This window comes from Zhongshania sp., assembly GCF_029212375.1.
Lineage (GTDB): Bacteria > Pseudomonadota > Gammaproteobacteria > Pseudomonadales > Spongiibacteraceae > Spongiibacter.
The window spans coordinates 57,672-115,342 of the sequence record NZ_JARGNU010000011.1; the positions used below are offsets into that span (position 1 = coordinate 57,672).

The following is a 57,671-nucleotide window of genomic DNA, read 5'->3' on the forward strand; positions in this document are numbered from 1 at the left end:
GGCTAAAGCACCGCAGCCAAGGGAACAATTATCGTGTAAAAATGTTACATCCTAATGACGTTAATATGACAATTTCAGAAAAACGTAGAAATAAGTAAAGTAATGCCCGCCCACCAAGGCTGGCGCATTACTTAATTGCACACCCTAAAGCGCTTATACTTAAAGCCTTTATTAAACCCCGCCCTAGCAAATATCCCGTCTTAGACAGGAAACAACACGCACACTATATTCAAACATGTAAGGTCGAACACGATTAATCTGGCAATGCCGGAGGGTAAGAACATGGCCATGTCACCCAGAATTGCAGCCCACCTATGTAAAATAGGCGTTCATTTTGACTTAGTCAGCCACGCCCATAGTCGCAGCAGCAAACAATCCGCTGCGGCAGCTCAGCTGCCCCTAGAAAAAATCGCCAAAGCTATAATTATATGCGATGGTGATCGCTATAGAATGTGCGTAATACCTGCCCATCATCGCCTTATGCTAGACCGTATTAATTCTCATATGCATAGCCATTACCGGCTGGCTACCGAGGAGGAATTAGCTGCGCTCTTTGATGACTGCGAAGTCGGTGCCGTGCCCGCCCTTGGCCAAGTTTACGGTATGCCGGTTAGCTGGGACGAAGAACTCAATGACACCCAAGACATCTATCTTGAAAGCGGTGACCACGAGCACTTAATCCACCTCAACCACGGCGCCTTTTTAGAGCTAATGGGTGGCCAAGATCATTTTCAAATGAGTTGTCCCGAGGATAAGCACCGCAACATGATAATTCACTAAGATTAAAACTTAATCGCGTTATGGCGCCTTTGTAAACACTTTAAGCTATGTTGCTCGCAGGCCCTAAGCCCGCTGCCAAGAACTCAACTAGCAACTTAATCTTGGGCGACAAGTTACGGCTATGGGGAAATAGTGCCCAAATACCCTCTTCGGGCTCACGAAAATGGTCTAGTAAACTGATCAAACTGCCTTCATCAAGGTGGGCCTGCACATAATAATCGGGCAACTGAATTAGCCCTACCCCTTTTAACGCGGCATCAACCAGTGCGTGACCGCTATTGCAGTGGATATTGCCCGACACGCGGATATTCCGCGACTTGCCCGCCTCCTGAAATCGCCAGATGTCCGAGCCGCCAACCAAGCAATTGTGCTGTTCTAATTCGGCCAATGAGTGAGCAATGCCATAGCGGTTCAAATAACTCGGCGCAGCACAAACATAGGGGGTTCGCGATGCCAGTTTTTTTGCCATCATCGCCGAATCGCTCAACGTGCCGATTCGAATCGCCAAGTCGTAGCCTTGGGTCACCAAATCGTCGAGCTGGTTGCTAAGCTGGCAATGCAACTCCAGTTGCGGATACTGCAACACAAAATCATTTACAAGCGGCATTACGCTCTCTTCGCCGTAGGTAATCGGCGCGGTCATTTTAATTTTACCGCGCGGTGTAGCCTGTAAATCTAAAATAGCCCGTTCAGCCTCTGCCAAGCCATCCATCAAGCTCCGGCAGTGTTGGTAGTAAACACCGCCATTCTCCGTCATAACCACTTTGCGGGTGGTGCGGTAAAACAACTTGGCGCCTAGGCGGTCTTCCAAGCCGCTGACTTGCCGGCTGACCTGCGCCACTGATACCGCCAAACGCCCAGCCGCCACAGTAAAACTGCCGGTTTCGGCTACGGCAACAAATTCAGCAAGGCCCTGCCACTGGTTCATTATTACATTCTCGTAAAAGTGTTTTGTATTTAAGGCCATTATCATCAATCGAGAAACAATTACAATGTAGGCCTTAAAATCACACCAGCTATACCGCAGCCACCACAGAGAGATCGCCATGTCTGAGCAATTTATTAAATCCAAAGCCGCTGTTGCTTGGGGTCCCGGTCAGCCACTTAAAATCGAAGAAGTCGATGTAATGCTCCCCAAGGCGGGCGAGGTATTGATTAAAATCGTCGCCACTGGTGTTTGCCACACTGACGCCTTCACCCTCTCTGGCGACGACCCCGAGGGCATATTCCCCGCCATTCTCGGCCACGAAGGCGGTGGTATTGTTGAACAAGTCGGTGAAGGCGTCACCAGCGTAAAAGTCGGCGACCACGTAATTCCTCTGTACACCCCCGAATGCCGCGAGTGCAAATTTTGTAAATCGGGCAAGACCAATCTTTGCCAGAAAATTCGTGAAACCCAAGGTAAAGGCCTGATGCCCGACGGCACCACTCGGTTCTACAAAGACGGCCAACCGATTTTCCACTACATGGGGTGCTCAACCTTCTCTGAGTACACCGTGCTGCCCGAAATCTCCCTCGCCAAAGTGAATCCTGCCGCGCCTCTAGAAGAAGTTTGTTTGCTTGGCTGCGGCGTCACCACCGGCATGGGCGCAGTGATGAATACCGCCAAGGTAAAAGAGGGCGACACCGTTGCTATTTTTGGTTTGGGCGGCATTGGCCTGTCGGCCGTGATCGGCGCGGTGATGGCCAAAGCCAGCCGCATCATTGCCATCGACGTTAACGAGAGTAAATTTGAACTGGCCCGCAAGCTCGGCGCCACCGATTGCATCAACCCGAAGAACTTCGACAAGCCGATTCAAGAGGTGATAGTTGAACTGACCGACGGCGGCGTTGATTTTTCTTTTGAGTGCATTGGCAACGTTAACACCATGCGCTCGGCTTTAGAGTGCTGCCACAAGGGCTGGGGCGAGTCGATTATTATTGGCGTAGCCGGCGCTGGCCAGGAAATTTCAACCCGCCCCTTCCAACTAGTAACGGGACGAGTCTGGCGCGGCACCGCCTTTGGTGGCGTACGCGGCCGCACCGAACTACCAGACTACGTAGAACGCTATTTAGCTGGCGAATTTAAGCTCAGCGATTTCATTACCCACACCATGCCACTCGAAGACATTAACGAAGCCTTTGAGTTAATGCATGAGGGCAAGAGTATTCGCTCAGTTATTCACTACTAGTCCTCCAGCCCCCACAAGGACGCGCCGCTGAAAAGCGGCGCGAATCGCAAATGAGCATAGAAAACATTAGCAACAACAAATGCTTTGGCGGCTGGCATAAGCAGTATCGCCACCGCTCTAGCACCCTCAACTGCGAGATGCGTTTTGCCGTTTTTTTGCCCCCCCAAATCAATACCGGCGTAAAAGTACCGGCACTGTACTGGCTATCGGGACTAACCTGCACCGACGAAAACGTGATGCAGAAAAGCGGTATACAGCGTGTTGCCGCTGAACTTGGCATCGCCATTATCGCCCCCGACACCAGCCCTCGCGGCGGCGACGTCGCTAACGACGACAGCTACGACCTAGGCCAAGGCGCAGGCTTTTATGTTAACGCCAGCCAAGCGCCGTGGAATCGCCATTTCCATATGTACGACTATATCGTTAAAGAGCTGCCGGAAATTATCGAGCAACACTTCCCTATATCTGAGCAGCGTGCCATTTCCGGCCATTCCATGGGCGGCCACGGCGCACTGACTATCGCCTTAAAAAATCCCGAGCGCTACAGCTCGGTATCGGCCTTCAGTCCAATTAGCTCACCGGTAAACTGCCCTTGGGGACAAAAAGCGTTTACGGCGTATTTGGGCGCTGAACAAGCAGATTGGAAGGCCTACGACAGCTGCGAACTCATTAACAACGCAACTCGGTTTGTACCCGCACTTGTCGATCAAGGCAACGATGATCAATTTCTAATTGAGCAGCTCAAGCCGCAACTATTAGACGCCGCAGCCAAGGCTAAAAACTACCCACTGCAACTCAATTACCACGACGGCTATGACCACAGTTATTATTTTATCGCCAGTTTTATAGAGTCACACCTGCGTTTCCACGCCGAGCATTTAAGCCCCAGTGTAAACTGATGCTTGGTGTATAAAATCACCTTAATCGATAATTATCCCAACACACCCGCCGCGTGCGACGAATATACTCATACGTCGAGCCCGGCCAGTTATTGGTGATTTTATCGCCATCTTTATACCAACTTGCGTTAATCGTATTCCATGCCATATTGGCTAAACGCTGCTGAAGCTCGGCATTGTATTGTTGCTCTGCCTCAGCTTTCACTTCAATCGAACGACGCCCATCCCTATCTAAAACCTGAATACAGTCTGTGATATAGCGCGCCTGAGCCTCCGACATAATCACAATCGAGTTGTGGCCTAAATTGGTATTGGGGCCATACATCATAAAAAAATTTGGGAAACCAGCAGTCATCATCCCCAAATATGCCTGAGCACCGCTACCCCATGCCTCGCGCAGACTCAGGCCATCCTTACCCACGATCGTCATTGGCGCCAAAAACGGATTGGTTTTAAATCCTGTGCCATAAATAATGACGTCGGCGAGAATTTCTCGGCCACCTGCAGTTACCACACCGCATTCAGATAAGCGCGCAATACCGTCTACATCCAGCTCAACATTTGCTCTCGCCATCGCCGCATAATAGTCATCAGACACGAGTATACGCTTGGCGCCCATGGGGTAGTCGGGGGTTAACTTGGCCCGTAATACGGGATCACTAATATATTTTTTTATATAGCGACGGTGCATCCACAGAGCAATGCGCCGATGCAAGCTACGCCCCTGCATTATTGGATAAATCAGCAGCTCATTGCGCAACCAAATACTAAACCGATAGTAGCGAGCCACGAGAGGGATACGCGCCGACAGCCACTGCTCCCACGCCTTATAAGGCCTGTCGAGTTTGGGAATAACCCAGTTCGCACTGCGCTGAAAAACCGTGAGCTTCGCCACTTGCGGCGCAATTTGCGGAATAAACTGCAGCGCGCTGGCGGCATTGCCAATCACCACCACACGCTTGCCTGCCAGCTCAACACGGTGATCCCACGCCGCCGAATGAAACTGCGGCCCCACAAAGCTAACTTGCCCCGGCAGCCGCGGCGTAAACGGATGATGTAACTGCCCTACCGCAGTAACTAAAAACTGGCACTGCCACTCATCACCGTTAGCGCTGCGCAAATGCCAGCACTGCGCCGCCTCATCATATTGCGCGCTGCCAAGCTCCACGCCAAAATGAATATGCGCATACAAGCCGTATTTTTTGGCGGTGCCCTTTAAATAATCAAATATCTGCGGCTGTTCAGCCCATTTATATTGCCAGTCAGCATTGTGTTCAAAGGAATAGCTATACAGCGCCGAGGCAATATCGCACTCCGCGCCCGGATAGTGATTCTCTCGCCAAGTACCGCCGACCTCATCGGCCTTTTCCAAAATAACGAAATCGCTAATACCCGCTTTTTGAAGTTGAATGGCCACACCCAAACCTGAAAATCCAGCACCAACTATAATGATTTTACGGGTATTAAGCTTTGTCACTGGCACTCTCCACGTGTGTGTTTACTTACTTTCCGCTACGCCGAGCAGTATCCATTCAGAATCTGTGCTAATAATTAGCATTTGACGACATATATCCGCTAAACAGGACATCCACCATGCGCCCCCTTATTCGCTCGTCTTCACTTAGCGGCTATCAAGAGTTGGTTCGTGAATTGGGTGCCGACCCTACGCCTTTTATTAGCCAATTGAATTTAGACCCAAAACGGCTCGGGGATTTTGACTACTTAATTTTTTACCACCACCTTATGCAAATATTAGAAAACTCTGCCGTCGAACTAAACTGCCCCGACTTTGGCTTGCAGCTGTCTAAAAAGCAAAACCTAGAAACCTTGGGCCCAATCGCCATTATGGCTCGCGCCTCCAACACCGTGCGCGATGCCATGCTCTGCGTCGCTCGGTATATCTCGTATCACAGCCCCGCATTGAAACTTTCTCTCGATGATAAAACGGCGCCCAACTTCCCGCGCCTAATAGTAGAAATAGATGTGCCAGACCTTCCCTATCGACGCCAAACTATTGAGCTTGCCATGGGCTTAACCGCCAATGTGCACGGCCTTCTCACTGAATATCGCTACAAGCCAGACGCTATCTTGTTTCGACATACTCGTGAGCTCGACATTAATCGCTACCGACGCCACTTTGGCTGCCCCGTTTTATTCGGCCAAGAAACAAACGCCCTAGTGTTAACCCCAGAACAATTCAATTTACCTATTCGCACGGCCAATACCTTTCAGCGCGAAATGATGACCAACTATGTCGCCAAGAAAAGCCGCACCAATCCCGTCACGTTATTCGAGCAAACACGGTTTATTGTTAGCCGATTACTCCCCACCCAGCACTGCAACATTAAAAGCGTTGCCGAAGAGTTATTCATGCACCCTCGCACTCTGCAACGTCGGCTTAAAAGCGAGGGGCATATCTTTGAGCAAGTTCTCGACGATATCCGTCGCACCGAAGCACAGAGTTTTTTGGCCGAACAACGTATGCCCATGGCCCAAATTGCTGGCTTACTAGGCTACCAAGAGCAGAGTTCGTTTAATCGAGCAGTAAAGCGCTGGTTTGGCGTTACCCCAAATAGCTACAGAAAATCCTTTCAAAACAGGCAAATCCCACCGCAGTAAACTAGACTCCAGGCCACTTATTCTGCCGTGGAGGCTAAATTAAATGTCATTATTGCCAGCTCAAAATGTCATCAAATGCTAATATTATGTCGCCAAATACTAATATATTCACTGTAAACTTCGGCATTGTTCGACCTTAAACTCCACCGACAAAAACAACAATATATTTGTATTAATCTGGAAGGATTTTAGCCATGCCAAACCGCTCTCTATTGCCATTATTCAAAGGGAAAAAACTGCTACGCAGCAGTCTCTACATAGCCATTGCCGCCAGCGCCAACGTCGCAAGCGCAGGGCCCATGCTAGAGGAAGTCCTCGTTACCGCGCAAAAGCGCAGCCAGAGCACCCAAGACATCCCTGTAGCCGTCACCGGCATGACCGACACCCAACTAGATAAATACGGCTTTGAAAACGCCAGCGACATTGCGGCACAAGTACCCAATATGCAGGTCAGCGGCCCCTACGGCGACATTCAACCAATATTTTCAATTCGCGGCGTGAGCATGTCTGACTACAGTTCCAACCAAGCCAGCCCGATTGGCGTCTACGTTGACGAAACTTATCTGGCCCCTGTTTACAGCCATGGCGCTAACTTTTTTGATATAGAGCGCCTAGAAGTACTGCGCGGCCCCCAAGGCACGCTCTACGGTAAAAATACAACTGGCGGCGCCATAAATATCATTACCCGCACCCCCCAATTTAGTGACGAACCAAGCAATTACATCAAGCTCGGCGCTGGCAGCTACAATGCAACCAGTGCCGAAGCTGGCGCAGAAACCCAGCTCATCGACGGAGTTTTAGCCGCGCGCGGCGCCTTAAGTTTTAAACGCGACGACGGTTACGCAGATATTGTTGGCCGCAGTGAAAATGGCGCCCAAACCGACTTTCAAGGCGGCCGACTTGCCCTACATTTCGCGCCCAACGACACCTGGGACACCGTATTCAAATACACCGTCTCCGGCAACGACGCCCTTAGCACGCCCGCCCGAAACGAAGGTCGCACCGACCTACTCGGCGCCCCAAACTCAGATTACAACGGATACTCGCGGCAAAGTCGTAACTTAGATTTTCACGAAACCGAAGCCAATGAGGTCGGCGCCCTTATAACCAACACCAATATTGCGGGCTTAACCGTTACCTTTGCTGGCGATGGTTACTCGATAACCTCAGTAACGTCTTACTACGACGCTGATTATTACCAGAAAGCCGATACTGATGGCTCGCCCAACGATTTGCTCACCATCACATGGTCTTCGGACACCATTGGCTACAGCCAGGATCTGCGCTTCGCGTCTGAGTACGAGGGCATGTTCAATATCATCGCCGGTGTCTACTATGGCTACGAAGATCAGTACATGCACAATATCTACGATATTTTCGACACCCCACCGGATGTGCGCGTAGGTGTTGCAAAGCCCGATACGGCCCAGCAATACCCCTTCTTGCTAGATTACGGCATGCTAGATCAACGCATGGAAACCAAAAAAACCAGTCTCGCCGCCTATTCACAAATGCGCTTTGATTTTAGCGACACCTTCGGCATGGACTTAGGTTTGCGCTATACCAAAGACGGCAATAAACAAAGCTACTTCAATATTTCCCGCATTGGTTACGACGGCAGCCCGCGCGGCACCTATGTACCCGGCAACACTAGCGGCGTAGACGACGCGTACATTTCACTACCCTTATCCCAATCGCAACTAGTGGATATTCTCGGCGACCCAACACTATTACTAAACCTGCTAAGCCTTGGCTACACACACGGCGCGTATACCCTTGATTCTGGCCCCAAGTTAGAGGCCAACGAAGCAGAGTGGACCGGTAAACTGGGATTTGACTATCGTGTTAATGAAGACGTAATGGTCTATGTTAGTGCAAGCCACGGTTACCGCAGCGGCAGTTTCAACGGCGGCGCTTACTACCTTGCTCGGCCCATCGAAACCGCGTACGCATCGCCAGAATATATAGATGCCTTTGAACTTGGTTTTAAAGCCGATTTACTAGACAACAGCATGCGCCTAAATGCCGCACTGTTTTCCTATGACTACACCGACCAGCAATTTATAAACGTCGTTGGTTTCTCTAACTTCCTTGAAAATGCCGGTAGCTCAAAAATTGCCGGTGCAGAAGCGGAACTATGGGCACGCATAACAGAAAAACTCACTTTGCAAATTGGCTTTGGTTATTTGCATACCGAATTTTCTGAGCTCACTTTAGCAAACACCGAAACCATTGCTGACGCTGACGACCGCGTTGACCTAAGCGGCAACGAACTCATCTCTGCTCCCGAATTTAACTACAGCATCTCGCTGGACTACGACATTTGGGAAAATGAGCAGGGCTACCTAACCACCAACATCAACGCCAACTTCCAAGATGACCAATGGTATAGCGCCTACAATGATCAATACGGCTACGACGCTATTCGCCAAGACGCGTATTGGTTGTTTAATGCACGAACCAGTTGGCACGCTAGCGACGACAGCTATTCAGTGTCGTTGTGGGTAAAAAACCTTATGGATGAAGAATACGACAGCTACGCAATTAATCTGCAAGCGGGCTTTGGCCACGACAACTACCTTGCGGGCCCACCACGCAGCTACGGCGCCGAAGTTACCTACCGCTTTTAAGCTGTAGCAAACTAACGCTAAACCCCGCCGTAAAGTGCTGCGCAAGAACGCGCAGCACTTTACGCCCAGCCCCAATATTTACCATTCTAGCCAAACCCGCCAGCCAGAAATTCAACGCCACCAACAATCAAACACATCAATTATGCTGCGCAATCTACGTATTGAAAACCAGCCACCGAACTGTGCATTATAGAACGCTGAACTCATCCATTCCGTGACCCCACCGGAATAGGAGCCATAGCCATGCACCCCACAAAACTTGCTAACGCCAAGCCCAACCCGACCGCTCTAGGCCAATTATTAGTATCTGGCGGCTTTATTACTGCCAGCACCTTGCAACAGGCTTTAAGTACGCAGCGCTGGAGCCAGCGCCGCCTAGGCGACGTGCTAGTTCAACGCCATGAACTCAGCAACATTGAAAAGCAAGCCGTACTCAAACTACAGAAAACCCTCAAAGAACACACTCACGCGATTAAAGAAAACGGTGAAATGCCGCAATCGCTACAGCTCAGCTTAGGCCAACTGCTTGTCGAAAATGGCGAAATTACTCACCAGCAACTCAACGCCGCATTAGCCGAGCACAGTCTGCAACACCGCCGTCTTGGCGAGATATTAATTGACCAACAACTAATCAGTCCAAGCCGCCTCGCCTGCTGGTTACAATTACAGAAAAAACTATTTAGCGCCGCTGCGGTAGCGGCATGGATAATGACAAGCAGCGGCAATGTGGCCGCTGGCGAAAACCAGCAAAATCTCTGGCAAAAATTTATTAGTGGCAACTTAATCCCGACCAGCACCACCGACACCAAACACGCATGGGGCCAGCAGAGTACGGACAACCTGCCAAGATTAAGTATTAAGCACCGCGACCTCAGCGAATTGAGCCGCAGCCGCGACGGCACACTCTCGCTCAGATTTGGCCAAAAAGGCCTGAATATTGTTAAGCGGTTTTAGTTTCCGCAGCCGCATTACGTAATTTTAGCTACCCGCACACCCAAATCACATACTGGCGCTACATGCGCACGAGAGATTACCACGCACAGTAATCGGTTAATCACCTATATTACCAAGAAGTCACTTTCGAAAATTTTCTGATGTAATAGAACCAGAACATCAACCCTGGCATAAGAAAAAGCTCAATTAACAAGGCAATAATGATAAATCCGGAGCCTACCGACGATGCCGGAAAACCGACCATGAATATTGATAATACCCGAGCGATGCCTCCCAAAAAAACCACAAATAATGCGCCGTTCAGAATTGTGGCGTACTTTTTTACATCTTTGAGACAAACTAATAGCAACACCCCATAAGCAAACCAGATAGTACCGACAAACCTAATTTGGCTGTCTAGAACAGAGTCCGCTAATGCTAAGTCGTTGATCCCGAGTCCTATCCCTCGCCAAGCAGATGGACCTACAAGTATATCCATCAAACCAGTAAGTAAGGGAAGCAAGGCCCAAATGGCTACAACAAACTTAAAAAATTTCATTCTATTCCCTGCGCATATTCAGCAAAATTGCCCAGGCCACCCTCTCGGCGCTGCCTAGGCATTCTCCAAAAGGCTCATTAGCCCCGACCAAGCATTGATCTGGCAATAACTTCTTTCATGATTTCAGAGGTGCCGCCGTAAATCGTTTGGACTCGTGCATCAACGAAGAATCGAGAAATCGGATATTCCTTTGTGTATCCATAACCGCCAAATAACCGTAGGCATTCATTAACCGTCTTCCACTGCATTTCCGTAGCCGACAATTTAACTATCGCCGCTTGCTCTACGGTCATTTCGCCGCGTTTATAGGCCGCCGTGCATTTTTCAACATAGGCGGTGTTTATCTCCAGCTCAGCTTTTACTTCTGCCAACTTAAAGCGAGAATTTTGAAAGGCGCCGACTTTTTGACCAAAGGCACTACGCTGCTGAACATAATCCAGCGTAATCGCAAGGGCGCCTCGTGCCGCACCAATAGCGCAGGCGGCAATACCCAGTCGCTCTCGCGGTAGCTCTTCCATGAGATAAGTAAAGCCTTTCCCCTCCTCGCCCAGCAGGGCATTCATGGGGACTCGTAAATCGTTAAAAAATAATTCGGCGGTATCGCTATCGTGCTGACCAAGTTTCTCGATTTGCTTACCGCGAGAAAATCCTGGTAACGAGGTATCTACCAAGAATAAAGAAACCCCTTTAGCGCCAGCCTTAGGATCAGTTTTTGCTGCAACAATAACCAGATCTGCATGAATACCATTGGTAATAAAGACTTTTGAACCATTAAGTATATAGTCATCGCCATCGCGGATAGCAGATGTAGCAAGCGCGGCAAGATCACTGCCGGCGCCAGGCTCAGTCATTGCAATAGCACCAACAACATCGCCGGAAACCATCGCCGGCAACCACCGATCACACTGCTGCTTTGACCCTATACTCTGAATATAAGGCGCAACAATATTGGCGTGAATGTTATAGCCAGAAGACAAGCCAGAGTAACCCTTGCATGCAAGCTCCTCAATGATCATCAGAGCGACATCAAAACTCGTATCGGCGGCGCCATATTCTTCCGAAAAATCAACACAAAGCATGCCGGCATCGCCAAGCTTCTTCCACAGGGCTTTGGGAACTAAGCCTGAACGCTCCCACGCTTCAAATTCCGAATCTACCTCTTGCTCTAGAAAGCGCAGCACCATGTCCCTAAATACAAGTAAGTCATCATTTGTCGCCGTCATATTCCCCCCGATCTTAATAAGATAAACCTCAAAAACTGTAACTCGCTTCGATTGCAGTACCCTCACGTCGGTGCTGACAGGCTCTTAGCCATCAATTCCTTTAGCATCATAATGCCTTGTAAAGGTCGAACCATAACTTTAAATTCTGTAATCTTCCCTAAATCATTAAAATGTATTATATCGACGCCATTTATAAATACCCCGTCCATTTCCAGTTCGAATTCGAGAACCGCAACGCCATTTTGAATGGTTTCATGGGTGTATACAAAAGTACCGTTGTTAAGTAAAGCCATCGCTGTTGAAAGATATTTTTTAACGATCTTTTCGCCACGCTGAGCAGAATGAACTACGGGCGAAAAGAACACCGCATCTTTATCAATAATTTCATCCAATAATGTAGCGTCGAGAAACTCTACATACTTGTGCCATTTATCAACTACATTCATTGAGCTTTCCCTTACATTAAATTATTAATTACGCTTCTTGCACGCCAAGCAAATGAAAATACAACATTGCTGACAAGGAGCACATCAAGCTTATTGCACCTAATAGGGCAGGTAAGAATGCGACCACACCCGCCCAATTAGACGCCCCCAATACGTTTTCACCCAGTGTTAGCCCGCGATTATGAGAAAACATACTAAATAGATAAAACATCGCATTCCCCCACACCGCAACCGCAATCCCAAGAGAAATCAAATTTTCTGCTTTTGGTCCCACCTGCAGCGCAGTAAGCGAAAACCCCAGCACTATCGCCATTAATCCATTCATCAACATACCGAGATGGAATGTTCGCCAGCCGGTAGATGAACCAATAACGTCTAACGTAAAAATGCAGGTAAGGGATCTAATGAGATACCACCGATTAAGGAAAACACCAACATAAACCCGCCGAGCAAAGCAAGCAACAAGGACGCAAGACCATGACTTAATAAACGAGAATTTATGCTTTTTGTCATTATTATATTCCTCTAATCAAAGGTATATCACCGCTAATGTAAATAGCAGAATTTTTCTACTTCGATTAAAAAAGCCCGGCGAACCAGGCAAAAATGGCGAATCTTCACTTTTTATAAAAATCCACCAATGGGGTTAACATTGGCAAACAGTCGCTATTTAGTATCAAAAACTGACCTTGCAATAATCTCTTTCATAATCTCTGCACTGCCCGCTAAAATTCTACTTACCCGAGCATTCGCGTATAGCTCGCAAATTTCATACTCCATCATATAGCCAGCACCACCATGAAGCTGAACACCCTCATCGCAAGCTCGCCCTTGCAGTTCGGAGCTTATTAACTTTGCTTGGGCTGCCATTTCAGATGTCAACTTGCCAGCATTGTGTTCTGCCACGCAGTGGTCAACAAAGCACTGGGCGATATTGATTTCACTAAAAAGCTGAGCCATTTTAAATCGGGTATTCTGTAGTTGCGCCAACGATTGCCCAAAGACCTTTCTCTCTATAACGAATAGTTTGGTCACATCAAATGCACGCCTTGCCGCAGCCAAACTGTCGCAGGCCGCAATTAATCGTTCTTCGGCTAAGCTGTGCATCAAATAATGCATGCCCTTATCTGGATCACCCAATGCAGCGCTCTTTGGCAGTTTAATATCGGTAAAAAATAATTCACCGGTATCTTGGGCCTTCAGGCCAAGCTTTTTTAGGTTGCGGCCACGAGCGAAACCGGCTTGTGCGGCGTCTACCAGAAACAGACCAATCTGCCGCGGCTTATCTGGATTGGTTTTAGCCGCAACAATAACAAGGTCGGCGTTAATACCGTTGGAAATATAGGTTTTTGCGCCGTTCAAAAGCCAGTGGTCACCGCAATCAACCGCGCGTGTTTTCATACCCGCCAAATCACTTCCCGCATCGGGCTCTGTCATAGCAATCGCCAATACAGTTTCGCCGGAAATGCAGCTGGGTAGGTAACGTTGCTTTTGTTCATCAGAACCAAATTTTTCGATATATGGCCCCACCAAACGGCTGTGTAAGGTGTGAAAAAATCCCACTTCGCCCCGCACAGCGTCCTCCTCCATCATGATTTGCTGATAGCGGAAATCCTTTAATCCCAAGCCGCCATACTCCTCCGGCGCCCAGCACAGCAAGTAGCCTTGATCGCCCATTTTTTTGAACATGTCTTTGGGCACAATGTTGTTTTCGCGCCAGCTTTCCCGATGCGGCAACACTTCTTGCTCAAGAAAGCGTCGATACGCCTCCCGAAATAGCTGATGATCTTCCTCAAAGCAATATCGATTCATGGTTTTCCTAAATTATCTCTTATTAATGTGATTACAACTCGGTGCCGAGCCAACTAGGCTCCGACATATCGATGACGTGCCCATGTATACGCGGCAATATTCTGTCGATATAAAATTTTGCTACATCAACACGCCGACCAAGCTCTCTACGCCGCGAACAGGTATTCAACATGCGCAGAGACGCCCAAGCACCGCAGAGATAGCCCAGGCTCATCATGAGATCAAAGCTATTCGCTAGCGCGATATTTTCATTATCTGTTTTAGCTAAGAGACACCGAACACGTAACTGCAAAGTAGAAATAGCTGCTGCAACGCGCTCTGCATGGCAATTATTGTCGCTGCGAGCGTCGGCAACGGTGTCGCGTATTTCCGCAAACAAGGCATCAATTGCCTCGCCCCTATCGCGCACTATTTTACGCATTACTAAATCTTCTGACTGAATACCATTGGTGCCTTCGTAGATTGTCGACACTCGAATATCGCGTAAATACTGCGCAACACCGGTTTCTTCAACATAACCTAGACCACCGTGAATCTGTACTGCCATACCGCAAATTTCTTGGGCAACTTCGGTAAACCACGCCTTAACGATAGGAATCATTAAGTTAACTCGCGCCTGCTCGAGCGCTGAGTTTTTAATCTCGGCGCAGTCGATGCGAACCGCCTCGGTGTAAGCAATTGTTCGCATCGCATCAATAAGCGATTTTTGAATAAGTAACATTCGCTTAACATCGGGATGCACTACAAGAAATTTGCCCTGCTTACGCGAATTTGCATAAGCAAGGCTGGCTTGATACGCCACCTCACTAGCACCCAAGGCCTGAACACCCACTTTTAATCGCGCTTCATTCATCATCGTGAACATGCAGTTCAAACCACGATTTTCTTCGCCGATTAAATAGCCGACAGCACCCTCATTGTCGCCATAACTCATCACACAAGTGGGGCTGCAATGCAGGCCTAATTTTTTCTCTACGGCAATACACTTAATGTCATTGCGTATAGTGTATTTGCCTTCTTCATCGGCAAGAAACTTGGGAACAATAAATAATGAAATGCCTTTAGTGCCTAGAGGTGCATTAGGTAATCTTGCCAATACGAGGTGGATAATATTATTGCTGACCTGGTGCTCACCCCATGAGATAAAGGATTTCTGGCCTTTTATTCTGTAATAGTCTGATTCTGGTTTAGCGGCAGTCGCTACTCCCGCCAAATCGGACCCCGCCTGGGGCTCTGTTAACGCCATTACCCCCGACCACTCGCCATTTGCCAGTTTTGGCAAATAGCAATGCTTTTGCTGCTCTGTGCCGTGGGACTGAATAGCCATAGCTGAGCCGATGGAGAGAATCACGTGCATCGTGACCGACAAATTGGCGGCTGCCCAATTTTCCATTGCCAGTGTATTTACCAGCTCTGGCAGTCCTTGTCCGCCATAGTTGACTGCGGTTCTTAAACCAAGCCAGCCCCCTGCACCCAGTGCACGAATAGCATCAACAATACTACGGGGAACCAACACCTCGCCATCCACAAAACGAGTGCCCTGCGCATCGGCATCGCGATTGCAATTAGCTAAATCGGCACTTGCCAATTTACCCGCTTCACTATTAATGGCGAGCAGCGAATCAAGATCAAAGCCCGCCGACGCGAATGCAGGCGAGCGCTCCAGATCAGCAATTGAGATAAGGTTTTTAAGAACAAAGCTGCTGTCATCACTATTGTGTTGGTACATCAACAATTCACCTTAAACTAAGGATTCAAAATGCGCTTGAATCACTTTGCGCTTCATTTTCAGTGTTGGGGTCAGTAATCCATTTTGAATAGTCCACTCTTCCGGTGTAACAATGATCCGTGGAACACGTTCATGAGACGGCAGCGTGGAATTCATGGTAGCTAAAAATTCGGCGATGACGATGTTTAAATCTGCGAGCGACATCAATCGCGCTTTGTCATTCAGATACACAAACGCCAAGGGCTGATCCTTGCCGTGTCCAAAAACGCAAATTTGTTGAAACAGGCCCGACTCCATCAACCGGCCTTCCAAAGCAACCGGCTGAATAAATTTGCCTTTACTCGTTTTAAACGTTTCACCAATTCGACCAGTGACCCAGAGCCGACCATGTTCATCTATGCGGCCTGCATCTCCCGTGTGATACCAGCCATCCACAAGTACCGATGCGGTTTTCTCTGGTTCTTTGTAGTATCCCGTCATAAGGGCATCGCTGCGAAAGCAAATTTCGTTATCGCTAGTGATTTTCAGATCCACACCTATTGCAGGCCTGCCGACACAGCCTGGTATCGGATTCTCTTCGTCACTCCAAAAGCAACCATCGCAAAAGTTTTCAGTCATTGAATAACCTTCACGCAATGCCAAGCCAATATCTGCAAACCATGTATGAATATCGGGCGAGCAAGGTGCAGAGCCAGTTAAAACTCGCACCGCTTCATTAAGGCCCAGCAAACGACGCGCTTCAGCGGCGGCTTCTGGCTGTTTGACTTGTTCTGGAGTGCAAGCCAAATTTGCTTCTACATATTCTTTAAATTTAACCCACAGCCGTGGCACCGACGCAAAGACCGTAGGCTGAATATCACGCAGTTCTTGAAAGAATGAAGCCATGCCAGCAGAGAAGGCAATGACGCCATTACAATACAGCGCATTCATTTCCACCATCGCGCGCTCCATGGCGTGGGATAGCGGTAAGTAGGAAAACAGTCGATGTCGGCCGTTAATCGCTGGCATTAGACTTTGTTGCATTCGAGGAGTAGAGCTAGCCGCCGTGCCGTGGCGAAGCATTACGCCCTTGGGATTGCCCGTTGTGCCAGAGGTGTACAGCATAGTAAATATGCTTTGTGGATCAGGAATCGGGCATCCCTGATATGGCTCAAAGCCCTGCACAATTTTTTCTAGGCTAGTATCGGTACTTACCGTGCAACCATGAATTGCAACAGTGTGGACGCTATTATCAAGAATCTCGGCGATATGCTCATTCACATCAAAGTCGCCTAATACTGCAGCCAAACACCCACTATGCTCAAGAATGTATTTTGAAGAGTCTTTATCTTGCCCTGGATAAAGTGGCACACTGATATGACCCGCCAACATAATCGCAAAGTCAGTGACCACCCAATCTGCACAATTTCGAGCAAATACGGCAATACGGCTCTCGGCAGGCAAGTTCAATGATTTAAAATAGGCGGCGAAGCAGCGGACACGATTAGACACTTCTGCCCATCGATAATCTTGCCAAGAGCCGACGAGTGACTGACGGAGAAAAACCTCACCAGCATTTTCTTGCTCTCGCTGATAGAACATTTCAAGAGGCGTTTTCATATTATTTTTCCAAATTTAGAGCGAGCGATCACCGTAGCAAGCAGCAGCCCGCCCACTCAGACCTATTAAAGTATTTTCGTCTTCACATGTCGCAGTGAGCATTTCGCGTGACGAAACCCTTACACCGCGACAATAGGCACTACACCACCAAGGCAATAATCTGACTGATTCTGTCCTGAGGAATGGGGAAAAATACGGCAAAAGGATCCGTCGCAATCGCGAAAGCAATTTTCTCGTAATCTTCTGCCGGAATATTATATTTTTTGAAATCCACCGGCACGCCGGTCGCTTCCTGTAACGCTGACATTTTCTCCATTACCGCATCCATCACCACTTCGTTGTTATCGCTGGTAATAGCAACATTCAGCGCTTGTGCTAGACGCTTAGCGTTGGGTAAATAGAAGTCCCTCAACACCTGCAAACACACCGGCAACAGAACCGAGTTCGCATCACCGTGGGGAATATGGTAAATCGCACCAAAAGCATGGGCACAGTTATGTACCGGCACCGCATTTAAAGCTCCCACAAAAGCGTCTATCGCCATTGAGCTCGCCTGCAACATCGCCGTGCGCGCAGCAACGTCTTTACCGTTGTTGGTCACAATAGGCAGATTATGCTCGATCATCTGCGCGGCCATAAAACCATGCGCGTCGGTGAAGGGATTAGCGCAAGGTGATGCCACGGCTTCCAACGCGTGGGTCAAGGCGTCCATACCCGTTGATGCAGTAAGATGCTTAGGCAGGCCCAAGGTAAGATTTGCGTCTAAGACCGCCATATCTGGGTCGAGGAATGGCGCCGCTAAATTACTCTTAATACCCAACTCTTCATTAAAAAACACCGCGCCAGCACTTACTTCTGCCCCAGTTCCCGCCGTTGTCGCTACGCCAATATGGGGTATACCCATATGTTTGGCAGCAGGCCAAGACTCTAATTTAATTCCTGATTGCGTCGCATCGCGAATATCGGTCATACCGTGAGCCAAGCCGTACTTCACGCCTTTAGAGGCGTCCTGCACACTGCCACCACCTACCGCGAGTATGGCGTCTGCCGCAACTTCGCGTGCATACGCCAGTGCCTGATTGACATTGCTACACGCTGCATCTGGTGCAATATCGGTGTATACACCCACTAACTCGGGGCCTGCGCCGTATTGCCCATTTTCAAATACCGACACAATCTGATCGACAACACCTATCTGCTTAAGACCCTGATCCGAAAACAGCACCACCCGTTTAGCACCCATGCCCTGAAACAAAGCTGGTAAGCGAATAATACTGCCCGGCCCAGAGTGAACAACGGTGCGCATGTTGTACTGCAAATATCCTGTTCTAGACATAGTAATAGCCTCTTATTCTGTTCTTGAAATTCGGTTTAATTTCTAGCAATTACAAAGAATGTACAATTTTGTACAAAGCCTTATTGGCAACATTGGTCTCGAAAGACGTTGTAATGGCCTTGGTTTCAAGATAAGACTCAAAACTATATTTACTAAACTCTCGCCCATAGCCACTCTGCTTATAGCCGCCAAAGGGCACATCGGTACGCATCATGTGCCAGTCGTTAATCCATACCGAACCGGAATTTAAACGCCGCGCCAGAGCCTGTGCTTCGACTACATTGCTAGTCCAAATACCGGCCGATAATCCGTAAATAGTGTCGTTGGCAATTTGCATCGCTTCTTCAGTTGTCGAGAATTTAATCACTGACAAAACTGGCCCAAATATTTCTTGCTGTGCCACGTTCATACCATTGTCAACGTCTGCAATAATGGTTGGCCTAACAAAGAAGCCACCTTCGCAGTTTGGTACCGACATCTGATCGCCACCACTAACAATGCGCGCGCCATCTCGCGAAGCCGATTCAATGAAGCTCATTACCTTGCGAAAATGCGACTCGCTGGACATTGGCCCCATTGCGGTCGCCGGATCCATCGGGTCACCTACCACAACGGTTTCAGATATTTCTTTAAGACGTTGCAAAAGAGGCTCATAAATACTTTCATGAACGATAAGTCGAGTAGCCGATTCGCAGGCTTGACCAGAATTAAAATAGACTCCAAATAAAGCACCGTAAGCCGCCCGTTCAATATCAGCATCTGGCATAACAATCGCCGCACCTTTACCACCTAGCTCAAGGGTGACGCGCTTTAACGTTTCCGCCGCATTGCGCTGCACGCGCTTGCCAATCTCAGTAGAGCCAGTGAAGGATATTTTGTCGATATCTTTATGCAGAGTCATAGCGTCGCCAAGTTCTGCGCCTGGGCCATTTATCACGTTAACCACACCCGCTGGCACAACCTCACCAATTAACTCTATCAAACGAATTGTTGAGGTGGGAGTATTGCTTGCAGGTTTAATAACAACGGTATTACCGCAGGCCAGAGCCGGCGCCAACTTCATACAAGCCAATAATATTGGAAAATTCCATGCGGTAATCAATCCGCAAACCCCAATTGGCTCTTTAATAATCTGACTATGCATTTGCTCTGGGAAGGGGCGAGGTGAAATATATTCTACAAATTGATAAGTCTTTACCTCCTCCGCCAAGGTCATAAACAGATCAACCACTGCAGGTATATCGAGGCCCAAAATACGCTTTATGGTGCCACCAGATGCCGCCACTTCCAGCGCTGCTAGCTCGGGCGCATTACTCGCGATTTGCTGAGCAATACGATACAAGACCTTAGATCGATCAGCAGGTTTCATGTTGCGCCATTCCCCTGCTTTAAACGCACGACGCGCCGCAGCAACAGCAACATCTAAATCTACCGAGCTAGCATTCTGGACGCGCGCAACGACTTTCCCCGTAGCGGGACTAATAACATCAATATATGTCGCCGCCTCGGGGCGGTAGGCCTTACCGTCGATATAAAGATCGAAAACGTTCTCTGAAGATGTAATCGACATTGCTGTCTCCTTTTATTGTGCTTCAAATAGAATAAAAATATGACTAACTTGCTGATCCTAAAAACGCCTTCACCGCCGTGGTGAAGGCTATCTTCTTACCCATTTCGCCTTGAGCACACGCTTCATTCTCAAGTTGTTCATTCCAACTAGTAAGATAACTTTTATCAATAAGGCGTCGCGTCATATGCAAGGTTTCCGGTGAATAAGCCTTTAACTTCGCTGCTGCGGCCATAGCTTCGACCATCAAAAATTGATCCTCACAAGAAGACCAAATCAAGCCCCAGTCCACCGCTTGGCTTGCACTAATACGCTCGCCGAGCATCACTACACCCAATGCCCTTGCCCGTCCTAACAAGCGAGGAGCAAGCCATGTTACGCCCATATCTGGAATCAAGCCGATCTTTGCAAAGGGCATTTGGAAGTAGGCAGATTGCGCAGCAATTACTACATCTGCGCAAATTGCCAACGAACAACCGCCGCCCACTGCAGGTCCGTTTACCGCACAAATCAATGGTATTGGAATATCACGTAACATTGCCATTAAGGCATTAAAATGGCTTCGTAGAGGCTTAGCTATATTGACATGGCCTTCCTCATCGCGGTGATCCATCGCATCATTAAGATCAGCCCCAGCACAAAAGGCGCGGCCCTCACCGCTTAGAATTATTACCTTTGCACCTGCCGCCACCACGTGTTCAATTGCTGCCATCAACTCAGCAATCATCGCCGTACCAAAACAGTTCAAATGCGCTGGGCGATTAAGCGCAATTTTTGCAATCGAAGCGTCTATGGATAATGTTATAGCAGACATAAATAGCCCAACTCGATAGCTTACTTAGCGGTTAATGCCATTGTCATATTGCTCGATCCGCCTAACGACCAACCGCCGTCAACGGGAATGATCGCGCCAGAAATGTATGCTGCTTCGTCAGAGCATAGCCATTGGATAACTTTCGAGATTTCTTCTTTGGTCCCATAACGACCAAGAGGAACACTTTTTGTCCACACCGCTTCGGCCGCTGGCGTGGGCGCCAAGCGGCGCATGCCTTCGGTATCTGCAATAGGACCCGGCGCGATGGCGTTAACACGAATGCCGTCAGCGCCCCATTCCATGGCGGCGGTTCTCGTGACTTGATCAATCCCTGCCTTAGCCGCGCAAACATGTATTTGCATCGGCGTTGGCAACCAAGACTGTGGTGCACCAATATTCAAAATTGCGGCACCTGGCTTAGTTAAATGCGGGTAAGCTGCCCGCATAACATTAAAGCAACCAAGTAAGTCTATATCGATAACCGTTTTAAAACCGTTACCAGAGAGGTCCGCTGCAGGAGATGCAAAGTTACCAGCCGCACCCGACACTAGCACGTCGATGCTGCCCCAAGATTCAGCCACTGACGCCATCACATTGTGAAGTGCATCTATATCTCGCACGTCGGCGGAAAACCCGAGCGCTTCGCCGGCTACCTCGATTAACGCTGCTACGGCCAAATCAACTTTATCTTGCGACCGGCTCAAAACGGCGACTTTAGCGCCTTCGTTAGCAAATGAAAGCGCGGTAGCCAAACTTATTCCACTGGTTCCACCAGCAACGACAACTACTTTATTTTTGAATTTCATTTCTGCATCTCTATCTTTGTCTAATATTATTGATGTACTTAAATAATAATCATTCTTCTAAAACGACAAAATCAGTTTTATCAGACCCGCAAGCTGGGCAAATCCAGTCATCCGGTAGATCCTCAAATCGTGTTCCTTCGGGGATACCTTCCAAAGGCAAACCTAGCTCTTCGTCGTAAATATCGCCACAGGAAACGCACTGCCATTTTTTATATTCAGTCGCCATTAGCCACGCTTCCTATGCTGCCTTTTTATTAGAAAATTTTACGCGCACGGGTACCGACTTAGGGCCGCAAACAAACTCAGATTCCGCCATGACCGGCTCACCTGTAAACTCGACAGACTCAAGGTGAGGAATAAGCTCCTGCCAAAATTTGACCATTTCCAAACGCGCCAAATGCTGACCAAGACAAATATGACTTCCATAACCAAAGCCGAGATGACGATTCGGCCAGCGTGTGGGATCGAATACATCAGGATTATCTATATTGCGCTCATCAAAATTTGCACCAACAAATGACAGGTAAACCATATCTCCCTTCTTAATTACTTGATCGTGGAAGGGGTAGTCTTCTGCCGCCGAACGCGTAAATTGCTGCACAGGGCTAGCCCAGCGAATAGACTCTTCAACAAAACTCTTGATCAGCGCAGGGTCCGCCTTAAGCTGAGGTAATATTTCAGGATTTTTTGCCAACTGCCACATAGAATGAGCGGTGGTAGCCGCTGTGCTGTCGTGGCCAGCACTAGCGGCGATGATCAGATACGAAATCATCGCGCGCTCTTCCATGGGCTCACCATAAACCTCACCATTAGCAACCACAGACGCCATGTCGTCTCGTGGATTTTTGCGACGATCACCCACCAGCTCCATGAAGTAATCCCGCCATTCGTTATAGGCAAGATCCCAGGTGCGAATTATTTCTTCTGGATCAGAAGGGTCGGCACCAGGGCGGCATAAATCGGGATCTGCGTAGGTAAACATCCATTGCGTTAAACGAAGATGCATTTGATGGTCGGGCTCAGGAATACCGATCATGTTACACACCACTTCCAGCGGATACTGAAACGCAATTTCTTCAGCAAAATCGAATTCAGGCCCCATCTCAAGCATGCGCGCAACCCACTTTTTCGCGGTCTTACTTACTGTATCCGTTAGCTTGGCTATTTCTTGCGGCATAAACATATTCGCGGTAACAGCGCGGTAATCCTTGTGCATGGGCTCATCCATATGCACCAAAGTTTGGAATATATGCGGTTTGCCGCCACTGTATTCCCGCATCATGCGCTCTGCCACCAACGACGCTAACGTTTTCGAACGTTGCGCGTTTAAAAATATATCGTCGCGCCGAGTAATCTCCCGAACATCTTCAAAACGCGTAATAATCCAGTGCGGGTCGTAGCCAGGAACCTCTGCAATTGCGACCGGATATTCATCACGCAAGGTTTTAAAAATTCGCCTAACTTGGTCGCGATCGCCAAATGTCTTCGGGTTGTAGATAGGAGCAACTAACTCCACGGGAATTTTAGGGATACTCATTAAACACCTCTCCGAAATCGATAAGTATTCGCCGTTTGACGAACAGCAAAAGCGTGGATAAGCGCAATCAACTCGCCAGTCGGCAAGTACAGGATAGTTCCATTATTATTGCTCTCAAACCAAATCACGTACTAACATTACGTTTTTTTGCGTATACAGTCAACGCATTTTTTTGATTTGTTTATTTCAGTCTCCATCTAATTAATAAAAAATCGCTAAGCCACTAAATTAATGAGTGATCTAATTGCAAAATGAGCTCTACCCCTGAGGCATCCCCACTCCAAAATACATTAACTTATCTGGATGTCGATCGACATTAACAGACCTATAGCGCATCGACACTTATGAAACGCCAGCAAGCTAGTGCCCTGCCATTATGGCGAGACACCACGAGCTAAGCGCAGCGCTTGTTCCAAATAGTGCTGTTAGCATCTGCGCAAACATGGAAAATAGCTTGTTCCAGCGACGTTAACCGGCGCCAAAATCCAGAAGAATCCGGCAGGGATCGAGGGGGAAACGGCTTGTGGGTCGGGGCCGAACACCCCCTGAGCGGTCGCGAATGCCGCTGTATTTGGCGTCGAGATGCTGCTAATTGTTTATGAACCGAGTCTATTCGCTGAATTAAATAGCGTACCTTAGCTTTTTTTCCGTTGTTGATAGCGCCACGCTTTTGGTGACAAACCCGTCCACATTCGAAAAGTTCTAGTAAAGGAAGCCGTTTCGGCAAAGCCAAGGTTTAAGGCCAAATTGGTTATCGTAATATCGCTTTTTTCTAGATATTCCTTGGCAATTTTTTCTCTAGTCTCGTGCATTAGTGTTATATATGATGTTCCTTCATCTTGCAGTCGTCGCTGTAATTCTCGGGGGTGAAGATCTAGCGCCTGTGCAATATTATTTAAAGTGCATTCACTCGACGCCAGCATGCGCCCTATTAGGGATTTAAGTTGATCGCTAATACTATTGGGAAAATTATTTTTTAAGTGATGAAGATAATTATCAAAGTGCTGTTTAATCATATCTTCATCGGGACGTGGCTTTATTTTTAGAACGGCAGAATTCACAGATATCCCGTCAAAGGTGCTTGAAAACTGGATGGTAGAAAATATTTTTCGGGAAAATATCTGATCCGATTCTGGCCATTTCTGTTTAAGATGGAGACTTAACACTCCGCCCTCTGACCCGGAAAGACTGATAAAGATATGTGTCAATTGTCCTAGCGATAATTGATAAAGCTGCGCCATGTCTTCGTTATTATTATTGAGATAGCGAAACTGAATTTGGGTTTGCTGTCGCTTAGGAATGACAACAATCTCTATGCCACCCGCATGTAGGAATAGAATTCTAGCAAACTTGAGTATTGCGTCTTCTACCGTCGGTTCTTGACAGATATTGATCGGTAGCTCACCCAAGACATGCCAATCCTGATGATCCGCCAGCAATGCACCAAATAAAGGTGCATTACAACTGCGTGATGCCGCTTCTAATAAATGCGCGAGTTTACTTAAGGCCAAAAAGCTATTTGGGTCACGAAACTGGATAGGCCTGAGCCCAGTATTTTGTTTAATGCAAGTCGGGTTACTCCCTAACTTACGAACGAGTGCATCAAACCCTTCGACAGCACCAGATCGAACTAGATACATTGTTGTTGTCCTGAAAGTCGGTAGACCATTCAATTTCTGTCACAGCGTAATCATTTAGCACTGCGGGTATCATTTTTCAGAAATTATCGTAGTTCGATTATGTATTACTCACCACTACCTTTCTTAGCGTTCCTTTAATTCAAAAACAGAATCACGCTAAACACTTTATTTCCATGAACGAAGAGTACAAAAAAGCGCGATAATAACCGCGCAATAAGGGTAGAAGAATAGGGAGAAAATTAACTCAAACAATAAATCCAAGTATTAAAATCGATCAGGCGTGGAACTAACGTAAGCCACCCAGTATTCCGAGCAACTGAAAATCACTACCTCCCAGCCCTGACAGTCCGCCCACAGAAGATAAGCCAATATCACCGAAAGCCCCTAAACCACCAGTCGGCAATTGCAAACCGTTATCACCCAATAGAGACTGGACCCCATCATTCAACAACGGAAGGCCGTTATCCGTCAGCAACACACCAATTACCGGAATACCATCTTCTGTCAACGGGCCGCCATCAAAAATATTAAATACCGACACCTCTAGCAACGGAAGAATGCCTATAGTCTCTAGATTAGTACCAAGATCACCAAGTAATCCCACCGCATTATTCAAGTCCACCAAGTGTAAGCCATCCAACCCTAGGTCTAAGACAGATTCACCTCCTGCTCCGTATTCTCCACCAGCTCCGAGCAAACTATGGATAGGTCCAGAGAGCGCCGGAATATCTGTAGGCAGCACCCCGTCGAGTTTTAAAAGGCCGTCTGGAACAATAAAATAAGGAACGGCAGCTATTAAAAAATCGACATCCCCACCTGGTAATAGCGGTAAACCTGGCAACGACGGAAGACCACCCGTATAGTCAAATAGCAACCTAGACACCGGAGCTAAATCTAAGCCACCTATTGGCAAAATACTTGCAGGAATCGGCAACGTCATTTGCGAGCTCTGGGCATTAACGGTGCTTGCCGCAATAGATATTAACATTGTTGCTAATGATTTTTTCATGATTATTACATCCTATTTATTGTAAAACACATCATATCGCGGCTATAAATATACGTTATGTATCGAAATGATATGTGACTTATTCCACAACTAATATTTTATCCATGTCGATTTGTCGAAGTACGACGGATTGCTTTAGTTAATCACTGCATCGAAGTCCCACTTCAATTTCAGACCATAGAGCTTCGGAGGAGCCAAGTTTGTTAGACGACCAAAATCATTTTCCAACATGGTCGCATAGTAATCTTCACCTTTAATATTATTAACATATCCGGTTACCGTTACGCCCCAAGGTTCGTAAATCCAAGAAAGTCTCGCACTCCACAATTCATAGCCAGGCTGCACAAAATACGGTGAGTTTTGCGGGGTAAAGTAATAATCACCCTTATAGGAATAATCTAAACCTCCTTCCAATGCACCATAATCACCCAGCTCTAGATACTGGTTAATGGAAACGCTAGAACTCCACTTAGGTGTTCTAGGCACTTGATTGCCCGAGAAATCCCTAGCCGTATCACCAAGAGGGTTGTCGTTACCAAAGTAAAGGCCGGTATCTTCATCGTACCCCGCACCGTTGGTAAACTCGGTGTATATTGCATCAAGGTAGGTACCACCACCGGTTAACGCTAAGCCCGGATTCCAATCTGGCATTGGCTGCCATACAAAATCAAACTCGGCACCCTCAACCTGCGACTCACCAGCATTTATAAATCTAACCACCCCACCCGACGTTAAGGAAACGATCGATGAAATAGGATCCTCCGTAATCGTTTTAAATACCGCACCATTTAAGCGTACGGTTCCATCGAAAAGATCGGATTTAAATCCTAATTCATAAGCTGTAGTGGTTGCTTTTTCTACCAGATCTGGCGCACTAAAAAAGTTTACGAGGTTATACGTTGGACTCTGGTACGCTCGCGACGCTGACGTATACAGCTGGATCGAGTCGTTAACAAAATACTGAAAAGCCAAACGCGGCGCCCACGTTTTTTCGTTGATATCTGGCGGACTAAACTCAAGAATCCGCGTGTTTAATTCCCTGCGATCATGATTTTGATAGTACTCAGCACCCGGATCACCAAACAATGTATTAACGACATCTAAGTAATTACCTGCAACCCCTCTTGTCTCATCTTGGTAGCGTATACCTAAGGTCATGTTAAACGCCGAGTTGAAACTCCAAGTGCCCTGAGCATAAGCTGAGTCTGCAACCGCACTGATAATCCCGGCCGATTCCAACGTCAATTTATTTAGCGACGGCAATAAGTTTGATACCAAATCAGGTAGTTGGTTAAGAAGCGCTCCCGTAACTAGCTCTGGGCTTATAGAGAAGAATAATGGGTCGAATCCACCTTCCGCCTCAACCCGATATAAACCAGCCGCCCACTCTAGATTGTCAGACATCCATGTATTTTCGTTCGATGTTACTTGGAGCTCATACGTTTTTTGCTGACTGAACTGGTAATACGTCCAGAAACGCGCGCGATCCTCTTCAGTCCCATCGTAGTCAAGAAAAGCCCAATCAGTATGGGACTCTTGATCGGAATACAAAAACTTAACATCAACAGGCCCAGGGCTCCATTCCGCTACGGCGCCATATAAGGTTGTAATTGAGCCACTACCGCCTTCGATATTATTATGAGTAACTCGATCTGGCTGATCTGGCGTCGCACCAATACCAAACACCATTGAAGGCCTGGAATTCTCATTCCGAAGATTCCCACCTATAAACTGATTAGTGTATGAGCCAATACCTGTGACACTAAAGGTATCCGTTACATCCCAGGTTAACTTCAATCGGCCGCCGGTAGTGTAATCTTTCTTCCAACCTTTTTCCTCTTGACCATTAAGCACGTTGTAATCGTAGTTATCATGACGGTCGTCAAAACCTGCCAATGTATAGCTCACCGAATCCGTAAGATGAGATGCCAAGTACAATTGGTAAGATTTAGTATTATAATTACCGCTATTTACAGTAAACGATCCAGCATACCCTTCGGCTGGAGCCTTTTTAGATACAATGCTAATCGCGCCCCCAACAGCATTTCGACCAAACAGCGTACCCTGCGGCCCCTTTAGTACCTCTACTCGCTCAACTGGCCCCAGCGCATCTTGCTTACCATGGGCGTGTACAATATTAATACCATCGATATACGTTGTAATGGCAGGGTCGGCATTAGGGAGAAACGCCTCACTGCCAATACCACGCAGATAAATCATGGTGTAGCCATAAATGTAGGTAAACGTGAGCCCTGGCGTTATTTTCTGAAGATCGTGAGTCGTTTCGATACCAAACGCCTCCAATTTCTCCCCGCTGAACGCCGAGATTGATATTGGTACGTCTTGAGAGCTCTCCTCGCGCTTCTGAGCAGTAACCACAACCTCTTCTAGCAGCCTATTCGCAGATCTCTTTTTTGTCTTTGTAGCATCTTCCTCCGCCGAAAATCCTACTGACGGAGCAACCAAGGCACCTGCAATCAGGCAAGAAATTAACTTGACACGCATCTAGACTCTTCCTTTCTAATTTATTTTTTGGAGGCGCTTAAATCCGAAAATATCGAATTAGCTCTCAAAAAATTATTATTAAATTATCACTGCTGTCCCGTTAACTTTCATATGAGCTTCAACTGATTGATATCGGGTAGCCTGTCATTAGATGGGTCTCCCCTTAAGAGAGCCATCAGGTCACGTTTATCAAACAAATTAAGCTGCAGTAGCCGTAATATCTGCTGCATACTTTTTGCAAGCCCTGACTGAAACGCAAGAAATGCAATGAGCAGATAAACGCACATGGCTATCCATATTTGAGTCATCACGGCATTCTTGCTCGTGCCAACAAACGATTTGATTTTCAGGTTTTGTTTTATCCATTTAAAGAACAACTCGACATGCCACCGAGCTTTGTAGATATCGGCAATCGTCTTGGCGGCTAGCTTGAAATTGTTCGTTAAAAACACATAGTGTTTACCCGTATCCGCGTCTTTATAGCCTACCCGCCGTAACTGAACCGGACACTTTTTAGAGACTTGAGGGCCGGTGAATTCTATCGTTTGATCACACGTTAAGCCTTTGTTTTTCAACACGGATCGACGATCAATAATACGGTATTTTGCATTGTTCTTAAGCCGGGTAACGAAGAAAATATCCTTGTCTGTCAATTGCTTATACCAAGCATAATCATTGTACGCCTTATCAATGGCAACCATGCTCCCTTTAGGGAAGTTGAGCATGCGACCCACGGTCACATCGTGTTTCTTTCCCTCCGTAATGGTCACAAACTCCGGTAAATAACCGGCATGGTTCAAGCCGACGTGCAACTTAACCGCAGCCTTAGTGGTGCGAAAATCAGCCCAGGGGAACGCAGACAAGCACAAGTCGATAGTCGAGGCATCCAGCGAATACAAGGGGTGGTTAAACTTGAAATTATGATCAGGCGCCACGCCTTGGCAACGCGTTAACAGCTTTCCAAACAACGCTTCATACAAGGCATAGGGTTTGTCTTCATTGATGCGCGACAGGTTGGATCGCGATAGTTTGGCGCTGCCCAAGTGGTAGAGTCGATGCATTTGCGCCGACATATTATCAACGATGTCACGCAAGCTGTTTCTCCCAGACAATTGAGCCATCGTCAGTGACACGAACTGCGACCAACGGGAGGCTGTACGAAAGGAGTTGCCTGAATGGTGTTGTTTGGCAAGGGTCTCAAATTCATGTCTCGGAACAAGTTTTAGTATTTGTGAAAGAATGGTATTACAATGTGCCATGGCCTGGTTCCCTCTATTAATACAGTGTTTTATAGACAATCTCATTGTATCAATTGTGGTGGAATCAGGCTTTTTTATTTCTCCTTAACGGGACAGCAGTGTTAAATTATATGTGTTCACTGCCTTTTAACTAATAGACACCTCTCGGCGGTGCTAAATTATTATTTGCCACCACCAAACTACGTAACAACATTACGTAAAAATGCGTATTGTGTAAACGCATAAATAAATGCCAATTCATTCGATCTTCCTTAAGCCACCAAAATACGTGTAGAATACACGCACATAGAGACTAAACTTCCTGTTAATTCAGTCAGTTACTCAAACGAGTCCAGTTAGAATGAAAATGCGGGATCTTGAAAATCGTACCGGCGTCAATCGCGAAACTATACGGGTGTATTTGCGCCACGGCCTCATCCCTGAGCCCGAGCGCCCCAAGCCGAACGTTGCCCTATATAATGAAGATCACGTACGCAGCATACTCACCGTTCGCCACCTTCAGAAAGAAAAGCGCCTATCCCTACCACTTATAAAGCGCGCAATTGAAGGGGACAATACTGCACTCCCAGCCGATGCTATTAATGCATTTCCACACTTAGACAGCCTCATCGAGTCCAGAGCTGGGGTTGAACAACGGCTGGTGTCTTTAGCCGCGCTACAAAAGAGTAACGACTACGCAGAAAGTGATGCCGAGGTCTTAGCGAGTATTGGCGCCCTAGACATTATTCAATATCGCGGCAAGGCACACGTAAGTACGATTGACGCCCAATTAATAAGTATTTGGTCAAAAATGCGCGAGGCAGGTTTTACCGAAGAGGCGGGGTTTTCGCCAACCGTTTGTAAAATGCACCTTGAAGCAGGAGAGGCGCTAGCCCACCGCGAATTAAATGTTTTTTTGCGCACACTTTCCGGCAAAAAGGCCGAGGACCCCACTGCAGACATGGCGCAAGCTGCGCTTACTCATATGATTGGCTTCGTCGGTATTATTCGCTTAAAAACGGTGATAAATGATCTAAAATCACTTAACACATCGTCGGTCAAAACTAAGAAATAGGGCACGCAAGCATTCAAGAACGCTATTAAATACGCTTTTCCACGTAAAAGCCTCGGCTCTTAGGCCGAGGCTTAGCACAGCGCAACCACGTAATTAGACCTACAGCACAACGTCCGTTTGCCAATCAAACACTCGCCTTGACACGATTCTTGTTTGCGTATAACTTATACGCATGCTAACAAAATTTGCATTATACGCCCCCTTTAACAGGCATCGTATTGCACAAACATCTCACAACGGCATTAAAAAACTGCACTATTAGAAATATGGCTTTCATTATCGTTTTATAAAAATAAGTCAACGCCTTTAGTACTAGCACACACCCTCTGCGCTATTGCCAACACTATTTAGTTTAGGGCTCTGCCCTGCTTGCATGGATATTACAATGAATAAAACAACTCGCGATGCCACCGCTAAGCGGTTGCTGACATTTCTCGTTTCCGCTGGTGTCAGCTGTGCAAGTGTTGCCGTTGAATTAGGCAGAATAGAGGGCTTTGGCCCTGTTTCCCGTGGGTTTGCAGGCGGTGGTGTCGCCCACGCTACCGGCGCGGCGGCCATAATTTTAAATCCAGCTGAGCTTCTATCCAACAAGCCAGGCCACGAGCTCATGATGCAAGTGTCTGAGATACGTCCCGACATTAATGTTCGCAACGAGCAGACTCATGAAATTGTGCGCACCGCGAAGTTAGGAAATAATCGCGGCCCCTACGATTTACCAGAAGTAGCCTACAGCTACCGCGGTGACGACTGGGCGTTTGGCGTGGGTATTTTCGCAGCCGCGGGCTTTGGCATTGAATACGGTCGCGACTCCTTTCTGTCTACAACCAGTACCGGCAATGTTGCCACTGGCCTTGAAACTTCTGCGCGCTTAACGGCGCTGCGAATCCCAATCGCATTCGCTTGGCAGCCAACCGCGACCGTCCGCCTAGGTGCGGCCTTGGATATTGTTAATTTAGGCATTAATGTCGCAACGCTCTACGACGCTAAACAAGTAAAAATGCTGGTTCAGCAAGACCGCGCCTCTGGTGGACTGGCCACCATAGTAGGCGCTCTTCCCACGCTTGCCGGTGTGCATCTTAATTTCGTTAACGATCATCCGATCGCCGGCGGACTGTCGGGCTGGGGAATTGGCGGCAGACTCGGCGCCTCATGGCAAATGAGCCCGCAAACGAGTGTTGCTCTGGCCTATGAGTTCGAAACTCGGTTAACCGACAAGGGGTAAAGGTCGGCTGACGGCTGTCGATATTTTAAATAATCAAATCCCTGTAGATGGCCAAGGCCGGTTTGAAGATATGCAATTGCCCGCGGCATTTGTTGTTGGCGTGTCTCACCAAGCGACACCAAGCTTAGCCGTGGTCGCTGACCTGCGCAGAACCTATTGGAAAAATATGCTGGGCGATGCCCGCTTTTCCTATCGGGCCGAAGGCGGGCTTTTCAATGGGCAGGCGTTAAACGCAGTACTGCCACTGGGCTTTAATAATATTACTTCTGTAACGCTCGGAACGGAGTGGTCGCCCAACGATCAATGGACCTTTCGCGGGGGCGCGTCCCACGCAGTGCAGCAACTGGTTAAAGACAACAATTTTAGCGGCACGTTTCCAACACTAACCCGCAACCACCTCGTTGCCAATGCTAGCTACCTTTGGCAATCGCAACATGAATTCACGCTTGGCTGTACCTACGCGTGGACGCCTCCAGTGCACAATCCTGGCAACGATATTGCGAGCATCCCGCCCATAAAAGGCCGGAATTACCAAGTAACGCCGGTTATTTCATATCGAGTTGCGCTCTAAGGGTGAGCCTCAAAAACGAAAGTTTACTGTTAGGCCAAAATTGCTTCCGTCAATATCGGAATTCCTAAAGATACTATCGACCGCGTATGAAATATGCGTGTAGCGCAGCCCAAGCCAAACTTTGCTCAGCACTTGGTAGTCGTATTCTAAAACGGCGCCATATGCTGTTTCAAAATTAACGGTCTCACGCCCCGTGCCGTCAATGTCAATTTCAGCACTGGGCGATAAATGCATAGTTAAACCGCCACCAAAGCGATGCCTGTCGGCGCGACGAAATATCAAAACATCTATGGGATAGCGCTCAAAGCTGGCATCGCCATTTTCCGCAGAAACATCATCAAAATGATAGTTTGCCGCTAATTGCAGCTCAAAATTTTCGTTGCTCAAAAACACAACACCGACACCAAGGAGGATTTCACCTCCCGCCGTTATCTTATCCTTACCACCGCGCTCATACTCCACATCAATTAAATCATCACCCCCGCTGGTGTACCCTGCAGTCACAATAAAGTCAGCTTTGGTGCCATCGTCAAGAAGCGAGCTAGCGCCCTCGGCCAAAACTGGCGTTGTGGCTAACGCTAGGGTAAGTGATAAGAGAAAAAATGCGATTTTATTCATTAGCTACCGTCCATGTAGGATCAAAAATTGGACCGTAGTTTACTCCATTGCGGCGAATGCCTACCTTATATTTTTACACGTAAGTTAAGGTGCTTTAAAAATAAAGCACCTTTTATACATACCGAGCTAGCTGCAATATCACGCCGCCGAATCGAGGGCTTCTAATGGACCAAAAAATTCATATTGAATATTAGCCACCGGCACCTCTAGATCTTTCAATGCGCTGTAGGCAGCAACCATAAACCCCTTAGGCCCCAACAAATATACATCTACATTGCGATCTACCGGCAGTAAATTAGTTAACAGCGCGTGATTAATCTGACCTTCAAAATGCGGCTTATCACCGGCCTCTGGCTTTTCATAACAGTAACTCACCTTGAGCTTGTCATTGCCTTCGGCCAGCTCATCGACCTTCTGCTTAAAGGCGTGATGCTTGCCATTCATTGCCGCGTGAATAAAATGCACTTCGCGCCCCGCCGTAAGCGCCGGATTCAGCATACTCATCGCTGGCGTTATACCCACGCCACCAGTTAACAATACTAAAGGGCGCGCTTCGCTGTTAAGCGTAAAGCTGCCTGCAGGTGGCGTTAACTTAACAATATCGCCTTTATTAAGATTGTCTTGCAGCGCATTAGAGACCACACCGTTTGGCTCGCGCTTTACGCTGATGCGGTAATAGTCGTTACCAGGTTGATCAGACAAGCTGTAATTTCTGCGCACCGCCTCACCGTTAACGTCGGTGATAATAGTAATGTATTGCCCTGGCAAGTAGCTGCAAATGGCCTTGCCATCAACAGGCGAGAAATAAAAGGAAGTAATAACATCACTCTCTTTCTGTTTATCCACCAATACAAACTCACGCTCTCCGCGCCAGCCACCATTACGCTGCTCATTGTGCTGATAAACTTGCTCTTCGGCACCAATCAATAAGTCTGCAAGCTGCTGATAGGCCTCTGCCCATGCGGCAATTATTTCGTCGCTGGCCACATCACCCAATACTTCTTTAATGGCCGCCAACAAACACTCGCCAACAATGGGGTAATGCTCCGGCAATATATTTAGTGCCACATGCTTTTGGACGATTAAAGCCACCGCATCACCCAATACCTCGAGCCGATCCAGATTACTCGCGTAGGCGACAACGGCATTGGCTAACGCTCTGGGCTGGGTACCTTGAACTTGGTGGGCCTGATTAAAATAGGCTTTAACCGCGGGGTAGCGGTTAAACATCAGCGGGTAAAAAACCGCAGTGATTTCATCAACCTTGGGGCCGACTGCAGGTAGCGAAGCTTTAACCAAATCTTTACTGTGTTGTGACAACATTGAGCGCTCTCCAGGTAATTTTCGACTTTGCGCGGCCTAATCCATTCTCTAAGAATAGCGACCTTGCATATACCTTATCAATTACCATACCAACAACTAACTTATTGATTTTAAAAAACTAATAACGTAACGTTGTCACTTAGACACGCCGCAGAGGTTGTTTTTTTGACAACACACGAGGTTAATATGACAACCAGCCAATTTACCCAGTCTTTGCTCGCGATCGTTTCTGACCTATCGCAACCCTTATCTGAAGGCGAACGCTACCAGCGCCTGCTGCGCGCGGTAAAACAAGTGTTTCCCTGCGATGCCACCGCCCTGCTACGGCTTGAGCAAAACAGGCTTATTCCGCTCGCCATTAATGGGCTTAGCGAAGACACTCTCGGACGGCAATTTGATATTGACCAGCATCCTCGCCTAGCCGCTATTTTATTGAGTCGCAATCCCGTGCGTTTTGATGCCGACTCGCCCTTACCTGACCCTTACGACGGTTTAATCGACGTTGGCAGAGATGGCCTACACGTACATGACTGCATGGGCGTAGCACTGCATATTGACGGTAAACCTTGGGGCGTGCTCACCCTTGACGCCGCGGCCACCGGCACTTTTGACGATACCCGCACCACGGAGCTCGAAGCCTTTATTCGGCTAGCCGAAGCCACCGTAAAAGCGGCAGAGTTAATACGCAGTTTAGAGACGCGCCTACAGCACGAGCACCAAGTAGTGCAAGCGGTATTGGCCGAACGCAGCGGGCAAACCATGGTAGGCAAAAGCGACGCCATGCAGGTTTTGCGGCGTGAAATTGGCGTAGTTGCCGAATCGGATCTTTCGGTGCTCATTTGTGGCGAAACGGGCGTCGGCAAAGAGCTAGTTGCCCAGCAGATACATCAACACTCGAATCGTGCAGACGCCGCGCTTGTCTATGTAAACTGCGCAGCGCTACCAGAAAACTTAATAGAAAGTGAGTTGTTCGGCCATGTCAAAGGTGCCTTCTCGGGCGCCACCCACTCCCGCGCAGGCAAGTTTGAACTGGCCAATGGCGGCACCTTGTTTCTAGATGAAGTGGGTGAAATTCCGATTGCGGCGCAAGCTAAGTTATTGCGCGCTTTGCAAAGTGGCGAGATTCAGCGCATTGGCAATGATCAGCCGCTATCAGTGGATGTGCGAATCATTGCCGCCACCAATCGCAATTTAAAAGAAGAAGTGTCTGCGGGCCGCTTTCGGGCAGACCTCTACCATCGCCTTAGCGTATACCCCATTCAGGTCCCCCCCCTGCGGGAGCGGCAGCGCGATGTATTACTGCTCGCCGGCTTTTTTGTAGAGCAACAACGACGACGTCTCGGCTTGCAAGCTGTGCGCATAGAACCCAGCGCCCAAACCGAATTACTACGTTACGACTGGCCTGGCAATATTCGCGAGCTAGAACACACCATCAGCCGCGCCATGCTCAAGGCAAAAAGCCTCCACCCAACAACGCCATCCTTGCTACACATTTGCAACACCGACTTAAACCTAAACCCAAGCAGTACGCCGATCGTTAGCAGCGGCGTCAGCGATGCGCTCGCCGCGCCGGAAGTCGTGAACTTAAAACAAGCAACCGACGATTTTCAGCGTCAAATCATTTCGCAATCTTTAGCCAGTAATAATGGCAACCAAGCGCAAGCCGCCAAGGATATAGGTATGGATAGGAGTAATTTTTACAGACTAAGAAAGCGCTTAAATATTTAAGGCATTCCGATGTCGTTCACACGAAGGACTCATGCAGGCAATTCATCAGAGTAAATCGTAAACCTCAGCCGAACCCGAGGCCCGACTTACTCGTCAAAACTCAATCGTCTTCATTGGCCTCGCGAATCCGCTCGCGGCGCTCGGCCTCTTCTGCCATCACGGCTTTGATTTCCATTAACACCGCATCCACGTCGGCAGCTTCGCCGCTGTCTTCAAATAGGCCAGTTAACTCGGTGTCTTCGTTGAGCTCGCCCTCTTCATACAGCGCCCAAATTTCATCGGCGTAGCGGGTTTGCAATAACTCTGGGGCGTATTGACCGTAATATTCAGTCATATTATTCACGTCCCGCGCCAACATGCTATGGGCATTATTATTGCCAGCGGCATCCACGGCCTGGGGTAAATCAATGATTACCGGACCATATTCATCGACCAGCACATTAAATTCAGATAAATCGCCGTGAACCAGACCTGCGCAAAGCATAAGCTTAACGTAGTGCATAACCACCGCATGATCTTCTATGGCTTGTTCGGCAGACATCGACACATCATTTAGGCGCGGCGCAACCCCACCCTCTTCGTCAGTCACCAGCTCCATAAGCAGCACGCCATCAAAACAACCATAGGGCTGCGGCACCCGCACCCCAGCTTTAGCTAGGCGGTAGAGGGCATCAACTTCGGCGTTGTGCCAAGCATCTTCCTGCTGTTTACGACCAAATTTCGAGCCTTTTTCCATCGCTCGGGCGCGGCGACTATTGCGAACTTTACGGCCTTCTTGGTAGAGCACCGCCTGCTTAAAGCTGCGCTGAGCAGCCTCTTTATAGACTTTGGCACAGCGAATTTCTTCGCCGCAGCGCACCACATAAACCGATGCCTCTTTGCCGCTCATTAAAGGCCTAAGTACTTCGTCAACAATGCCATCGTCAATCAGCGGCTGGATACGTTTCGGTGTTTTCATTGCGCCCTTTTTAGGTCTTGGTAAAGACCGTTGGAAAATAGCTGAGAGTCAGCGCCGTGCAGCCATTGTAAATGGCTGAGCTGAATTAGGCGACCGGCGCCATGCACTCAGTTGTTACAGCTAAAGCTTAATGGGTTTTCTTAATGAAGGCACTGATAATGACAATAAGCCTGTCATTTAGGCAAACGTCAAAATGCTAAGGGTAAATTTACCTACAGTAGCGACCATGATCGCCACCAACAAGCGTCACCGCACAAGCAGGCAGCTCGCCGCTCAAGCAATTGGCTTACATGGAAGCCCACATAGCGCTCATTAAAACTTACCCACGCCAAAAGCGGGGGTATTTTACGGTGTATAGCGGTGAGAAACGACTTTAAATTTCAGATTGGCGCAACTCAACACCAAAGAGAAGGGGTTCTCGACAAGCGCCGCGATTTCAGCGCTCGCCGCGACGAGCAACGATCAGGCGGTTTTATTTCCCCATTCGCTGCTCTTGCTGTCAGTACCGGCAACCGGAACTGACGATTCGGCCACCGACTTTAACTGCGGGGTATCATGCTTCTTTACTTGGCTGGCGCCAACAAATTGACCGCCCGATTCAATCACTAGCTCCCGCACTTTTATCTCGCCACTCACTTGACCAGACGCCACAATCTCCAAGCGCTCAGCATCTACCTTGCCATCGAGAATACCGCTAACCAAAACTCGCTTGGCGCTAACATCCCCAGTATAGCGCCCACTACTGCCAATGGTAACATCACCCTCGGAGCTCAAATTACCTTCCATAACGCCATCTAAATGAAAGTTATCCGTTAACTTGACGTCGCCGTTAAGGGTGGTGCCAGCTGCGACCACCGTCGTTCGGGGGCTACTGTCTGTTTTCTTAGCGTTTTTGCCAGAGAATCCCATTTGATTTTTTCCTCGCGAGTAAAAAGTACGTCGTAATTTTCCCATGACCACTCCATAAAAGGTCCTGGCGCCAAACGCCGATGCAAATGCCGTACCTCGTAATGGAGATGAGGCGCGCTAGACATCCCGGTATTACCGCTATATCCCAATAAATCACCCTGCCGAACGTAATCACCCATGGCCACCGCAGTTTTACTGAGATGACCATAAAGAGTGGTAAACCCAAAGTTGTGATTCAATTTGATCAAGCGGCCAAAGCCGCTGTTATTCATGCCTGCCGACTCCACCACACCGTCTGCGGTAGCGTATACCGGCGTGCCAACGCTAGCCCGCAAATCGGCGCCACCATGCAGCGCCATACGGCCAAGCACGGGGTGATTGCGCATACCAAAGCGACTCGTGACATAGGCTTCAGACAGCGGGTAGCCGCTGGGGATAGTACTGAGCATAAAGCGCTTTTCTGAGGCAGTTTGACTGGCGGTATCTAAACGCTGATAAAGTGCAGTATCAGGCTCAGGACTAAGCCCCATCAGCGTTTCAATGGTACCCAACTCGTCGCTCATCACCGACAAGGCCACCACTTTCTCTTCTACCGTGGCCTGCAATAACTTCTGCTCGCTCAATAAGCTCTGATTTTCTTCCTTTATCAGCGCTTGATAAGCCTGCAATTTATCTACTTCTTTATTTAGACTGCCAAGCTGATAAGACAAAAAGTAGATCGCCAAAAACCCACCTAAAAAGCAGGTTGCTGCGAAAATACCGACGCCAGCCATAAATCGGCGCATCAATTGGGTAACGGTGTAATGCTTTGCACCGCTATAACTTGTTATTGTTATTCCGTAGTGCTCTCGCATTCAATTTCTCGTGTATCAGGATGCCAAAAACACCGTTTTAAGCTTGGGTAAATAAAGCTTCCACCGTGCAGGCCTGCCCTATCGGACGACAATGTTTGCAGGCACAAACCATGCCCAAGTCAATACAGCTGCGCAGATTATGTTATTAGTTCGCATTAGATGCAAATTGTGCGTTAATTCAAGCTATTACCAAGGCAAACCAGACACCCCATTAAGAGCAAGACCGACAGCTAAGCAGCCCGTCGCCTTATATGGAATACACTAGGAAAAACACCGTTGAGCGCACTTATCCCCCTCGTTAGCAACCCCGTATACAGCTACCCCTTCGACGCCCGCCACCGTTTCCCTATGGAAAAATTCTCTTTATTATTTAATTACTTACGCGCCAAAGGAATTGCCACCGAGCACAATACTTTCCGGCCTGGTCGGGTGCGTAACGATATATTAGCGCTCGCCCACTGCCCCGCCTATATTCATGACTTTTGCCATAACCAGCTCAGCCCCAGTGCAAACCGCCGCATGGGCCTACCGTGGAGCGAGGGCTTGCGCCAGCGCAGCCTTATTTCACCCAACGGCACCTTACTCACCGCCCAACTGGCCCTAAAACACGGCATAGCCTGCCACCTTGCCGGTGGCACCCACCACGCCCACTACAATTTTGCCTCTGGGTTTTGTATTTTTAACGATCTTGCCGTAACCGCCCGCACCCTATTAGCCCAAAACAAAGTACAGCGCGTATTGATATTCGACTGCGATGTGCATCAAGGCGATGGCACCGCCAGTATCTTGCAAAGCGACCCCGCCGCATTTACCTGTTCGGTGCACTGCGACAAAAATTTTCCCGCGCGCAAGGCCCGTAGCGACCTCGACATAGAAGTGGGCGTAGCGTGTGGTGATAGGGAGTATTTAGATCTCGTTGTTAATGGTCTTGAGCACGCCTTACAACTATCTCGACCCGATATTGTACTTTACGATGCTGGTGTCGATATTTATCAACACGACCCCCTTGGTTTACTAAACATTAGTATCGCAGGAATTCGCGAACGCGATCGGCGAGTATTAACAAGCTGCGTAGAACACGGCATTCCCGTCGCCACGGTTATCGGCGGCGGCTATGACCGCAATCAGCAAGCGCTAGCAGAAAGGCATGCCATTGTAGTAGAAGAGGCGGCTAAATTATTTGCTGGCTTAAATTGAAAAAGCGGCCAAAAGGCCGCTTAAAATTTAACTTACTAGCAGACTTATTGTTGGGCTGGTGTAAAAAACCCTACCAACAAACCTTGGAAAGCCACTAAAGGATCAGTGCTTGGGCTTAGTGTTAATATTGCGAGTAAATCACTCACCAAACTGCAGGTAACGGCAAGCGGAGTAGCGGCAAGCGGACAAGCACCACCACCAGCCAACGCAGACGTAACGGGAACCAGCAGGATATCTAGCGGTGTGCCGGTTAAACCCTCACCACCTTGCGAAGACAATGCCGCCTGAATGGGTGCCAATGGATCCAATACTGCGTCTAGAGGAGTGCCCGTTGTACCTGTTGTACCACCGTCACCAGAATCACTACCACCCCCGAGGGCATCAACGATAGTAGACAGCAAGCCGCCAAGCAAGCTATCGGTCAGCGGAGCAAATAAGCCTTCGCTACCACCACTAAACAGTGCAGTGAAATCCCCTTCCGTTAAACCACTAAGATCACCGCCCAGCAAACCAGTTAACGCAGCAACAGCCGCTTCAATCTGACTACTAATAACAGGACCTTGGTCTGCCTGCTCTTCAATAAAGAGTATTGGCACAACTTTGAGTAAAACATTATTCAACAAATTATCTAATGTACTACTCACTGCTGCCGCAGTTAAATCGGAGTCCATGGATTCCAGTGCCGCTACAGTAATCGCCAAATCGCTGAGCGCCTCATCCAAAGTCACCAGCAAGCCACCCAATACGGGAGCGCCAGCTACTTGGCCAGACGGATCCTGTGCAACTACCGATGCCAACCCCTCACTAAAGGCTGTACTTAATTGCTGTATTAATACCGCCGCTGATAGAGGTACGCCGCTGCCGCCGCCATTCGCGCCAGCTAACACTGGTGCTAATGCGTCGCCAAGCGGTGCCAAAGGTGTGCCAGCTAAAGGATTACTGCCACTTTCACCACCGCTGCCACTAGTGCAGCTCGCGCCAGTTAGTGACGCCAGTGCCGCCGGAAGGTCTGCCGCCAACTCAGTCACAGCTGCTTGCAAACCGGTATCAGAATCAGTGAGTAATGCCGCTGGGTCTTGCAGGCTGGCGGGATCTACGTGGACAAGAATTGAATCTAAAATATCGAGCACATCAGTGACAACAAAACCGCCAACACAATTAATTGCGCCCTCTAACGGTGTGCCTGCTGCGGCACTGGCAAGAGGCGTAATAACCTGCTCAGACAAAGGCTGCTGAACCGCATCTAGAGGGCCGTCAACCTCAGAGTAACTAGAAGTAACCGGCTGTTCTTGCTCTTGCTCTTCAGCCGGTGGAGTGTTGTTGCTAGGTTTATTGCTGCTACTACTGCTGCTACCGCAACCCGTTAGCGCCAAGCTGGCGCTAAAACCCACCGCGAGCAGGGTTTTACTCAAGAAAAAATACTTCATCCTAAATACTCCGTTAATTAGCTTGAACAACATCATCAATATCAGCTTAAAAACACGTCCATTTACTCTGCCCTTCAGCGGATTCTTGTATTTATTATAGCGTCTGAGCGTGTTACTGGCATTAGAACAAAAATGTGACATAGATAAAGTAAGGGAAAACCGAGGATTGGCGCCTTAAATTGAGACTCACATCACAAGCCCTAAGGATTTTAGTTAGCGTAGATCGCTGTGTTCCTTAAAAACTGCATCGCGATTTACACCTTATTAAGGAATAATGGCGATTTTACATGGAATTTATGCAATATGCCCAACATCTATGACTGGGACAATCTTGGCCCATTTACTGTCGATTTTAGTGTTGAAGCCAAGCATATTGACGGAATAGGCCATGTTAATAACGCGGTTTATGTTGACTGGTGCCAACAAGCGGGCTGGCGACACTCAGTTGCACTGGGGCTCAATTTAGACGATTACCGCAGTCTCGATGCCGCAATGGTAATTCGTCGCGCCGATTACGACTACATTTTGTCAGCCTACGCGGGCGAAGAATGTGTAATGGGCACTTGGCTTACCGCCAACGACGGCAGGCTTATTATGGCGCGCCACTTCCAACTCGTCCGCAAATCCGATGGTAAAACGCTATTGCGGGGCAATTGGCAACTGGTTTGCATTCGCATGAGCAATGGCAAACCGCGCCGTATGCCGCCCGAATTCAATAGCCGTTATGGCGACGCCGTGATTAGCACACCAACTAAGCATTCCGTGTAGAATAAGGCTTACACCTATTTCATGCCCTTTATAGAGAGAACCCAACGGTGACCAATCAATACGCCGAACACCCCGCCATGTTTCGGAATAATCCCTTAGGATTCATCCTAGCGGTTATTCTTATTCCCGCTGCCATCGGCATACTTATATTAATGGTGTGGTATTTGCGGTGTAAGTCTACCAAGCTGGAAATCAACGGCAATGAAGTCATTCTGGAAACAGGCTTAATGAGCAAAGAGCGCACCGAACTGTCGGTGAGCGGTATTCGCACTGTAAAAATTAAGCAGTCCTTTTTTAATCGCCTATTTAAAGTTGGCACCGTGTCTATATACACCGCCGGCGACAACCCCGAAATTCAAGCGGCCGGCATGCCCCGCCCCGAAGTGTTTCGCGAACTGGTCAAAGCTGCGCAAGCCTGAGGACGCCAAGCATGAGCGATAAAATGCCCAGCGACGACCGCCAAGCCGTCAAGATGGCAGTAGCGTCAATTGTGATCCTTGCCCTGCTCGGCGTCGCGACCATGCTATTCCTACCGCTGCTTGGCGCGTTTATCGACCAGCACTTTAGCGCCGGCATGGGTTTAAAAGACGCCGCTGTGGTGGCGTTTTTCACCACCGTTGTCACCCTTGTGATCTTTGCTGTGGCCGCCGGCGACGGTCTGTTGGGCGAGCTGCAATTTATGCTCAGCGGCTTCTTCGGCTTTTTCTTGGTGTTGTGGCTGCTAATTGCGTGGATCTTTTAATGGGCAAAATCCCGCTGGAATTTCGCCATGTTTGACCTCGGCGACCTCACCCTAACGTTTTGCTTTTTTGGCGTGCTCGCTTATTTTTGGCGCGCCCAAGGCACCCGCGAACTCGCACTGCGCGCCACCCGAAAACACCTAGACCAGCAGCAACTACAGCTATTAGACGGCCATGTCGCACTACGTGCGGTGTGGTGCAAGCGTGACGCTAATGGCCAAATTAAACTCTGGCGCCGCTATATATTTGAATTTACCGCCACCGGTCACGAGCGCTACAAAGGCCAGGTCGTTACCCTCGGCAATCGCATTGAAGGCTTTGAGCTGGAACCCCACCGTTTCCCTAACGACATAATTCACTAGGCCGCCCCGCGCCGCCGAATATAAGAAACTCTCTATGCGCCACGGCACTAGTTTTAATTCCGAACAAGATGTTAATTGGAAAACCCTAAAAGAGCTGATTCCCTACCTGTTGGCATTTCGCCAGCGGATTGGCTTTGCCCTGCTCTGCCTCGTGGCGGCCAAAGTCGCCAGCGTCGGCCTACCGTTTATACTCAAACATATTGTTGACCAGCTCGACAGCAAAGATCAGCCCGCCATTGTCATCCTGCCCTTGGCACTGTTGCTCGCCTACGGCGCGCTGCGCTTTGCCAATGTGTTATTTGGCGAATTGCGCGACACCGCCTTTGGTCGTGTCACTGAAAGTGCCATGCGCAATATCGGCCTCACGGTCTTTAAACATCTGCACTCCTTAGATTTAGATTTTCACCTCAATCGCCGCACTGGCGGTTTGTCTCGCGACATCGAGCGCGGCACCAATGGCATTAATTTTCTGCTGCGCTTTATGGTATTCAATATTGTGCCCACCTTTATTGAGATTGGCTTGGTGGTGGTATTGCTCGGCTGGCGCTACAGTATTTGGTTTGCCCTTATCGTACTGATTGCCGTGGTTTGCTATGTGGCGTTTTCCATTTATGCCACCGAGCGACGTACCACTTATATTCGCCGCGCCAATGAGGCCGAGTCGCGCAGCAGCAGCCGCGCAGTAGACAGCTTGCTCAATTTTGAAACCGTCAAATATTTTGGCAATGAACACTACGAAGCTCAGCGCTATGACGAAGAGCTGGCCAGCTGGCAATTGGCGCGCCGTCAAAACCGCCTCAGCCTGTTTGCCCTCAACGCCGGCCAAGCCCTGATTATTGCCGCTGCGATGACCGCCGCGATGGTCCTCGCCGCCAGTCAGGTGCAGGCCGAGAAAATGACCCTCGGCGACTTTGTGCTGATCAACGCCTTTATGATGCAAATCTTTATGCCCCTCAATTTCCTCGGCTTTGTCTACCGCGAAATGAAAGGCTCTATGGCCAATATCGAAGCCATGTTTGCCCTGCTTCGCCAGCGGCCCAACATCAATGATGTGGCCAATGCCCCCGCCCTGCAATTGCAGGACGGCTGTATCGAAGTCGAAAACCTCTATTTTCAGTACCACGACGACCGACCCATTCTCAATAACATTAGTTTCAAGGTTGCCGCCAAACAAAAAGTCGCCATTGTTGGCAGCAGCGGCGCGGGCAAATCCACCCTGCTCAAATTATTGTTCCGGTTTTACGACGCCAGTGGTGGTCGAATTCTGATCGACGGCCAAGATATTAAAAACGTTAGCCAAGCGTCACTGCGGACCGCGTTGGGCATCGTGCCCCAAGACACTGTGCTGTTTAATATGTCGATTCTCGAAAACATTCGCTACGGCCGCATCGACGCCAGCGACGAAGATATCCACGAGGCCATTCGCATGGCCCACCTCAGCGACTTTATCGCCCGTCTGCCCAAGGGCGTCGACACCTTGGTTGGCGAGCGTGGATTAAAACTCTCTGGCGGCGAAAAACAGCGCGTGGCCATCGCCCGCGCCCTGCTCAAAAAATCACCGATTATGATTTTTGACGAAGCCACCTCGTCATTAGACAGCGCCTCCGAGCGCCTTATTTTAGAGGCCATAAAAGATATCGCCCGCGAGCACACCATGCTGGTAATTGCCCACCGCCTCTCTACCGTGGTCGACGCCGACCATATTTTGGTGCTAGACCAAGGTGAAATTATCGAGCAGGGCAATCACGAGTCCCTGTTAGCACAACAGGGACAATACGCCCACCTGTGGTTGATGCAGCAGCGCGAGCGCACGCCCGCCGTCACTGAGTGATTGCCTGAGGTTGGTGAGTCTTATAGTCTGGAGGCAGATTGATGCGCGGCGTATTATTAGTGTCGCGGCGTCACCGCTCAAAATCGCGCACCGCGCCGCTACCGGAGTAATCAGTAAGCAATGAACGACAGCCACGACCTGCGCCTGATTATTGAATCGCGAATACCCGTAATTATTATCGAAACTTGGGAAGAGCGCCGCGCCTTGTCGCTGCTTACCAAGCTTGGTATTCAGCAAGGCTTACCGGTGTTTTCATGGTCGGTCACCGATGGCCTGCGCCGCGCCGATTTTGACCAAGCCGCCAATCTGCCCCACACCGCAGAACCCGAAGCAGTGCTAAAGCATATTCGCAGTCTCGACAGCGCGGGAATTTACGCACTCTGCGACTTCCACCCCTACCTAAATGACGAGCCCCGCAATATTCGCCTCATCAAAGAAATTGCCATGCTCGCCGAAGACAGTGGCAAACGGCTTATTTTTATCAGCCACGCCTTTAGCATTCCCAGCGAATTTAAACGCCACAGCGCCCGCTTCAGCTTGTCGATGCCAGAGGACCACAAACTGCGCGCCGCCATTTACAAAGAAGCCCAAAACTTCAGCAGCACCACCGGTCGCAAGGTAAAGACCGACCGCGACGCGCTCGACAAGCTCATCAATAATTTACGTGGCCTATCCCTAGACGACGCTCGCAAGCTGGCCCGCGGCGCGATTTTTCAAGACGGCGCCATCACCCACTCAGACCTCAGCAGCGTAAACAAAGCCAAGTTTGAACTGCTGGATATGGACGGCGTATTAAGCTTTGAATACGACACCGAAAACTTTGCCAATGTTGGCGGCCTGAGCAAACTTAAAGACTGGCTAGGCAAACGCGAACAGGCATTCCAACAGGGCGGCGCCGATTCGCCCAAGGGAATTATGCTAGTCGGTGTGCAGGGCGGCGGCAAAAGTCTCGCCGCCAAAGCGGTCGCCGGTTTATGGGGAATGCCGCTGCTGCGCATGGACATGGGTGCACTCTACAATAAATTTTTTGGCGAGTCGGAACGCAATGTGCGCGAAGCACTTAAGCTTGCCGAGACCATGGCGCCCTGCGTGTTATGGATAGACGAAATTGAAAAAGGCATCGGCAGCGACGATCACGACGGCGGCACTTCCAAGCGAATATTAGCCACGCTGCTAACGTGGATGGCCGAGCGCCAACACCCAGTATTTGTGGTTGCCACTGCCAATAATATTCAGCGCCTACCCCCAGAGCTGATTCGCAAAGGCCGCCTCGACGAGGTATTTTTTGTCGACCTGCCCTCAGAACAAGTGCGCCAACAGATCTTTGCCATTCATATTGAAAAACGCGGTTACCCGCTAGCCAATTTCCGCTGTTTGGAGCTGAGCACCGCCAGCGCCGGCTTTACCGGCGCCGAGATTGAACAGGCCATTGTCGCCGCGCGCTACTCGGCCAAGGCTCGCAATGAAGACCTGTGCACTGCCCATATTCTGGCCGAAATCGATGCCACCGTGCCGCTATCCATCACCATGAGCGAACAACTCGACGCCCTGCGCGCGTGGTGCCAAAGTAGAGCAGTAGCGGCAGACTGATAAATAGCGGCTCACCAGCGCAGGCAAAATGGCATAATAACGAGCAGGCACAGCGCCTGCTTTCTCGCATCACACTGCTGCATTACTACCAACGGATTATCCATGCCGCTACTCGCTTTAGAACATTTGCTCTGCCCACTCGACCAGCACCCCTTGCACCGCGACGGCAAAACTTGGCGCTGTAGCAACAACCACTGCTTCGATATAGCCAAGCAGGGCTATGTTAATTTACTGCCGGTGCAGAACAAAAAATCCCTCGATCCCGGCGACAGCCAAATCATGATTCAGGCCCGCCGCCAGTTTTTAGACAGCGGCGCCTATGCCCCCCTCGGCCAAGCTCTGGCAGAAGCCGTTGCTGAGCTCTGCGGCCAACACAGCGAGCTCGCCATTCTCGATGCCGGCTGTGGCGAGGGCTATTATCTCAACACCGTGTGCACGAATTTACTCAACGCCAGACCCGAACTCGCCCTCACCGCCACCGGCTTAGACATTTCCAAATGGGCGGTGCGCACCACCCGCAGCCGTAACTCCGGCATCAACGGTTTAGTGGCCAGCAACCGGCAAATTCCCCTGCCCGACAACAGCCAAGATATTCTGCTCTGCACCTTTGGCTTTCCGGTATTCAGTGAATTTCAGCGGGTAGTCAAAGCCGGCGGCCATATTGTGATGGTCGACCCCGGCCCCGAGCATTTGATTGAACTGCGCCAGCAAATTTACGAAGAAATCCGACGTTCGCCCCACGCCAGCCTCGCGGCGGGACTCAATGACAAATGGCAACTAAGCAGCGATACCGCACTGCGCTTTAGCACCCCTAAACTCAGCGCCGAATTATTTGAGCAACTGCTGATTATGACCCCCCATCTCTACCGCGCCAGCAAAGCTGGCCGCGAGCGCGCCGCCAAACTCGAAGACTTAGCGCTAAGCGCGGATGTAAGTATTCGGGTCATCAGCCATCAAGCCTAGGGGCTACTGAAAATCCTTGCTGCAGTGAACGTGGCCTACTTATTGCTGTCATTTATACAGCTTCTCAAATAAGCGGGGCGACAACATCAGCGCGTCACCTTTTGGCCGTATGCTTGTCGATCCGCGTATTCAGGGGCCTTTAGGCGAGCCTCTACGCGAACCAATAAAATGTGTTGCCACACAATAATGGATGGATTCACTATGCAGCAACTCAACGGCCTCGACGCCCTTTTCGCCCACAACGAGCGCCAGCACGCGCCAATGCATATAGCGGCGCTGATGGTTTACACCCCAAAAACCGTTAAACACAAAAAATTTCGCCTGCAAGAAGTGCGGGGCAGCATTGAGCAGCGGCTATCGCTGTCAGCCATTTTCCGGCGGCGCCTGCTCACCGTGGCCTATAATCTCGACCAGCCTTATTGGCTGGAAGATATAAATTTCAAACTCGACAATCACATCAAAAGCCACGAACTCAGCGCCAAGGCCACTGACCAAGATTTCGAACACTTTCTCGCCGAACTCCACGCCCAGCCTATGAACATGCAGCGCCCGCTCTGGGAAGCCCACATCATTAATGGCATGGATTGCCTGCCCGGCTACGCCAAGGGCAGCTTTGGCCTGTATATGAAGGTGCATCACGCCGCCTTAGATGGCGTATCCGGCACCGATATTCTCGCTGCCCTGCACGGCTTAAAACCCCGCGCATTCAACGCCGCGGCCACCACCGACACGTGGCAGGGCGAAACGCCGCCAAGCAATTGGAGCGTAGCCCGCAAGGCCTACATCAATAATCTGCGCAAGCCCCTGGAACTCATTCAGCAAGCCCGCCAGCTTATGCCTATGCTGCGCAAAGAGCGCGACGCAGAACCCCGCGATCACGCCGCCCCTGTTAGCTGGCAAAAATCACCCTTTAATGCTCGCATCGACGCCCAGCGCAATGTGCTGCTGGTGCGTTTTGACTTTGCTAGGCTTCGCGCAATTCGCCGCCACTATCCGCACACCACCGTCAATCACGTCATTCTATGTATTGTCGGTGGCGCCCTGCGCAATTACTTAATTGCCCAAAACAAACTCCCCAGCAACTCACTGGCATCGGTAATTCCCGTCAATATTCGCAGCCGCGACCAAGACAACTGCGGCAACGCGATTAGTATGCTGATTGGCAATTTACGCACCGACATCGAAGATCCACTGCAGCGTTTATTAGCGGTGCGCGACGGCGCTAATTCAGCCAAAAAGCTCAGTGACAATATTGGTCGCAGTACCTTGAGCAACGTCTGCCGCGCCCTGCCCAGCAGTGTCGAAGCCGGTGTACTGCGCGCCCTGTCGGCCCTCGCTTACTGGCCCGGCGGGGTCGCCATGCCCGCGTGCACCTTTGTGAGCAATGTACCTGGACCACCAGTGCCGCTGTATTTTAACGACGCCAAATTAGTGGATATGCTCGGCCTCGGTTTAATTATGGATCACGTTGGCCTGTTCCATGTGGTGATGAGCTACAACGGCGTAATGACCCTGTCGGTACTCAGCAGCCCCAAAACCCTGCATGAGCCCGAGCTCTACCGCCGCTGCCTGCTTGAGTCCTTTGCCGCGTTGGATAACAGCGTAAAATCCGCCGCCACAACGAACTAATCTGAATTTGGCCTTGAAATTAGTGAGCAAATCCCCATTTCTAATGTCACATAAACGGATATAAAAACTCGCTCGCTAAGGGACCTCCCTCGATGACGGAAAAACACGCTATCGGCCAGTTGCGCAACTGGCTGACTTCGCAAATTATTGGCCAGCAAAGCTTGGTCGACCGCTTACTTATCGCCCTGCTGGCCGACGGCCATTTATTGGTCGAGGGTGCACCTGGGCTGGCTAAAACTAAAGCGATTAAAACCTTGTCTGACGGTATCGCGGCCAGTTTTCAGCGCATTCAGTTTACCCCCGACTTGTTGCCCGGCGATGTTACCGGCAGTGATATTTACCGGCCAGAAACCGGTGCCTTTGAATTTCAGCCCGGCCCGATATTTCACAACTTAGTCTTGGCCGACGAAATCAACCGTGCGCCCGCCAAGGTGCAATCGGCGCTGCTAGAAGCCATGGCCGAGCGTCAGGTCAGCGTGGGCAGCAACACCCTGCAGCTGCCGCCCTTGTTTCTGGTAATGGCCACCCAAAACCCTTTGGAGCAGGAAGGCACCTACCCGCTGCCAGAAGCCCAGCTCGACCGCTTTTTAATGCACGTTAACGTCGCCTACCCCGATGCGGCGGCAGAACTGGAAATTCTGCGCCGCGTGCGCGCCGAAGCCAAAGGCGAGATTAGCCAGCCCGAGCCTCTCAGCCAAGACATCTTGCTAGCGGCCCGCGAGCAGATACTCAATTTACACATGGCCGAAGCGGTAGAGGAATACATGGTGCAGCTGGTTATTGCCAGCCGTGAACCCGCCCGCCTCGACGCCGAGTTAGCCGGCTGGTTAGAAGTGGGCGCCAGCCCCCGCGCCACCATTGCCCTCGACCGCTGCGCCCGCGCCCACGCCTGGCTCAACGACCGCGACTACGTTAGCCCCGACGACGTGCAAGCCATTGCCCACGACGTATTGCGCCACCGCCTTATTCTCAGCTTTGAAGCCGAGGCCGACGGCATTCGTAAAGACCATATTATCGACCGCCTGCTGCAGGTGGTGCCGGTGGCATGAGCAGCCTGCCACGGGGCAATTTTAGCGCGCCGGTTCAGGGCGCCATTGTGGATCAGCAGGCGCTGATCCACACCCGTTTTGCCGGCGCACAATTGCGCGCCACCCCCAAGCGTCGCCATTTTGCCAAACAGAGTGGCAGCCACGCCTCACCGGTAAAAGGCAGGGGCTTGGCCTTTCATCATGTGCGGGAATATCAGGGTGGCGACGAAATTCGTCATATCGACTGGCGAGTCACCGCGCGCACCGCCAAAGCCCACACCAAAATATTTGAAGAGGAAAAAGAGCGCCCAGTAGTGCTCTGCCTAGACCAGCGCAACAGCATGTTTTTTGGCAGTCGCCACTGTTTCAAATCGGTGCTCGCCTGCCACGTTGCGGCCACCCTCGCTTGGGCCGGCTTAGACAATAACGATCGGGTTGGCGGCTTGGTATTTACCGACAACCAGCACCGCGAAGTACGGCCGCGGCGCAGTCACCGCGCAGTGTTAAATTTTATACACACCGCCGCCAGCTACAATCAGCAATTGGCCGACACCAGTGCAAGCGGCGATGAGCTTATCGATGCGCCGCAAAGTCTCGCCAAGGCCTTTGAAGAATTGCGCCGCATCACTAGGCCCGGTTCCACGGTATATGTCGTCAGCGATTTTAACGGTTTTGAACAAGACGCCGAGCGCCAGCTTCATCTCATTGCGCGACACAACGATGTTATCGCCATTGCGATTCAAGACCCACTCGAAGACAACCTACCTAGTGCGGGCATGTATTCGGTCAGCAATGGGCGGGAGCGTTTGCAGTTAATGGTTAACCCCGCGCTGCGCCAACAATTTCACGAGCGCCGCGAGCAATCCCAACTGCGACTAAAAGCCAGCTTGCGCCGCGCCGGTATTCATCATATTTCGCTGGCAACCGATGCGCCGTTTTTTGACACCTTGCAACGGGGCATGATGGGCAAATGAATCTCGTCATGACAACACCACTATGAATACGCCTAGCCCAACACAGCTCCCAGCGGGTGCAAATCCCCTAGACCAGCTAGCGGATATTCATCTGCCCCCCGCCGTTCCCAACTTTCCTTGGGCACTGGGCTGGTGGGTAGTAATTATAGTATGCCTTTGTTTAATTGCAGCCGCTTACTGGCTGTGGCGGCACTACCGCCGACGCGGCGCCTACCGCCGCGCCGCGCAATTAGAATTAGCCGCCCTAAAGGCCATCGACAACGACGCCGAGTTTGCCCGCCAGCTCAATCAATTATTGCGAAGAGTTGCTATTCATTGCCAACAATCTAAACCCGCTGCGCCTGCACTAGCTGGCCTCAGTGGCGAGCAATGGCAAACCTTTATTTACTATGGCTGCGGCGCTAAACCCGCGTTTACCGAGGCCAATCTCGATGCCTTGTTTGCGGCAGCCTATCAGGCTCACGCCGCGCCCCTAGATCGCCAGCAGCTGCTTAAGCAAGCGCAGCAGTGGATCGCCCGTCATCGGAGCCATTATGTTTGAATTGCAATGGCCATGGATTTTTGTGCTACTACCGCTACCCCTGCTAGTGCGCTGGCTGTCTAAAGCGCAAACCAGCGCCAGCGGCGCCGCACTGCGGGTGCCGTTTTTTAGCCAATTGCGCAGCTTAAGTGGCGAGCAATCGGCCCCCGTACACAGCAGTAATAAATTCGATTTACTGCTGATGTTACTGCTATGGATCGCCCTCTTGCTGGCCAGCGCCAGACCAATTTGGATTGGCGACGCCGTTGCCATGCCCACTAAGGGCCGCGATCTTATGCTCGCAGTAGACATCTCCGGCTCAATGTCGCAAGAAGACATGGTTATTCAAGATGAAGCGCTGCCGCGGATCACTGTTGTTAAAGCGGTCGTTAATCAATTTGTACAACAGCGCCGCGGCGACAAGCTCGGCCTGATCCTGTTTGGCAGTCAGCCCTATATTCAGTCACCCCTGACCTTCGACCTCGACACCGTTAACACCTTAATGGACGAGGCCCAAGTTGGCTTTGCGGGTAAACAAACCGCCATCGGCGACGCCATTGGCTTTGCCATAAAGCGCCTGCGCGAACGACCAGAAAACAGCCGAGTCGTGGTGCTCCTCACCGACGGCGCCGACACTGCCAGCAATTTAAACCCCCTCGAAGCCAGCAAATTAGCCGCTGCCGAAAACATTAAGATCTACACCATCGGTGTTGGCGCCACCGAGATGCGTGTACCCGGTATATTTGGCAGCAACTTTGGCGCGCGCACCGTCAACCCGTCGGCCGATCTAGATGAAGACACCCTGCAAAGCATTGCCGACACCACCGGCGGCGCCTATTACCGCGCCCGCAACCCCGCTGAATTACAGGCCGCGTATGCCGCCATCGCCGCTTTAGAACCTATTGACCAAGAGCAGGAGATGCTCCGCCCCGAGCGCTCGCTGCTGCACTGGCCGCTGCTCTTCGCCGCCGGCCTGTGGCTGCTATTAGCGCTCAAGCGCAATCTACCCGAACTCGCGCCCCGCAAGCCTGCGCCAAACCAAAATGGGGGCACGCTATGACGCTGCCAAGCTTGCACTGGATACGTCCCGACTTACTGTGGACAGCGATTCCCCTAATCATCGCCGCCTTGCTCCTCGCGCGGCAAAGCCGCCAGCAGGGCGCTTGGCAAAAGCATATCGACCCCAGCCTACTACCCTATTTGCTTGACGGTAAAAGTGGCGCCAAACCCGCTCGGTCACTGACATTATTATTTTTGCTTAGCGCCATCGCTTGGCTCGCCTTACTTGGCCCCGCTTGGGAGCAAGCCCCCACCCCGCTCTACAAAAACACCGAGGGCATGGTGGTGGTGCTGGATTTATCTCCGTCGATGTTGGCGGAAGATATTCAACCCTCGCGCATTCGCCAGGCACGCTTCAAACTCCGCGATCTATTGCAGCTGCGCCAAGATGGTCAAACCGGCTTAGTGGTATTCGCCGCGGATGCCTTTGTGGTGGCACCGCTCACCGACGACGTAAACACCTTGCTCACGCTGATTCCCGGCCTGCACCCAGGCATGATGCCGCAGATTGGCAGCAATCCACTGGCCGGCGTAACACTCGCCAAAGACTTGTTAGACCAAAACGGTGGCAGCGGCAGAATTCTGCTTATTACAGACGGCATCAATAAAGCGCAGTTAAATGGCTTGCAGAAATTCCTCGACGACAGCCCCTACCCGCTCTCGGTATTGGCGGTTGGCACTCGCGACGGCGCCCCCATCCCCCTGCCCGAGGGCGGCTTTGCCAAAGACAGCAGCGGTAATATTATTGTGCCCGCCCTTAGCGTTAGCGAGCTGCGCGCCTTAGCGAGTTCAGGCAATGGCGATTATCGCGAACTCAGCTTAGACGACAGCGATATCCGCGCCTTAAACCCCGACGACGCCAGTAGCGCAGAGAGCGCCACCGGCAAAAATTCCGAGCGTCAATTTGACCAATGGAAAGACGCTGGCGCGTGGCTAGTCTTATTGCTATTGCCATTGAGCCTACTCGGTTTTCGGCGCAGCTGGCTACCCAATCTACTGCTACCGCTGCTATTGCCGCTACTATTACTTGCCCAGCCAAACACCGCCAATGCCCTAGAATTTAATGACCTATGGCAAACCCCAGACCAGCGCGGCGCAGCCTTATTAGAGCGCGACCCCGCCGCGGCTGCCGAGCATTTTAAAGACCCCGCGTGGCGGGCCAGTGCCCAGTATCGCGCCGGCGATTATGCCGCAGCCGCCGAGAGCTATGCCCAACTTAGCGGTAGCGATGCCGCCTATAATCGCGGCAATGCGCTAGCAAAGGCTGGCAAACTAAACGAAGCCATCGCCGCCTTCGAGGAAGCACTGGCACAAGACCCCGACATGAGCGATGCCCAGCGCAATAAAGCCATTGTCGAGGATTTGAAAAAGCAGCAAGAACAGCAGCAGGACCAGTCACAAGACCAATCCCAGAAAGGCGACGGCGACAAATCAGATAAAGATCAACAGTCTGAATCATCTGATCAGCAAGACCAAGATGGCAAAGACAGCAACCAGAAAGAAAATCAAGACGGCAAGCAAGGCGACTCGTCGCAACAAGATAAATCTGAGCAGCAAAATTCTGATCAAAAAAATAACGGTAAGAATGATCAGCAAAACGACAAGTCAGAATCCCAAGACGCTACCGAGCAAGATCAAACCGAAAGCAGTGCTGATCAAGAAAAACAGCAGCAAGCGGAGCAGCGCAAGTCTGAACTCGCCGACGACTACGCCAAACAAGCTGCCGAGCAAAAGCCTGGAGAAGACGCTCCAGACGCCGACCCCAAGGAAAACGGCAAGCCCGCCGGCGCAGTAGAGTCCCAAGCGCCGCTGAGCGAAGCTGACCAATCAAAAGAGCAATGGCTGCGCAAAATACCGGATAACCCCGACAATTTATTGCGCAACAAATTTCAGTATCAACACCAGCTCCGCCAACATCGCGGCGAGCAAATCGAGAGGGAGGATTATGCGCCTTATTAATCCCATTAGCCTTGCCCGCACCCACTACGCCACAGCGAGCACCACCCAGCCTATGAAGCGACATTCAGCCCACCGCCACTTTGGCGCACTGCAATTGGTGCTTATTTTATTCAGCATACTAAGCGGCATGCCAAGCGCGTTTGCCGACACCAGTGTGCGCGCCAGTGTTGATCGCAACCAAATATCCAGCGAAGAAACCTTTATATTATCGCTGGTCGCCGACAGTATTTTATTCACTGACGAACCCGACATCAGCGCGCTGGAAAATGATTTTCACGTTATTAGACGCCAGCAAAGCAGCCGCACCAATATCATCAACGGCAAGGTAAATAGCAGTCGCCAATGGGACTACACCCTCGCCCCCAAGCGCGAGGGCAATTTAACCATCCCCGCCATTACGATGGGCAAATACCAGACCAGGGCGCTGACCATATCCGTGAGCAAAGCGAGCAGCCAATCGCGGGGCAGTAATGGCGACAGCGTGTATTTAGAATCCGACGTCACCCCGCGCTCAGCCTATGTGCAGGGTGAGCTGCAATACACGGTGAAAATCTTTACCTCGGTGAATTTCTTAGACGCTTCGTTAGAAGCACCCGAAGTGGATAACGCGGTAATTGAAGCCACCGGCGAGCAGCGTTATCAAACCTTGGTAGACGGCCGCTACTACCAAGTTATTGAACGTCATTATTCAATCTATCCGCAAACCAGTGGCGACCTGACAATTCCGGCACTTACCTTGCAGGCGCGGGTTGAGGGCTATCGACCGTCAATGCTCGACCCTGGCCGCCTCGTAGTAAAACGTAGCCAAGAACATCGACTCAAAATTATGCCGCCACCAGCAGAGTTTAAGGGCGCAGTGTGGTTGCCCGCCAAGGAGTTAGTGCTCAATGAAAACTGGAGTAAAGACCCCGACAATATTCGAGTTGGCGACTCCATCACCCGCACGGTAAGTATTCAGGCCGACGGTTTACTTGGCTCGCAGTTACCGAGTTTGCCCATTTATACATTGAGCAATGCCAAGCTCTACCCCGACCAAGCCAAGATAGAAAAAGGCGACGAACAGTCGAAATGGACCGGCATCCGCAGCGAGTCGATGGCGATTATTCCCACCAAAGCCGGCGAATTTATTCTGCCCGAGGTGCGGATTCCCTGGTGGAACACCAAAACCAACAAAGCCGAAGTAGCCGTCTTAGCCGAGCGCCGCATTACGGTGAGACCGGCACTACTCGGCAATGGTAATACCGAAGCCACACCAAACAACTTGGCGGCAGGCGGCACCGGCCAAGCGGCCAACACAGCGAGCAATCCGAACCCCAATAATGACGACGCAACGAGCACCGCTACCAGCCCGCTACTGTGGTCGCTTATCGCCCTGCTCTGCCTCAGCAATGCCGCGTTTGCCGCTGCGTGGTATCGCGCTCGCCACAGCACGCTAAACGCTGCCAACAGCAACAAAGCAGAGGGAAAAACAACGAGTGAAAGCCAGGCATTTAGCCAATTGAAAAAGTGTGTGCAGAGCGACGCCACAGCGCCAGTGCTGCGCTCGGCCTTAATTCACTGGGCGCAGGCTCATTACCAGCAGAGCTTAAGCCTAAGCCAATTGGCGCAGCGCGCCAGCGAATTAAAACCCTATTGCGATGCCCTTGATGCCCAATTATTTTCCCAGCAAGGTGGCGGAGTCGACCCCAATGCGCTCCTTGAAGCGGTTAAATCCCTGCGCGGTAGAGCCGCCAAAAGGAGCGCAGAGACCGCCCCATTAGCGCCACTGTATCCGTCTAAGGTTTAAGCGCGGTGCTCAGGTTCTGGCGGATTGCGCAATACCAGCACGCCGCCTATCACCACGCACACAATGCCGACAAGGGTTAGTTGGTCGGGAATATGATCCCAAATCAGCCAATCTAAAAGGCCGCTAAACACCACCGCAAAATAGCTGATCGGCGCCGACACCGACGCCGAAATATAGCGGTAGGCCAAGGTATAAAGCACAAAACCCAAATAAATCACCACGCCCATATACAATAAGCCCAGCCACGCCGAGCTGGGAATGGGCTGATAATTAAATAGGAAGAAGGGCAGGCTAACGATGACCGAAATTAAAAAATAGTAAAACAAAATTCTATTTTGAGGCTCGCCCTGCATTAATTCGCGGGTGCTCACCATCGACACCGCCAATCCCAGCGCCGACAACAAGGCCAAGACATGCCACAGGCTAAAGCCGGCAAAACCCGGCTTTAGTACCAGTATTACCCCAACAAACCCCACCACCAAGGGCGGCCAGGCATGGCGGCTCACTCGCTGCTTAAACCACAGTAAAAGCACCAATGGCACCATCAGTGGCGCCGAGGCCCGCAACAAGGTCGCCTCAACCAGTGCGATATGCGTTAGCGCGAGGTAAAACAAATAGAAACACGCACAGCCGCTAATGCCGCGAATTAAGTGTAAACCCGGCCGCGTAGTCACTAGGCCCGCTCGCCCAGAGCGTAATATAGCGGGCAGCGCAAACAGAAAGCTTAG

At 50.1% G+C, this 57,671-nt stretch carries 51 protein-coding genes (1 of these 51 only partly in view); 25 read left to right on the top strand and 26 right to left on the bottom strand.

Annotated elements, in window-relative coordinates:
- Positions 1-288 precede the first annotated feature (288 nt).
- On the top strand, positions 289-780 hold the full coding sequence (locus P1U47_RS12265) for an aminoacyl-tRNA deacylase (RefSeq protein ID WP_301029263.1): 492 nt from the start codon (positions 289-291) through the stop codon (positions 778-780).
- Between the two features lie 40 nt (positions 781-820).
- On the opposite strand, the gene P1U47_RS12270 is transcribed toward P1U47_RS12265, so the two are convergent.
- On the bottom strand, positions 821-1,708 hold the full coding sequence (locus P1U47_RS12270; RefSeq protein WP_301029264.1) for a LysR substrate-binding domain-containing protein: 888 nt from the start codon (positions 1,706-1,708) through the stop codon (positions 821-823).
- Positions 1,709-1,826: 118 nt separating this feature from the next.
- Here P1U47_RS12270 and P1U47_RS12275 point away from each other — a divergent pair, with 118 nt between their 5' ends.
- Together P1U47_RS12275 and fghA are read left to right on the top strand one after the other, a co-directional pair.
- Positions 1,827-2,951, top strand: a complete 1,125-nt coding sequence (locus P1U47_RS12275) for an S-(hydroxymethyl)glutathione dehydrogenase/class III alcohol dehydrogenase (protein WP_301029266.1) — start codon at positions 1,827-1,829, stop codon at positions 2,949-2,951.
- Between the two features lie 50 nt (positions 2,952-3,001).
- Positions 3,002-3,850, top strand: coding sequence for an S-formylglutathione hydrolase (gene fghA, locus P1U47_RS12280; protein ID WP_301029267.1), 849 nt, complete (start codon positions 3,002-3,004; stop codon positions 3,848-3,850).
- A gap of 16 nt (positions 3,851-3,866) precedes the next feature.
- Here the strand turns inward: fghA and P1U47_RS12285 are convergent, their stop codons facing one another.
- Entirely contained in the window at positions 3,867-5,327 is a 1,461-nt protein-coding gene (locus P1U47_RS12285) for an NAD(P)/FAD-dependent oxidoreductase (RefSeq protein ID WP_301029269.1), read from the bottom strand.
- Between the two features lie 116 nt (positions 5,328-5,443).
- Here P1U47_RS12285 and P1U47_RS12290 point away from each other — a divergent pair, with 116 nt between their 5' ends.
- The 3 genes from P1U47_RS12290 (at position 5,444) to P1U47_RS12300 (ending at position 10,053) form a co-directional block, all read left to right on the top strand.
- Positions 5,444-6,469, top strand: coding sequence for an AraC family transcriptional regulator (locus tag P1U47_RS12290; protein ID WP_301029271.1), 1,026 nt, complete (start codon positions 5,444-5,446; stop codon positions 6,467-6,469).
- 194 nt (positions 6,470-6,663) lie between these two features.
- Positions 6,664-9,099, top strand: coding sequence for a TonB-dependent receptor (locus P1U47_RS12295; protein WP_301029272.1), 2,436 nt, complete (start codon positions 6,664-6,666; stop codon positions 9,097-9,099).
- 243 nt (positions 9,100-9,342) lie between these two features.
- Entirely contained in the window at positions 9,343-10,053 is a 711-nt protein-coding gene (locus P1U47_RS12300; RefSeq protein WP_301029273.1) for a hypothetical protein, read from the top strand.
- A gap of 109 nt (positions 10,054-10,162) precedes the next feature.
- Here the strand turns inward: P1U47_RS12300 and P1U47_RS12305 are convergent, their stop codons facing one another.
- From P1U47_RS12305 to P1U47_RS12385, 17 genes are all read right to left on the bottom strand, one after another.
- Complete coding sequence (locus tag P1U47_RS12305; RefSeq protein WP_301029274.1) at positions 10,163-10,591, bottom strand: DUF4345 domain-containing protein; 429 nt, start codon at positions 10,589-10,591, stop codon at positions 10,163-10,165.
- Positions 10,592-10,668: 77 nt separating this feature from the next.
- The gene (locus P1U47_RS12310; protein ID WP_301029276.1) at positions 10,669-11,814 is read right to left on the bottom strand and encodes an acyl-CoA dehydrogenase family protein; all 1,146 of its coding nucleotides are present in this window, start codon (positions 11,812-11,814) and stop codon (positions 10,669-10,671) included.
- Positions 11,815-11,876: 62 nt separating this feature from the next.
- Positions 11,877-12,260, bottom strand: coding sequence for a nuclear transport factor 2 family protein (locus tag P1U47_RS12315; RefSeq protein WP_301029278.1), 384 nt, complete (start codon positions 12,258-12,260; stop codon positions 11,877-11,879).
- A gap of 28 nt (positions 12,261-12,288) precedes the next feature.
- Positions 12,289-12,585, bottom strand: coding sequence for a hypothetical protein (locus tag P1U47_RS12320; RefSeq protein ID WP_301029279.1), 297 nt, complete (start codon positions 12,583-12,585; stop codon positions 12,289-12,291).
- A 341-nt stretch (positions 12,586-12,926) separates the two neighbouring features.
- Positions 12,927-14,072 carry an acyl-CoA dehydrogenase family protein gene (locus P1U47_RS12325; protein ID WP_301029281.1) on the bottom strand — a complete coding sequence of 382 codons (1,146 nt, stop codon included), beginning with the start codon at positions 14,070-14,072 and terminating at the stop codon, positions 12,927-12,929.
- A 31-nt stretch (positions 14,073-14,103) separates the two neighbouring features.
- On the bottom strand, positions 14,104-15,801 hold the full coding sequence (locus tag P1U47_RS12330) for an acyl-CoA dehydrogenase (RefSeq protein WP_301029282.1): 1,698 nt from the start codon (positions 15,799-15,801) through the stop codon (positions 14,104-14,106).
- Positions 15,802-15,813: 12 nt separating this feature from the next.
- Positions 15,814-17,400, bottom strand: a complete 1,587-nt coding sequence (locus tag P1U47_RS12335; RefSeq protein ID WP_301029283.1) for an AMP-binding protein — start codon at positions 17,398-17,400, stop codon at positions 15,814-15,816.
- Positions 17,401-17,539: 139 nt separating this feature from the next.
- Entirely contained in the window at positions 17,540-18,736 is a 1,197-nt protein-coding gene (locus P1U47_RS12340; RefSeq protein ID WP_301029285.1) for an iron-containing alcohol dehydrogenase, read from the bottom strand.
- Between the two features lie 49 nt (positions 18,737-18,785).
- Positions 18,786-20,306 (bottom strand): aldehyde dehydrogenase family protein, encoded by a 1,521-nt coding sequence (locus tag P1U47_RS12345; RefSeq protein ID WP_301029287.1) that lies wholly within the window; start codon positions 20,304-20,306, stop codon positions 18,786-18,788.
- Positions 20,307-20,349: 43 nt separating this feature from the next.
- On the bottom strand, positions 20,350-21,117 hold the full coding sequence (locus P1U47_RS12350; RefSeq protein WP_301029288.1) for an enoyl-CoA hydratase-related protein: 768 nt from the start codon (positions 21,115-21,117) through the stop codon (positions 20,350-20,352).
- Positions 21,118-21,137: 20 nt separating this feature from the next.
- Positions 21,138-21,923, bottom strand: a complete 786-nt coding sequence (locus tag P1U47_RS12355; protein ID WP_301029290.1) for an SDR family oxidoreductase — start codon at positions 21,921-21,923, stop codon at positions 21,138-21,140.
- Positions 21,924-21,972: 49 nt separating this feature from the next.
- Positions 21,973-22,149, bottom strand: a complete 177-nt coding sequence (locus P1U47_RS12360; RefSeq protein WP_301029292.1) for a rubredoxin — start codon at positions 22,147-22,149, stop codon at positions 21,973-21,975.
- 12 nt (positions 22,150-22,161) lie between these two features.
- Entirely contained in the window at positions 22,162-23,460 is a 1,299-nt protein-coding gene (locus P1U47_RS12365; RefSeq protein ID WP_301029293.1) for a cytochrome P450, read from the bottom strand.
- 635 nt (positions 23,461-24,095) lie between these two features.
- Positions 24,096-25,100: a response regulator transcription factor gene (locus P1U47_RS12370; RefSeq protein WP_301029294.1), complete on the bottom strand. Its 1,005-nt coding sequence runs from the start codon at positions 25,098-25,100 to the stop codon at positions 24,096-24,098.
- Between the two features lie 286 nt (positions 25,101-25,386).
- The gene (locus P1U47_RS12375; protein WP_301029296.1) at positions 25,387-26,109 is read right to left on the bottom strand and encodes a hypothetical protein; all 723 of its coding nucleotides are present in this window, start codon (positions 26,107-26,109) and stop codon (positions 25,387-25,389) included.
- 135 nt (positions 26,110-26,244) lie between these two features.
- Positions 26,245-28,614, bottom strand: a complete 2,370-nt coding sequence (locus tag P1U47_RS12380) for a TonB-dependent receptor (protein WP_301029297.1) — start codon at positions 28,612-28,614, stop codon at positions 26,245-26,247.
- A 107-nt stretch (positions 28,615-28,721) separates the two neighbouring features.
- A complete protein-coding gene (locus P1U47_RS12385; RefSeq protein WP_301029298.1) occupies positions 28,722-29,873 on the bottom strand; it encodes an IS4 family transposase in 1,152 nt (383 codons plus the stop codon).
- 340 nt (positions 29,874-30,213) lie between these two features.
- Between P1U47_RS12385 and P1U47_RS12390 the strand changes: the two genes are divergently transcribed.
- The 3 genes from P1U47_RS12390 to P1U47_RS12400 all read left to right on the top strand — a co-directional run bounded on the left by P1U47_RS12390 (position 30,214) and on the right by P1U47_RS12400 (position 32,720).
- The gene (locus P1U47_RS12390; RefSeq protein ID WP_301029300.1) at positions 30,214-30,927 is read left to right on the top strand and encodes a MerR family transcriptional regulator; all 714 of its coding nucleotides are present in this window, start codon (positions 30,214-30,216) and stop codon (positions 30,925-30,927) included.
- Between the two features lie 385 nt (positions 30,928-31,312).
- Positions 31,313-32,149: an outer membrane protein transport protein gene (locus P1U47_RS12395; protein WP_301029302.1), complete on the top strand. Its 837-nt coding sequence runs from the start codon at positions 31,313-31,315 to the stop codon at positions 32,147-32,149.
- Between the two features lie 70 nt (positions 32,150-32,219).
- Positions 32,220-32,720 carry an outer membrane protein transport protein gene (locus P1U47_RS12400; protein ID WP_301029303.1) on the top strand — a complete coding sequence of 167 codons (501 nt, stop codon included), beginning with the start codon at positions 32,220-32,222 and terminating at the stop codon, positions 32,718-32,720.
- A 9-nt stretch (positions 32,721-32,729) separates the two neighbouring features.
- Here P1U47_RS12400 and P1U47_RS12405 read toward each other — a convergent pair whose 3' ends face one another.
- Together P1U47_RS12405 and hmpA are read right to left on the bottom strand one after the other, a co-directional pair.
- Positions 32,730-33,338: an outer membrane beta-barrel protein gene (locus tag P1U47_RS12405; RefSeq protein WP_301029304.1), complete on the bottom strand. Its 609-nt coding sequence runs from the start codon at positions 33,336-33,338 to the stop codon at positions 32,730-32,732.
- 138 nt (positions 33,339-33,476) lie between these two features.
- Positions 33,477-34,661: an NO-inducible flavohemoprotein gene (hmpA, locus tag P1U47_RS12410; protein ID WP_301029305.1), complete on the bottom strand. Its 1,185-nt coding sequence runs from the start codon at positions 34,659-34,661 to the stop codon at positions 33,477-33,479.
- Between the two features lie 186 nt (positions 34,662-34,847).
- Here hmpA and norR point away from each other — a divergent pair, with 186 nt between their 5' ends.
- A complete protein-coding gene (gene norR, locus P1U47_RS12415; RefSeq protein WP_301029307.1) occupies positions 34,848-36,389 on the top strand; it encodes a nitric oxide reductase transcriptional regulator NorR in 1,542 nt (513 codons plus the stop codon).
- 100 nt (positions 36,390-36,489) lie between these two features.
- On the opposite strand, the gene P1U47_RS12420 is transcribed toward norR, so the two are convergent.
- From P1U47_RS12420 to P1U47_RS12430, 3 genes are all read right to left on the bottom strand, one after another.
- The gene (locus P1U47_RS12420; protein WP_301029309.1) at positions 36,490-37,347 is read right to left on the bottom strand and encodes a PA4780 family RIO1-like protein kinase; all 858 of its coding nucleotides are present in this window, start codon (positions 37,345-37,347) and stop codon (positions 36,490-36,492) included.
- Between the two features lie 462 nt (positions 37,348-37,809).
- On the bottom strand, positions 37,810-38,256 hold the full coding sequence (locus P1U47_RS12425) for a polymer-forming cytoskeletal protein (RefSeq protein ID WP_301029310.1): 447 nt from the start codon (positions 38,254-38,256) through the stop codon (positions 37,810-37,812).
- On the bottom strand, positions 38,160-39,110 hold the full coding sequence (locus P1U47_RS12430; RefSeq protein ID WP_301029311.1) for a M23 family metallopeptidase: 951 nt from the start codon (positions 39,108-39,110) through the stop codon (positions 38,160-38,162). Before P1U47_RS12430 ends, P1U47_RS12425 begins: the two co-directional genes overlap by 97 nt.
- Positions 39,111-39,386: 276 nt before the next feature.
- On the opposite strand from P1U47_RS12430, the gene P1U47_RS12435 reads away from it, so the two are divergent.
- On the top strand, positions 39,387-40,307 hold the full coding sequence (locus P1U47_RS12435) for a histone deacetylase (RefSeq protein WP_301029312.1): 921 nt from the start codon (positions 39,387-39,389) through the stop codon (positions 40,305-40,307).
- A 44-nt stretch (positions 40,308-40,351) separates the two neighbouring features.
- On the opposite strand, the gene P1U47_RS12440 is transcribed toward P1U47_RS12435, so the two are convergent.
- Entirely contained in the window at positions 40,352-41,734 is a 1,383-nt protein-coding gene (locus P1U47_RS12440; RefSeq protein WP_301029313.1) for a hypothetical protein, read from the bottom strand.
- Between the two features lie 303 nt (positions 41,735-42,037).
- Here P1U47_RS12440 and P1U47_RS12445 point away from each other — a divergent pair, with 303 nt between their 5' ends.
- From P1U47_RS12445 to P1U47_RS12510, 14 genes are all read left to right on the top strand, one after another.
- Positions 42,038-42,502, top strand: a complete 465-nt coding sequence (locus P1U47_RS12445) for a thioesterase family protein (protein ID WP_301029314.1) — start codon at positions 42,038-42,040, stop codon at positions 42,500-42,502.
- A gap of 47 nt (positions 42,503-42,549) precedes the next feature.
- Positions 42,550-42,921 carry a PH domain-containing protein gene (locus P1U47_RS12450; RefSeq protein ID WP_301029315.1) on the top strand — a complete coding sequence of 124 codons (372 nt, stop codon included), beginning with the start codon at positions 42,550-42,552 and terminating at the stop codon, positions 42,919-42,921.
- Positions 42,922-42,932: 11 nt separating this feature from the next.
- Positions 42,933-43,244 (top strand): hypothetical protein, encoded by a 312-nt coding sequence (locus P1U47_RS12455; RefSeq protein WP_301029316.1) that lies wholly within the window; start codon positions 42,933-42,935, stop codon positions 43,242-43,244.
- A gap of 27 nt (positions 43,245-43,271) precedes the next feature.
- On the top strand, positions 43,272-43,604 hold the full coding sequence (locus P1U47_RS12460) for a DUF3301 domain-containing protein (protein ID WP_301029318.1): 333 nt from the start codon (positions 43,272-43,274) through the stop codon (positions 43,602-43,604).
- A 34-nt stretch (positions 43,605-43,638) separates the two neighbouring features.
- Positions 43,639-45,435 (top strand): ABC transporter ATP-binding protein/permease, encoded by a 1,797-nt coding sequence (locus P1U47_RS12465; protein ID WP_301029319.1) that lies wholly within the window; start codon positions 43,639-43,641, stop codon positions 45,433-45,435.
- Between the two features lie 120 nt (positions 45,436-45,555).
- The gene (locus P1U47_RS12470) at positions 45,556-47,025 is read left to right on the top strand and encodes an AAA family ATPase (RefSeq protein WP_301029320.1); all 1,470 of its coding nucleotides are present in this window, start codon (positions 45,556-45,558) and stop codon (positions 47,023-47,025) included.
- 102 nt (positions 47,026-47,127) lie between these two features.
- A complete protein-coding gene (locus P1U47_RS12475; RefSeq protein WP_301029322.1) occupies positions 47,128-47,988 on the top strand; it encodes a putative RNA methyltransferase in 861 nt (286 codons plus the stop codon).
- Positions 47,989-48,189: 201 nt separating this feature from the next.
- Positions 48,190-49,617, top strand: coding sequence for a wax ester/triacylglycerol synthase family O-acyltransferase (locus P1U47_RS12480; RefSeq protein WP_301029323.1), 1,428 nt, complete (start codon positions 48,190-48,192; stop codon positions 49,615-49,617).
- 92 nt (positions 49,618-49,709) lie between these two features.
- Positions 49,710-50,666, top strand: a complete 957-nt coding sequence (locus P1U47_RS12485; protein WP_301029325.1) for a MoxR family ATPase — start codon at positions 49,710-49,712, stop codon at positions 50,664-50,666.
- A complete protein-coding gene (locus P1U47_RS12490) occupies positions 50,663-51,619 on the top strand; it encodes a DUF58 domain-containing protein (RefSeq protein ID WP_301029326.1) in 957 nt (318 codons plus the stop codon). The genes P1U47_RS12485 and P1U47_RS12490 overlap by 4 nt, the downstream gene beginning before the upstream one ends.
- Before the next feature lie 22 nt (positions 51,620-51,641).
- Complete coding sequence (locus P1U47_RS12495) at positions 51,642-52,160, top strand: DUF4381 domain-containing protein (protein ID WP_301029328.1); 519 nt, start codon at positions 51,642-51,644, stop codon at positions 52,158-52,160.
- Positions 52,153-53,199, top strand: a complete 1,047-nt coding sequence (locus tag P1U47_RS12500; RefSeq protein WP_301029330.1) for a VWA domain-containing protein — start codon at positions 52,153-52,155, stop codon at positions 53,197-53,199. The genes P1U47_RS12495 and P1U47_RS12500 overlap by 8 nt, the downstream gene beginning before the upstream one ends.
- Positions 53,196-55,157, top strand: a complete 1,962-nt coding sequence (locus P1U47_RS12505) for a VWA domain-containing protein (RefSeq protein WP_301029332.1) — start codon at positions 53,196-53,198, stop codon at positions 55,155-55,157. Before P1U47_RS12500 ends, P1U47_RS12505 begins: the two co-directional genes overlap by 4 nt.
- Positions 55,144-56,943, top strand: coding sequence for a BatD family protein (locus tag P1U47_RS12510; protein WP_301029333.1), 1,800 nt, complete (start codon positions 55,144-55,146; stop codon positions 56,941-56,943). Before P1U47_RS12505 ends, P1U47_RS12510 begins: the two co-directional genes overlap by 14 nt.
- Here P1U47_RS12510 and P1U47_RS12515 read toward each other — a convergent pair.
- Positions 56,940-57,671: the 3' portion of a DMT family transporter gene (locus P1U47_RS12515; RefSeq protein WP_301029334.1), read on the bottom strand. 147 nt of this gene lie beyond the right edge of the window; the window shows 732 of its 879 coding nt (coding positions 148-879); its start codon lies off the right edge, out of view — the gene reads right to left on this strand; the stop codon is at positions 56,940-56,942. The two genes, P1U47_RS12510 and P1U47_RS12515, sit on opposite strands and share 4 nt — an antisense overlap.

Excerpts from the sequence above, each read along its gene's own strand:
- P1U47_RS12445 (WP_301029314.1), top strand. The coding sequence starts at position 42,038 with ATGCCCAACATCTATGACTGGGACAATCTTGGCCCATTTACTGTCGAT.
- P1U47_RS12395 (WP_301029302.1), top strand. The coding sequence starts at position 31,313 with ATGAATAAAACAACTCGCGATGCCACCGCTAAGCGGTTGCTGACATTT.
- P1U47_RS12290 (WP_301029271.1), top strand. The coding sequence starts at position 5,444 with ATGCGCCCCCTTATTCGCTCGTCTTCACTTAGCGGCTATCAAGAGTTG.
- P1U47_RS12405 (WP_301029304.1), bottom strand. The coding sequence starts at position 33,338 with ATGAATAAAATCGCATTTTTTCTCTTATCACTTACCCTAGCGTTAGCC.
- P1U47_RS12275 (WP_301029266.1), top strand. The coding sequence starts at position 1,827 with ATGTCTGAGCAATTTATTAAATCCAAAGCCGCTGTTGCTTGGGGTCCC.
- P1U47_RS12295 (WP_301029272.1), top strand. The coding sequence starts at position 6,664 with ATGCCAAACCGCTCTCTATTGCCATTATTCAAAGGGAAAAAACTGCTA.
- P1U47_RS12385 (WP_301029298.1), bottom strand. The coding sequence starts at position 29,873 with ATGGCACATTGTAATACCATTCTTTCACAAATACTAAAACTTGTTCCG.
- P1U47_RS12305 (WP_301029274.1), bottom strand. The coding sequence starts at position 10,591 with ATGAAATTTTTTAAGTTTGTTGTAGCCATTTGGGCCTTGCTTCCCTTA.
- P1U47_RS12335 (WP_301029283.1), bottom strand. The coding sequence starts at position 17,400 with ATGAAAACGCCTCTTGAAATGTTCTATCAGCGAGAGCAAGAAAATGCT.
- P1U47_RS12470 (WP_301029320.1), top strand. The coding sequence starts at position 45,556 with ATGAACGACAGCCACGACCTGCGCCTGATTATTGAATCGCGAATACCC.
- P1U47_RS12390 (WP_301029300.1), top strand. The coding sequence starts at position 30,214 with ATGAAAATGCGGGATCTTGAAAATCGTACCGGCGTCAATCGCGAAACT.
- P1U47_RS12425 (WP_301029310.1), bottom strand. The coding sequence starts at position 38,256 with ATGGGATTCTCTGGCAAAAACGCTAAGAAAACAGACAGTAGCCCCCGA.
- P1U47_RS12300 (WP_301029273.1), top strand. The coding sequence starts at position 9,343 with ATGCACCCCACAAAACTTGCTAACGCCAAGCCCAACCCGACCGCTCTA.
- P1U47_RS12370 (WP_301029294.1), bottom strand. The coding sequence starts at position 25,100 with ATGTATCTAGTTCGATCTGGTGCTGTCGAAGGGTTTGATGCACTCGTT.
- fghA (WP_301029267.1), top strand. The coding sequence starts at position 3,002 with ATGAGCATAGAAAACATTAGCAACAACAAATGCTTTGGCGGCTGGCAT.
- P1U47_RS12320 (WP_301029279.1), bottom strand. The coding sequence starts at position 12,585 with ATGAATGGATTAATGGCGATAGTGCTGGGGTTTTCGCTTACTGCGCTG.
- P1U47_RS12485 (WP_301029325.1), top strand. The coding sequence starts at position 49,710 with ATGACGGAAAAACACGCTATCGGCCAGTTGCGCAACTGGCTGACTTCG.
- P1U47_RS12465 (WP_301029319.1), top strand. The coding sequence starts at position 43,639 with ATGCGCCACGGCACTAGTTTTAATTCCGAACAAGATGTTAATTGGAAA.
- P1U47_RS12495 (WP_301029328.1), top strand. The coding sequence starts at position 51,642 with ATGAATACGCCTAGCCCAACACAGCTCCCAGCGGGTGCAAATCCCCTA.
- P1U47_RS12330 (WP_301029282.1), bottom strand. The coding sequence starts at position 15,801 with ATGTACCAACACAATAGTGATGACAGCAGCTTTGTTCTTAAAAACCTT.
- P1U47_RS12430 (WP_301029311.1), bottom strand. The coding sequence starts at position 39,110 with ATGCGAGAGCACTACGGAATAACAATAACAAGTTATAGCGGTGCAAAG.
- P1U47_RS12500 (WP_301029330.1), top strand. The coding sequence starts at position 52,153 with ATGTTTGAATTGCAATGGCCATGGATTTTTGTGCTACTACCGCTACCC.
- P1U47_RS12315 (WP_301029278.1), bottom strand. The coding sequence starts at position 12,260 with ATGAATGTAGTTGATAAATGGCACAAGTATGTAGAGTTTCTCGACGCT.
- hmpA (WP_301029305.1), bottom strand. The coding sequence starts at position 34,661 with ATGTTGTCACAACACAGTAAAGATTTGGTTAAAGCTTCGCTACCTGCA.
- P1U47_RS12490 (WP_301029326.1), top strand. The coding sequence starts at position 50,663 with ATGAGCAGCCTGCCACGGGGCAATTTTAGCGCGCCGGTTCAGGGCGCC.
- P1U47_RS12325 (WP_301029281.1), bottom strand. The coding sequence starts at position 14,072 with ATGAATCGATATTGCTTTGAGGAAGATCATCAGCTATTTCGGGAGGCG.
- P1U47_RS12420 (WP_301029309.1), bottom strand. The coding sequence starts at position 37,347 with ATGAAAACACCGAAACGTATCCAGCCGCTGATTGACGATGGCATTGTT.
- P1U47_RS12340 (WP_301029285.1), bottom strand. The coding sequence starts at position 18,736 with ATGTCTAGAACAGGATATTTGCAGTACAACATGCGCACCGTTGTTCAC.
- P1U47_RS12310 (WP_301029276.1), bottom strand. The coding sequence starts at position 11,814 with ATGACGGCGACAAATGATGACTTACTTGTATTTAGGGACATGGTGCTG.
- P1U47_RS12440 (WP_301029313.1), bottom strand. The coding sequence starts at position 41,734 with ATGAAGTATTTTTTCTTGAGTAAAACCCTGCTCGCGGTGGGTTTTAGC.
- P1U47_RS12380 (WP_301029297.1), bottom strand. The coding sequence starts at position 28,614 with ATGCGTGTCAAGTTAATTTCTTGCCTGATTGCAGGTGCCTTGGTTGCT.
- P1U47_RS12505 (WP_301029332.1), top strand. The coding sequence starts at position 53,196 with ATGACGCTGCCAAGCTTGCACTGGATACGTCCCGACTTACTGTGGACA.
- P1U47_RS12360 (WP_301029292.1), bottom strand. The coding sequence starts at position 22,149 with ATGGCGACTGAATATAAAAAATGGCAGTGCGTTTCCTGTGGCGATATT.
- P1U47_RS12265 (WP_301029263.1), top strand. The coding sequence starts at position 289 with ATGTCACCCAGAATTGCAGCCCACCTATGTAAAATAGGCGTTCATTTT.
- P1U47_RS12475 (WP_301029322.1), top strand. The coding sequence starts at position 47,128 with ATGCCGCTACTCGCTTTAGAACATTTGCTCTGCCCACTCGACCAGCAC.
- P1U47_RS12400 (WP_301029303.1), top strand. The coding sequence starts at position 32,220 with ATGCAATTGCCCGCGGCATTTGTTGTTGGCGTGTCTCACCAAGCGACA.
- P1U47_RS12460 (WP_301029318.1), top strand. The coding sequence starts at position 43,272 with ATGTTTGACCTCGGCGACCTCACCCTAACGTTTTGCTTTTTTGGCGTG.
- P1U47_RS12345 (WP_301029287.1), bottom strand. The coding sequence starts at position 20,306 with ATGTCGATTACATCTTCAGAGAACGTTTTCGATCTTTATATCGACGGT.
- P1U47_RS12480 (WP_301029323.1), top strand. The coding sequence starts at position 48,190 with ATGCAGCAACTCAACGGCCTCGACGCCCTTTTCGCCCACAACGAGCGC.
- P1U47_RS12455 (WP_301029316.1), top strand. The coding sequence starts at position 42,933 with ATGAGCGATAAAATGCCCAGCGACGACCGCCAAGCCGTCAAGATGGCA.
- P1U47_RS12375 (WP_301029296.1), bottom strand. The coding sequence starts at position 26,109 with ATGAAAAAATCATTAGCAACAATGTTAATATCTATTGCGGCAAGCACC.
- P1U47_RS12510 (WP_301029333.1), top strand. The coding sequence starts at position 55,144 with ATGCGCCTTATTAATCCCATTAGCCTTGCCCGCACCCACTACGCCACA.
- P1U47_RS12270 (WP_301029264.1), bottom strand. The coding sequence starts at position 1,708 with ATGAACCAGTGGCAGGGCCTTGCTGAATTTGTTGCCGTAGCCGAAACC.
- norR (WP_301029307.1), top strand. The coding sequence starts at position 34,848 with ATGACAACCAGCCAATTTACCCAGTCTTTGCTCGCGATCGTTTCTGAC.
- P1U47_RS12355 (WP_301029290.1), bottom strand. The coding sequence starts at position 21,923 with ATGAAATTCAAAAATAAAGTAGTTGTCGTTGCTGGTGGAACCAGTGGA.
- P1U47_RS12350 (WP_301029288.1), bottom strand. The coding sequence starts at position 21,117 with ATGTCTGCTATAACATTATCCATAGACGCTTCGATTGCAAAAATTGCG.
- P1U47_RS12365 (WP_301029293.1), bottom strand. The coding sequence starts at position 23,460 with ATGAGTATCCCTAAAATTCCCGTGGAGTTAGTTGCTCCTATCTACAAC.